The organism is Streptomyces sp. NPDC002742, assembly GCF_042888885.1.
Taxonomy (GTDB): domain Bacteria; phylum Actinomycetota; class Actinomycetes; order Streptomycetales; family Streptomycetaceae; genus Streptomyces.
Genome location: NZ_JBIAQF010000044.1, coordinates 1 through 56,611, shown reverse-complemented (window position 1 = coordinate 56,611; position 56,611 = coordinate 1). Strand labels below are relative to the sequence as shown.

53 protein-coding genes and 9 pseudogenes are annotated in these 56,611 nt (G+C 68.2%); 32 read left to right on the top strand and 30 right to left on the bottom strand.

Features of this window, described 5'->3' with window-relative positions; all coding sequences use genetic code 11:
- Positions 1–238 (top strand): annotated as a pseudogene (locus tag ACFYW8_RS42275) (hypothetical protein); the annotation flags it as partial.
- A gap of 19 nt (positions 239–257) precedes the next feature.
- On the opposite strand, the gene ACFYW8_RS42270 reads toward ACFYW8_RS42275, so the two are convergent.
- Positions 258–767, bottom strand: a complete 510-nt coding sequence (locus ACFYW8_RS42270; RefSeq protein WP_389092316.1) for an SMI1/KNR4 family protein — start codon at positions 765–767, stop codon at positions 258–260.
- Between the two features lie 325 nt (positions 768–1,092).
- Here ACFYW8_RS42270 and ACFYW8_RS42265 point away from each other — a divergent pair, with 325 nt between their 5' ends.
- On the top strand, positions 1,093–1,770 hold the full coding sequence (locus tag ACFYW8_RS42265) for a hypothetical protein (protein WP_389092313.1): 678 nt from the start codon (positions 1,093–1,095) through the stop codon (positions 1,768–1,770).
- Between the two features lie 161 nt (positions 1,771–1,931).
- Entirely contained in the window at positions 1,932–2,846 is a 915-nt protein-coding gene (locus ACFYW8_RS42260; RefSeq protein ID WP_389092329.1) for a phosphotransferase family protein, read from the top strand.
- A gap of 78 nt (positions 2,847–2,924) precedes the next feature.
- Here the strand turns inward: ACFYW8_RS42260 and ACFYW8_RS42255 are convergent, their stop codons facing one another.
- From ACFYW8_RS42255 to ACFYW8_RS42245, 3 genes and pseudogenes are all read right to left on the bottom strand, one after another.
- On the bottom strand, positions 2,925–3,530 hold the full coding sequence (locus ACFYW8_RS42255) for a class I SAM-dependent methyltransferase (protein WP_389092325.1): 606 nt from the start codon (positions 3,528–3,530) through the stop codon (positions 2,925–2,927).
- Positions 3,531–3,738: 208 nt separating this feature from the next.
- A pseudogene (locus tag ACFYW8_RS42250) lies at positions 3,739–4,104 on the bottom strand (nuclear transport factor 2 family protein); the annotation flags it as partial.
- The gene (locus tag ACFYW8_RS42245) at positions 4,101–5,099 is read right to left on the bottom strand and encodes an NADP-dependent oxidoreductase (protein WP_389092308.1); all 999 of its coding nucleotides are present in this window, start codon (positions 5,097–5,099) and stop codon (positions 4,101–4,103) included. The pseudogene ACFYW8_RS42250 and the gene ACFYW8_RS42245, both read right to left, overlap by 4 nt.
- A 122-nt stretch (positions 5,100–5,221) precedes the next feature.
- On the opposite strand from ACFYW8_RS42245, the gene ACFYW8_RS42240 reads away from it, so the two are divergent.
- A complete protein-coding gene (locus ACFYW8_RS42240; RefSeq protein WP_389092304.1) occupies positions 5,222–6,097 on the top strand; it encodes a LysR family transcriptional regulator in 876 nt (291 codons plus the stop codon).
- 375 nt (positions 6,098–6,472) lie between these two features.
- Here the strand turns inward: ACFYW8_RS42240 and ACFYW8_RS42235 are convergent, their stop codons facing one another.
- The 3 genes from ACFYW8_RS42235 to ACFYW8_RS42225 form a co-directional block, all read right to left on the bottom strand.
- On the bottom strand, positions 6,473–6,883 hold the full coding sequence (locus ACFYW8_RS42235) for a hypothetical protein (RefSeq protein ID WP_389092300.1): 411 nt from the start codon (positions 6,881–6,883) through the stop codon (positions 6,473–6,475).
- Positions 6,884–7,215: 332 nt separating this feature from the next.
- Positions 7,216–7,404 carry a hypothetical protein gene (locus tag ACFYW8_RS42230; protein ID WP_365879891.1) on the bottom strand — a complete coding sequence of 63 codons (189 nt, stop codon included), beginning with the start codon at positions 7,402–7,404 and terminating at the stop codon, positions 7,216–7,218.
- Between the two features lie 353 nt (positions 7,405–7,757).
- Complete coding sequence (locus ACFYW8_RS42225) at positions 7,758–8,186, bottom strand: transposase family protein (protein ID WP_389092295.1); 429 nt, start codon at positions 8,184–8,186, stop codon at positions 7,758–7,760.
- 79 nt (positions 8,187–8,265) lie between these two features.
- Between ACFYW8_RS42225 and ACFYW8_RS42220 the strand changes: the two genes are divergently transcribed.
- Genes ACFYW8_RS42220 through ACFYW8_RS42205 form a run of 4 tightly spaced genes read left to right on the top strand, consistent with a single transcriptional unit; the run spans position 8,266 to position 10,238 of the window.
- Positions 8,266–9,015: a hypothetical protein gene (locus ACFYW8_RS42220; protein WP_389092292.1), complete on the top strand. Its 750-nt coding sequence runs from the start codon at positions 8,266–8,268 to the stop codon at positions 9,013–9,015.
- Complete coding sequence (locus ACFYW8_RS42215) at positions 9,012–9,389, top strand: GntR family transcriptional regulator (protein ID WP_389092289.1); 378 nt, start codon at positions 9,012–9,014, stop codon at positions 9,387–9,389. The genes ACFYW8_RS42220 and ACFYW8_RS42215 overlap by 4 nt, the downstream gene beginning before the upstream one ends.
- 49 nt (positions 9,390–9,438) lie before the next feature.
- Positions 9,439–9,633 (top strand): transposase family protein, encoded by a 195-nt coding sequence (locus tag ACFYW8_RS42210; RefSeq protein WP_389092285.1) that lies wholly within the window; start codon positions 9,439–9,441, stop codon positions 9,631–9,633.
- Positions 9,618–10,238, top strand: coding sequence for a transposase family protein (locus ACFYW8_RS42205; protein WP_389092281.1), 621 nt, complete (start codon positions 9,618–9,620; stop codon positions 10,236–10,238). The genes ACFYW8_RS42210 and ACFYW8_RS42205 overlap by 16 nt, the downstream gene beginning before the upstream one ends.
- 139 nt (positions 10,239–10,377) lie before the next feature.
- On the opposite strand, the gene ACFYW8_RS42200 is transcribed toward ACFYW8_RS42205, so the two are convergent.
- Both ACFYW8_RS42200 and ACFYW8_RS42195 read right to left on the bottom strand, forming a co-directional pair.
- Positions 10,378–10,731: a hypothetical protein gene (locus ACFYW8_RS42200; protein ID WP_389092276.1), complete on the bottom strand. Its 354-nt coding sequence runs from the start codon at positions 10,729–10,731 to the stop codon at positions 10,378–10,380.
- Positions 10,732–10,813: 82 nt separating this feature from the next.
- The gene (locus ACFYW8_RS42195; RefSeq protein ID WP_389092272.1) at positions 10,814–10,984 is read right to left on the bottom strand and encodes a hypothetical protein; all 171 of its coding nucleotides are present in this window, start codon (positions 10,982–10,984) and stop codon (positions 10,814–10,816) included.
- Between the two features lie 702 nt (positions 10,985–11,686).
- On the opposite strand from ACFYW8_RS42195, the gene ACFYW8_RS42190 reads away from it, so the two are divergent.
- The gene (locus ACFYW8_RS42190; protein ID WP_389092269.1) at positions 11,687–14,065 is read left to right on the top strand and encodes an ADP-ribosyltransferase domain-containing protein; all 2,379 of its coding nucleotides are present in this window, start codon (positions 11,687–11,689) and stop codon (positions 14,063–14,065) included.
- A gap of 703 nt (positions 14,066–14,768) precedes the next feature.
- Positions 14,769–15,139, top strand: a pseudogene (locus ACFYW8_RS42185) (alpha/beta hydrolase); the annotation flags it as partial.
- A gap of 228 nt (positions 15,140–15,367) precedes the next feature.
- Here ACFYW8_RS42185 and ACFYW8_RS42180 read toward each other — a convergent pair.
- Positions 15,368–15,667 carry a hypothetical protein gene (locus ACFYW8_RS42180; protein ID WP_389092266.1) on the bottom strand — a complete coding sequence of 100 codons (300 nt, stop codon included), beginning with the start codon at positions 15,665–15,667 and terminating at the stop codon, positions 15,368–15,370.
- Positions 15,668–15,852: 185 nt separating this feature from the next.
- Positions 15,853–16,170, bottom strand: a complete 318-nt coding sequence (locus ACFYW8_RS42175) for a hypothetical protein (protein ID WP_389092261.1) — start codon at positions 16,168–16,170, stop codon at positions 15,853–15,855.
- Positions 16,171–16,877: 707 nt separating this feature from the next.
- Between ACFYW8_RS42175 and ACFYW8_RS42170 the strand changes: the two genes are divergently transcribed.
- The 4 genes from ACFYW8_RS42170 to ACFYW8_RS42155 all read left to right on the top strand — a co-directional run bounded on the left by ACFYW8_RS42170 (position 16,878) and on the right by ACFYW8_RS42155 (position 21,467).
- The gene (locus ACFYW8_RS42170; RefSeq protein WP_389092257.1) at positions 16,878–17,420 is read left to right on the top strand and encodes an SUKH-4 family immunity protein; all 543 of its coding nucleotides are present in this window, start codon (positions 16,878–16,880) and stop codon (positions 17,418–17,420) included.
- Positions 17,421–17,594: 174 nt separating this feature from the next.
- On the top strand, positions 17,595–18,128 hold the full coding sequence (locus ACFYW8_RS42165; protein ID WP_389092253.1) for a hypothetical protein: 534 nt from the start codon (positions 17,595–17,597) through the stop codon (positions 18,126–18,128).
- 230 nt (positions 18,129–18,358) lie between these two features.
- A complete protein-coding gene (locus tag ACFYW8_RS42160; RefSeq protein WP_389092249.1) occupies positions 18,359–18,703 on the top strand; it encodes a hypothetical protein in 345 nt (114 codons plus the stop codon).
- A 106-nt stretch (positions 18,704–18,809) separates the two neighbouring features.
- Positions 18,810–21,467 carry a glycosyl hydrolase gene (locus tag ACFYW8_RS42155; protein WP_389092244.1) on the top strand — a complete coding sequence of 886 codons (2,658 nt, stop codon included), beginning with the start codon at positions 18,810–18,812 and terminating at the stop codon, positions 21,465–21,467.
- Positions 21,468–21,505: 38 nt separating this feature from the next.
- Here the strand turns inward: ACFYW8_RS42155 and ACFYW8_RS42150 are convergent, their stop codons facing one another.
- On the bottom strand, positions 21,506–21,712 hold the full coding sequence (locus ACFYW8_RS42150) for an acetyl-CoA synthetase (protein WP_389092239.1): 207 nt from the start codon (positions 21,710–21,712) through the stop codon (positions 21,506–21,508).
- A gap of 636 nt (positions 21,713–22,348) precedes the next feature.
- On the opposite strand from ACFYW8_RS42150, the gene ACFYW8_RS42145 reads away from it, so the two are divergent.
- The 5 genes from ACFYW8_RS42145 to ACFYW8_RS42125 all read left to right on the top strand — a co-directional run bounded on the left by ACFYW8_RS42145 (position 22,349) and on the right by ACFYW8_RS42125 (position 28,574).
- Positions 22,349–22,555 carry a hypothetical protein gene (locus ACFYW8_RS42145; protein WP_389092233.1) on the top strand — a complete coding sequence of 69 codons (207 nt, stop codon included), beginning with the start codon at positions 22,349–22,351 and terminating at the stop codon, positions 22,553–22,555.
- A gap of 372 nt (positions 22,556–22,927) precedes the next feature.
- Positions 22,928–24,091 (top strand): sialidase family protein, encoded by a 1,164-nt coding sequence (locus tag ACFYW8_RS42140; protein ID WP_389092228.1) that lies wholly within the window; start codon positions 22,928–22,930, stop codon positions 24,089–24,091.
- Positions 24,092–24,918: 827 nt separating this feature from the next.
- Positions 24,919–25,056: a hypothetical protein gene (locus ACFYW8_RS42135; protein WP_389092223.1), complete on the top strand. Its 138-nt coding sequence runs from the start codon at positions 24,919–24,921 to the stop codon at positions 25,054–25,056.
- Between the two features lie 135 nt (positions 25,057–25,191).
- Positions 25,192–26,334, top strand: a complete 1,143-nt coding sequence (locus ACFYW8_RS42130) for a hypothetical protein (RefSeq protein WP_389092220.1) — start codon at positions 25,192–25,194, stop codon at positions 26,332–26,334.
- A gap of 74 nt (positions 26,335–26,408) precedes the next feature.
- Positions 26,409–28,574, top strand: coding sequence for a tetratricopeptide repeat protein (locus ACFYW8_RS42125; RefSeq protein WP_389092215.1), 2,166 nt, complete (start codon positions 26,409–26,411; stop codon positions 28,572–28,574).
- Between the two features lie 199 nt (positions 28,575–28,773).
- Here ACFYW8_RS42125 and ACFYW8_RS42120 read toward each other — a convergent pair whose 3' ends face one another.
- Positions 28,774–29,232: a pyridoxamine 5'-phosphate oxidase family protein gene (locus ACFYW8_RS42120; RefSeq protein ID WP_389092211.1), complete on the bottom strand. Its 459-nt coding sequence runs from the start codon at positions 29,230–29,232 to the stop codon at positions 28,774–28,776.
- A 44-nt stretch (positions 29,233–29,276) separates the two neighbouring features.
- Here ACFYW8_RS42120 and ACFYW8_RS42115 point away from each other — a divergent pair.
- Positions 29,277–29,640, top strand: a pseudogene (locus ACFYW8_RS42115) (IS701 family transposase); the annotation flags it as partial.
- 108 nt (positions 29,641–29,748) lie between these two features.
- Here ACFYW8_RS42115 and ACFYW8_RS42110 read toward each other — a convergent pair.
- From ACFYW8_RS42110 to ACFYW8_RS42080, 7 genes and pseudogenes are all read right to left on the bottom strand, one after another.
- Positions 29,749–30,624, bottom strand: coding sequence for a PhzF family phenazine biosynthesis isomerase (locus ACFYW8_RS42110; protein WP_389092206.1), 876 nt, complete (start codon positions 30,622–30,624; stop codon positions 29,749–29,751).
- Positions 30,621–30,917: a hypothetical protein gene (locus ACFYW8_RS42105; protein WP_389092202.1), complete on the bottom strand. Its 297-nt coding sequence runs from the start codon at positions 30,915–30,917 to the stop codon at positions 30,621–30,623. The genes ACFYW8_RS42110 and ACFYW8_RS42105 overlap by 4 nt, the downstream gene beginning before the upstream one ends.
- On the bottom strand, positions 30,914–31,132 hold the full coding sequence (locus tag ACFYW8_RS42100) for a hypothetical protein (RefSeq protein WP_389092197.1): 219 nt from the start codon (positions 31,130–31,132) through the stop codon (positions 30,914–30,916). Before ACFYW8_RS42100 ends, ACFYW8_RS42105 begins: the two co-directional genes overlap by 4 nt.
- 79 nt (positions 31,133–31,211) lie before the next feature.
- A pseudogene (locus tag ACFYW8_RS42095) lies at positions 31,212–31,423 on the bottom strand (IS1380 family transposase); the annotation flags it as partial.
- Between the two features lie 504 nt (positions 31,424–31,927).
- Complete coding sequence (locus ACFYW8_RS42090; protein ID WP_389092192.1) at positions 31,928–32,608, bottom strand: glycine-rich domain-containing protein; 681 nt, start codon at positions 32,606–32,608, stop codon at positions 31,928–31,930.
- Between the two features lie 3 nt (positions 32,609–32,611).
- Complete coding sequence (locus ACFYW8_RS42085) at positions 32,612–33,121, bottom strand: hypothetical protein (RefSeq protein WP_389092189.1); 510 nt, start codon at positions 33,119–33,121, stop codon at positions 32,612–32,614.
- Between the two features lie 127 nt (positions 33,122–33,248).
- Positions 33,249–33,971 (bottom strand): class I SAM-dependent methyltransferase, encoded by a 723-nt coding sequence (locus ACFYW8_RS42080; RefSeq protein WP_389092185.1) that lies wholly within the window; start codon positions 33,969–33,971, stop codon positions 33,249–33,251.
- A gap of 251 nt (positions 33,972–34,222) precedes the next feature.
- Between ACFYW8_RS42080 and ACFYW8_RS42075 the strand changes: the two genes are divergently transcribed.
- Positions 34,223–34,570 (top strand): hypothetical protein, encoded by a 348-nt coding sequence (locus ACFYW8_RS42075; protein ID WP_389092320.1) that lies wholly within the window; start codon positions 34,223–34,225, stop codon positions 34,568–34,570.
- Complete coding sequence (locus tag ACFYW8_RS42070) at positions 34,567–35,418, top strand: SDR family oxidoreductase (RefSeq protein ID WP_389092181.1); 852 nt, start codon at positions 34,567–34,569, stop codon at positions 35,416–35,418. The genes ACFYW8_RS42075 and ACFYW8_RS42070 overlap by 4 nt, the downstream gene beginning before the upstream one ends.
- 211 nt (positions 35,419–35,629) lie before the next feature.
- Here the strand turns inward: ACFYW8_RS42070 and ACFYW8_RS42065 are convergent, their stop codons facing one another.
- The gene (locus tag ACFYW8_RS42065) at positions 35,630–36,769 is read right to left on the bottom strand and encodes a helix-turn-helix domain-containing protein (RefSeq protein WP_365879837.1); all 1,140 of its coding nucleotides are present in this window, start codon (positions 36,767–36,769) and stop codon (positions 35,630–35,632) included.
- Between the two features lie 86 nt (positions 36,770–36,855).
- On the opposite strand from ACFYW8_RS42065, the gene ACFYW8_RS42060 reads away from it, so the two are divergent.
- The 3 genes and pseudogenes from ACFYW8_RS42060 to ACFYW8_RS42050 all read left to right on the top strand — a co-directional run.
- On the top strand, positions 36,856–37,911 hold the full coding sequence (locus tag ACFYW8_RS42060; RefSeq protein WP_389092175.1) for a ferredoxin reductase: 1,056 nt from the start codon (positions 36,856–36,858) through the stop codon (positions 37,909–37,911).
- Positions 37,912–37,918: 7 nt separating this feature from the next.
- Complete coding sequence (locus ACFYW8_RS42055; protein WP_389092171.1) at positions 37,919–39,037, top strand: fatty acid desaturase family protein; 1,119 nt, start codon at positions 37,919–37,921, stop codon at positions 39,035–39,037.
- A 147-nt stretch (positions 39,038–39,184) separates the two neighbouring features.
- A pseudogene (locus tag ACFYW8_RS42050) lies at positions 39,185–39,427 on the top strand (integrase core domain-containing protein); the annotation flags it as partial.
- 42 nt (positions 39,428–39,469) lie between these two features.
- Here the strand turns inward: ACFYW8_RS42050 and ACFYW8_RS42045 are convergent.
- On the bottom strand, positions 39,470–40,783 hold the full coding sequence (locus ACFYW8_RS42045) for an endonuclease domain-containing protein (RefSeq protein WP_389092166.1): 1,314 nt from the start codon (positions 40,781–40,783) through the stop codon (positions 39,470–39,472).
- A gap of 417 nt (positions 40,784–41,200) precedes the next feature.
- Between ACFYW8_RS42045 and ACFYW8_RS42040 the strand changes: the two genes are divergently transcribed.
- The gene (locus ACFYW8_RS42040) at positions 41,201–41,626 is read left to right on the top strand and encodes a hypothetical protein (protein WP_389092161.1); all 426 of its coding nucleotides are present in this window, start codon (positions 41,201–41,203) and stop codon (positions 41,624–41,626) included.
- A gap of 117 nt (positions 41,627–41,743) precedes the next feature.
- Entirely contained in the window at positions 41,744–42,436 is a 693-nt protein-coding gene (locus tag ACFYW8_RS42035; protein WP_389092156.1) for a hypothetical protein, read from the top strand.
- A 143-nt stretch (positions 42,437–42,579) separates the two neighbouring features.
- Here the strand turns inward: ACFYW8_RS42035 and ACFYW8_RS42030 are convergent, their stop codons facing one another.
- A complete protein-coding gene (locus ACFYW8_RS42030; RefSeq protein WP_389092152.1) occupies positions 42,580–43,041 on the bottom strand; it encodes a hypothetical protein in 462 nt (153 codons plus the stop codon).
- A gap of 45 nt (positions 43,042–43,086) precedes the next feature.
- The gene (locus ACFYW8_RS42025; protein ID WP_365879825.1) at positions 43,087–43,338 is read right to left on the bottom strand and encodes a hypothetical protein; all 252 of its coding nucleotides are present in this window, start codon (positions 43,336–43,338) and stop codon (positions 43,087–43,089) included.
- A 264-nt stretch (positions 43,339–43,602) separates the two neighbouring features.
- Here ACFYW8_RS42025 and ACFYW8_RS42020 point away from each other — a divergent pair, with 264 nt between their 5' ends.
- The gene (locus tag ACFYW8_RS42020) at positions 43,603–44,046 is read left to right on the top strand and encodes a hypothetical protein (RefSeq protein WP_389092145.1); all 444 of its coding nucleotides are present in this window, start codon (positions 43,603–43,605) and stop codon (positions 44,044–44,046) included.
- Between the two features lie 622 nt (positions 44,047–44,668).
- Here ACFYW8_RS42020 and ACFYW8_RS42015 read toward each other — a convergent pair.
- Positions 44,669–45,385 carry a hypothetical protein gene (locus ACFYW8_RS42015; protein WP_389092140.1) on the bottom strand — a complete coding sequence of 239 codons (717 nt, stop codon included), beginning with the start codon at positions 45,383–45,385 and terminating at the stop codon, positions 44,669–44,671.
- A gap of 569 nt (positions 45,386–45,954) precedes the next feature.
- On the opposite strand from ACFYW8_RS42015, the gene ACFYW8_RS42010 reads away from it, so the two are divergent.
- Together ACFYW8_RS42010 and ACFYW8_RS42005 are read left to right on the top strand one after the other, a co-directional pair.
- Positions 45,955–46,137 carry a winged helix-turn-helix domain-containing protein gene (locus ACFYW8_RS42010; protein WP_389092135.1) on the top strand — a complete coding sequence of 61 codons (183 nt, stop codon included), beginning with the start codon at positions 45,955–45,957 and terminating at the stop codon, positions 46,135–46,137.
- Entirely contained in the window at positions 46,119–46,388 is a 270-nt protein-coding gene (locus ACFYW8_RS42005) for a transposase (protein ID WP_389092131.1), read from the top strand. Before ACFYW8_RS42010 ends, ACFYW8_RS42005 begins: the two co-directional genes overlap by 19 nt.
- On the opposite strand, the pseudogene ACFYW8_RS42000 reads toward ACFYW8_RS42005, so the two are convergent.
- A pseudogene (locus ACFYW8_RS42000) lies at positions 46,340–46,480 on the bottom strand (IS5/IS1182 family transposase); the annotation flags it as partial. The gene ACFYW8_RS42005 and the pseudogene ACFYW8_RS42000 sit on opposite strands and share 49 nt — an antisense overlap.
- A gap of 39 nt (positions 46,481–46,519) precedes the next feature.
- Positions 46,520–46,723: pseudogene (locus tag ACFYW8_RS41995) on the bottom strand (transposase); the annotation flags it as partial.
- A gap of 110 nt (positions 46,724–46,833) precedes the next feature.
- Here ACFYW8_RS41995 and ACFYW8_RS41990 point away from each other — a divergent pair.
- A complete protein-coding gene (locus ACFYW8_RS41990) occupies positions 46,834–48,111 on the top strand; it encodes an IS701 family transposase (RefSeq protein WP_389092126.1) in 1,278 nt (425 codons plus the stop codon).
- 609 nt (positions 48,112–48,720) lie between these two features.
- Here the strand turns inward: ACFYW8_RS41990 and ACFYW8_RS41985 are convergent.
- Positions 48,721–49,885 (bottom strand): annotated as a pseudogene (locus ACFYW8_RS41985) (IS630 family transposase).
- A gap of 143 nt (positions 49,886–50,028) precedes the next feature.
- Between ACFYW8_RS41985 and ACFYW8_RS41980 the strand changes: the two are divergent.
- Complete coding sequence (locus ACFYW8_RS41980; protein WP_389092120.1) at positions 50,029–50,511, top strand: zeta toxin family protein; 483 nt, start codon at positions 50,029–50,031, stop codon at positions 50,509–50,511.
- A 142-nt stretch (positions 50,512–50,653) separates the two neighbouring features.
- Here the strand turns inward: ACFYW8_RS41980 and ACFYW8_RS41975 are convergent, their stop codons facing one another.
- Both ACFYW8_RS41975 and ACFYW8_RS41970 read right to left on the bottom strand, forming a co-directional pair.
- A complete protein-coding gene (locus tag ACFYW8_RS41975; protein ID WP_389092115.1) occupies positions 50,654–51,055 on the bottom strand; it encodes a hypothetical protein in 402 nt (133 codons plus the stop codon).
- Positions 51,056–51,080: 25 nt separating this feature from the next.
- Positions 51,081–56,588 carry an RHS repeat-associated core domain-containing protein gene (locus ACFYW8_RS41970; protein WP_389092110.1) on the bottom strand — a complete coding sequence of 1,836 codons (5,508 nt, stop codon included), beginning with the start codon at positions 56,586–56,588 and terminating at the stop codon, positions 51,081–51,083.
- Positions 56,589–56,611: the final 23 nt, after the last annotated feature.

The window sequence follows — 56,611 nt, the reverse complement described above, 5'->3', positions numbered from 1 at the left end:
CGAGAAGAAGGACCAGGCCGCCAACCGGAAGAAGAAGGGCGCCGGAGGCGGCCGGCCCGTCAGCCACGACACCGATCTCTATAAGGAGCGCAACAGCGTCGAGCGCCTGATCAACAAACTGAAAGCCTGGCGGGGGATCGCCACGCGATACGACAAGTCGCCCGAGAGCTACCTCGCCGGCCTCCACCTCCGCACCGCAATGATCTGGATCGACGATCTCCTGAAAGCCGCCAACTGATCACGACATCACACACGCCCTAGTTCTCGCAGTCAGGACAGCCCGCCGACGGGGGCGGCTGGGGAAAGGCTCGGTTCCCGTCCAGCCAGTCCGTCAGCCACTGCGCCAGAGTGAAGCGCTCCCGGAAGAGGCAATGCCGCTCACAGCGTGAATTGGGTTCCCAGCCCCACATGCGACCGTCTGGCGTGCTGAAATCGACGAACCACCAGACGGCGCAGCCAAGCGTCATCAGCGGCACCGTGTGGCGCGGCGGATCCGAAGGATCCGGGTGAGCTGCGGCTGCGCGCGTGAACTGGAGGAGTGACTCCTCTTCGCTGAACCACTGACCGGTATTGGTGAGGGACATGACTCGGCTACTGGGTCCGAACCCACCATTGGCGACCTCGAGGTACAAGCGTCGCAGCAAGGTAGGCATGGGCCATCCCACGATGGCTTCGAGCTCCACCACTGCTTCTTCAGGCGCCGGCGGAGGCAGCCGGTGTGCCTGCGCAAAAGCCTGTACCCGCCCGACGATCTCATCTTCTCCCACCTGGTGATCATCGAGGTCGAACCCCTCGCTCGTCCATATCCATCCCCCAAACCATCCCCACCTGCTCCCAAGGCGCGGTTGAGCCGAACATCGAGGTCACCCTCCGCGACCGCTACCCAAGATCTGTGCCAGAACCCGTTCTCGTGAACAAAGCCAGTCGCCCTCGCCGCAGCGCAGCACCAGGACGCGATCGTCGATGTCGCGGACGGTGGCGCAGCCGGCTCTCCTCCGAGGCGGCGTGGGGGCCGCCATACCTTTCGGTATGCGGCTCGGTGAGCCAAGGTCGGATTCCCACACACAACTAGCGACAAGAATACTTGTCGCTATGGAATCCACTCTGGACGACTTCTGGCGTGACGTCATGCCCCTGCAGGAGCCCCCGTACCGGGAACCCGGCGACGACGAGGTCCTGCAACTCCAAGACCAGGTGGCTGAAGCCGCCCGTGTTCTGACCCGTGCGATCTCCACGCGCGCGTCCGCCTACCGCGCCGAAGGTCAAGAAGCCCCCAACGGCATCATGATCTCGCCGGACTGGCAACTCACGTACCTGTACGCCCTTCACGAGATCGAGGGCATCGCCAGGCGCATTGCTGACAGCGCGGCGCGCACCGCCGGCGGCACCGGAGCCAGCTACGCGCAGCTCGGGGCGGCTTGGGGGATCACCAAGCAGGCGGCGAGGCTGCGCTGGCCCGGTGCCGTGCGCAAGCCCGACGGCTCCAGTGGCGAAGGCGAACCGTTCGAGCTCCGGCTCGGCGGGGGTGTCGCCGAGATCATTCAGCTCCCTGGCGAGGGAGGGTTCATCTGGGAGGCCGCTGGAGCCAACGGCACCAGCGGCCAGGCCGGGCAACCGTACAGAACCCGGACCGAGGCCGCAGCCCACGCCGGCGCCTTCCTTGCCCGGCACGCGACCCCGGGCGACGATCCCGACGGAGCGCACGACGGCTGCATCGAACCCCACCTCGGCCCCGACGGCTACGTCGACTGCGACGGCACACCCCTCTGAATCCACGCGGCACGAACGCCGTGGAACCGCCGCCGGACTGGCGTGAAGCAAACCTGTGAGACCGGCCCGGCCCCCGACAAGGCCGTATAAGGAGCGTCATGGACTTCCGCCCCATCCCCCGCGCCCCCGAAGCCTTCCAGCAGTCCGTCACGGCCTAGGACATCCAGGCGATTGCCCTGCGTGCCTTCGGCCGCGGCGTCCGCGTCACCTCGGCGGTCGAGCTGAGAGGCGGTATGTACAACAACACCTACCGGCTCCGCGCGGACGGCGGGCCGGTCATCCTGCGTATCGCCCCCGCTCGGCAACGGCAGTTCGCCAGCGAGCACGAGCTGATGCGCAACGAATACGCCGCTGTCCCCTTCCTCGCTCCCATCGCCGGCCTCGTTCCGCGCGTCCTGGCCGCCGACTGGTCGCAGGAGATCACCGGCCGGGACTGGATGGTGCAGAGCCACCTCGACGGCACGCCTGCCCCCGACCGTCTCGGCGACTACCCCCGCACCCTCTGGCCGGGCTTCTTCGCCCAGCTCGGCACGATCACGAAGGACATCCACGCCGTACGCGGCTCGCGCTTCGGGCCCGTCGCCGGACCCGGCTATGCCACATGGAGTGAGGCCGTGCTGGCCTCCCTGTCCGCCATTGCGGACGATGTCAGCCGCGCCGGGCTGGACGCCGCCGACGTACGCAAGGTCGCTGACCTTGCAGCCGAACACCACAAGGTCCTGGACGAGATCACCGAACCCCGGCTGCTCACCGGCGATCTGTGGACCGTGAACACGATGCTCGCGGCCGCCCCCACGCCGGTCATCAGCGGTGTTCTCGACCTGGACCGCACCCTGTGGGGCGATCGGGCTGCCGACTGGACCATCCGTATGGCCAGCGCCAAGACGGATGAACGCACGGCATTCTGGGACACCTACGGTCCCCGCGCCGCCACGTCCTCCGACGCCTGGCGAGCGCTCATCTACGAGGCGCGGCACCTGGGGGCGATCCGGCTGGAGCGGCACCGCCTCCACAACCCCTCCGGTGTCGATGACACGTACACCTCCATGGCTGCCGTTCTGACCAAGCTGATCTGAACGTCGACGCCTGCCGCCCAGTGCCGCCGTCCTCCTTCTTCACCGCGCTCGCCACGGCGTAGCCCACGCGGCCCTCGCTCAGTCTCGTACGGCGGTGACGGCGACGCGGCGCAGCAGGTGTGCGGTGGGCAGGCGCCGGCGGGCCTCGCCCTGAAGTCCGGCGAGTGCCGAGCCGGGCTCGGCGTGCAGGGTCAGCGCGGTGCGGTAGATCCCCTGGTAGGCGTCGTCCCAGGCCGGGGTGCTGGTGCAGTGCACACCGGTGAAGCCCGCCGTGTGCAGCACGCGAGTCCAGTCGGTGTGCCGGTGGCGTGGTGGCAGGTGCTCGTCGCCGCGGGTGTGCGGGTGCCAGCCGGTGAGGACCAGGCGGCCGCCGGGCTTGAGGATGCGCAGGGCCTGGCGGGCGGCAGCGACGCGGTCGGGGGCGTACTGCAGGGCGTCCAACGCCAGGACCCGGTCCACGCATTGGCCGGTGAGGGGGAGGCGGGCGAGGTCGGCCACGGCGAAAGCCGCGTCGGCTGCGAAGGGTGCGGCCCGGTGGCGGGCCTGGGCGATGGCGACCGGGGAGAAGTCGATGCCGACCAGGGCCGCGTGTGCACGGGCGGCGAGCCACAGGCCGGGACCGCCGCGGCCGCAGCCCAGATCGGCCAGGATCTGCCGGGGGCGTAGGTCGAGTTGGCGGGCGATGTGGTGGAGCAGGTCGGCGCAGAGGAAGGAGAACAGGTCGAGGTCTGGTGGCAGGTCCGGGTCGACCAGGCGCGCGATCGTGCTGAATCGTCGCTGGTGTTGTCGAGGCTGCCATCAAGGTTGCCGACGCGGCAGAAGTCTCCGTCGCCGCGTACGACGTAGCGCCAGGTGAACGCCATACACGACCCAGCGTCAGGGTGAGCTCGGCGATCCGCCACCCACCGTCGGACCGGCGCAGGCCGAATGTGTAGACCCCGGTCGAGATCATCTGGATGCTCTCGCCGGTGTTCCTCGTCTGCACCAGGTAGGCCCGCACCTCAGCGGCGGTGGCGTCCGTTGTCGTGACCACGACATTGGCCAGGTGGTGCCGCACCCTTCCGGTCTGGACCGTGTGCCCGTCACGGACGAAGTCGAGCACCGCCGCGCGTCCGGCAACTGGGCCGAGCACTCCCTGTCCGGGCATCGTGAAGGTCCAGGTGGTGTCTTCGGTCAGGACCGCTTCCAGCTCGGGCACATTCAGCTCGTCCAGGGCGTGGGCGTAGTTCGCCACCGCCTGCTGGAGTTCGGCGATCACGAGACCATCGTCAGCACGATCTTGCCTTGGAGGTGGCCCTGCGCGGCTCGCTTGTGTGCGTTGCCCGCTTCGGGCAGCGGGTAGGTGCTGTCCACCCCGACCTGGAGCTTGCCCTCGCCGAACAGGCGCCCGATCTCGGCGAGCTGGGGACCGTTGGAACGCACCTGAATGTTCGAGACTGTGATGCCCAGACTCGCCGTCTCTTCCGGGTCGTACTCGGCGAAGAACACCGGAAGCATGGTGCCGCCGCGCTTGAGCACGCTCAGAAGGCGTGAGCTGTCCGGGCCCCCGACGGTGTCAATCACCAGGTCCACACCGCTGACCACGTCCGCGGCCTGCGTCCTGGTGTAGTCGATGAACTCATCGGCGCCGAGCTTGCGCAGGAACTGCTCGTGCCGGCCCGAGGCCACCGCGATGACGTGTGCCCCCTTCCATTTCGCCAGTTGCACCGCGAAGTGGCCCACTCCACCGGCGGCCCCGTTGACCAGCACGGTCATCCCTGGCGTGATCGGCACCGGCCGGTGCACCTGACCGGTGAATGGAGACGGCACGTCGTGGCCGAGCTCAACCAGGTACTGCCAGGCCGTAAGCACGGCCATCGGCCCCCCAGCCGCCTGCACGTGGTCGATACCGGCCGGCTTGTGAGCCAGGTCCGAAGCCGGCGCGGCCACGTACTCGGCGTACGTCCGGCCGTCGAATCCGGGGAACCGCAGCATGCCGAAGACCTCGTCACCGACGGCGAACCCCAGCACGTCCGGAGCGACCGCCTGGACCACGCCCGACATGTCCGTTCCGGGGATCAGAGGGAACTCCAGCGCCGGCCTCATCTCGGCCGGCATGACCTTCATCCCCTCACGCAGGTACCAGTCCGGCGGGTTGATGCCCGCCGCGTGCACCCGGACGAGCACCTCGCCCGGGCCGATCTCGGGAACCGGCACCTCGTCATACTGCAAAACTTCCGGCCCGCCCACTTCGTGGAACTGGATCGCCTTCATCGCGCCTGTCGCTTTCCTGGGGAAACGTTGCTCCTTCAGTCAAGGCCCAGGACGGCATGGCCGTCCAAGACCGGTTCGGCAACCTGCTCATTCCGAAACGGCATGACGCGTACGCTGGAAGGGTGAACGATCTCGGACAGGACCTGGAACTGCGGCTGGTGCGCTACTTCACCGTGGTGGCGGCACACCAGCACTTCGGCCGGGCTGCCGCCGACTTGCACGTGGCCCAGCCCGCGCTGAGCCGCCAGATCCAACGGCTCGAGAAGTATCTCGGCGTACGGCTGCTGGACCGCACACCCCAGGGCACCCGGCTCACTCCGGCCGGCCAGAGCTTCCTCCCCCGGGCCCAAGCCCTGCTGCAGGCAGCCCGCCAGGCCGAGCTGGCCGTGCGTGAACAAGCCGAGACCCAACGAATCGTCATCGGCTACGTCGAAGACCTGGTGATCACTGCCGCCGTACGGGAACTGCGCCGTCGTTATCCGGACGCCGAGATCGCCACCCGGCATCTGAGCTGCCGCAACGTCGGGGCGCTGTCCGACAAGCGCGTCGACGCCCTGATCTCGCGGGCCCCGCTGCCGTTCGCCGCCAACGACGTATTCACCACCCCGCTGTACGAGGAGCCCCGGATGCTCGCGGTCCCGCGCGGCCATCCCCTGGCCGACCGCGCGTCGGTGACCGCGGAAGAACTGGCCGGCGAGGAGGCGGCGCCGTGCGCGTTCGAGACTGCGGACTGGACTTCCTACCGGATCCTCGGGGCCGGCCTGCCGCCGATCGAGAGCTACGAGGACAAGCTCGAACTCGTCGCGAGTGGCAGGGCGATCGCCGTGCTACCTGTCGGCGATCGGCGTAGCTCACTGCGTCCCGACCTCGTCACCATCCCGATCGAGGACGCTCCCCCCAGCCAGGTCGTCCTGGTCAGCCGCAAGGGCGACCCGAATCCGATGATCAGGAATCTCCGGCTGGCTGCCAAGACCGTCCTGACCGCCCCGGCAGCCTGACCTGGACCAGCCGACCCGCTTGGCGCTGAACTGCACCAAGCGGGGCTCGCGCGCGCCATGTTCGTCGCACATCTGCCGGTATCGCTCGGGGCTACGTTGTGCCGGCTCAGCGTCCGACCGTTTGGAACGGCGATCAAACACGCCGTCTCGACCAGGAACCGTTGCCGCATCGCATGAGGGTGCAGGCAAGCTTCAGATCCGACCAGGTCAACACGCACGTATTGTTCAGGGTCGTCGTTGAGATACGTTCCGGAGCCCTGCCTGTTGCGAGCGGCAGCCCGGCAGCGCCTAGATGTTGCAGGTCAGGACCTTGCGGTCCCGGAAGGCGATGGCGGGCCTCGCCCTGTCTGCGATGAACGTCTTGCTGAAAAGGACTCAAAGAGCCCCGGTCTTCCTCAGGTGGCCGAGGTGGCGGTCAACCTGTGCCACCTCCTCTCGAGAAAGGACCGCAGGGGCCCACTGCCGGGCATCGCCGTGGGCGATGAACCCTTCGGGCAACTCGATCCCGTAGTGCTGCACGTAGTCAGCTGCGTCGAGTCGCCAGAAGAATTGCCCGTCGCTCATGATGGCGGTACCGCCGGGCCGGGAGAACTTGTTGCCCAAGACGTCCTCCGAAAATCCCATCAGGGCGATGATGGGGGTACCGGAGCGAAGGTAATCGACGATCCTTCCCCGTTCCTCTCTGGATATAGCACCCACCCGCTGTCGGAGCTCGTTGGCATTTTCCGAAAAGGTGGACTGGCTCGCGATCCTGCCGAATATCCCCAAGGGAGCGACGTTTGTCATGCAAATCTTCCAGACCGTAGGTGCGACCTCTTCGGCGGGGAGAGGGAGGCCCGCCGCGACTTCGACAGGGGACAACGTCAATCTACTAAAGATATCGAAGGTCTGTTTGCGGGCCGCTGGCTGCCGTCTTCAGGCACCTCCGGCCACGGCAAACGTGACCTCAGCTTGGGAAGCTGCGGTCACTTGGGGGGGATGGTTCGGCCAGTGATCTGGGCGAACGGCGCGGGCGCGGCCTGCTCGGGCTTGGCTGCTTTCACCGTGATTCCCCGCTGTTCCCCGCCCGATCTGGTGCGACTGCATTGCGCACATGCGGCATCCCGCTTCGGCCGTACCTATCGTTTCTGCGCCCTGTAGTGCTTCATCAGCGCAGCGATCCGTGCAGGGTCCGCCTGGCCGTTCAGCTCGGCCACGAGATCGTCAGGACACAACTCGTAGAGATCCCCCCACCATCGACGCCCTCGGTTGTCCCAGATCCGGTATCCACCTGGCACACCCCGGGCTACGTAGCGTCTCCTGCTCACAGTCCCCCCGTTCCCGCCGTGCTTCCGCATGCGCTCGCCGGCACGATGGCCTCATGGCCGACCTGGAGCGCATCACGGCAGAGATCATGGCGTACTACCGAGCACTCGACGAGGGCGCCACCCTGCGGCACCACTTCCGCCATGCTGACGAGGACGGCGGTCTCTGGTACATCGAAGCCGTACCCGACCGCAACGAGTTGATCGCCATCAAGCAGGCAGAGCTGACCTCGGCCGGCCAACTCCACCGGTGCAACTGGAGGCACCTGGAGGACGAGCACGGCGGCCTGACAGACCAACGAGGTGGTGCGCGATTGAGGGTGGGGCGTGCCGGCCTGGCGGTTCGGCTTGGGTGGTCACCTCTCGGCGCTGCGGTCGGAGACCAGGCCGGCGATGGCGAGGTGGGTCTGGTCGTAGTACTCGCGGCGGTCGAGGTAGCGCTGGAGGGGGCGCCACTGCTTGTGCTCGGCGTTCGCGTGCTCCACGCAGATACGCTCGCAGGACTGCCGGTGGCGTTCCTTCTCGTACGCTGCCCACTCCTGGGCCGGGGCGTTCTTCTTCGGCTTCAGCGGTGGGGCGCTGACCTGGTCGGGGAACTGCTTGGCCAGGCCTCGGTAGCCGGAGTCGACCTTGGCCTTGACGTCGGGGAACTGTTCGGACAGGTCGGCGATCCCTTCCGTTCTCACGGCACTCTGGTCGTGCATCCGGCCGGGACACGGGTCGGGCTCGGAAAGGTGACCAGCCGGGTAGTGCCGGACACGCGAGTTGTACCAACCGTTTGACACAAATCCCCACTGGGCCACATCTTGTACTCACTGCTTGATACAAGCGGTGAGTACAAGTACGAGCACACGGGGGTTTCTCATGCGCGAACTCGGCACCGTCCCAAGCCCGACCGCCACCGACCGCTATGCGCGCTGGGCCGGGCTGCTCGTCGGACTCGTCGCCGCCCGCCAGGTCGGCTCGAACGACGGCCTCGGCGTCGGCATCCTGTACGCCATCCCGGTGTTCGGGCTCTGCGCGGTCGCTGGCGTCCTGGTGGGCGACGCGCTGACACCGCCGCCGCGGGGAACCGTCCGCACGGCCGGTCTCGCGCCGCGCCGCATTCGCGACTACGTGCCACCGCGCATGACCCTGCTGCTCCTCGCCGAGGCCGCCGTCCTCGTCGTCCTGCTGGCGGTGGCCGCCGTGGCCGCCTCGCCCGACGACATGGGCCGCGCCGGGCGCTCCCTGACCGTGACCTGCCCGGACGGAAGCACGGCGAGCACGAGCCCCTGGCCGGGCCTCTTTTACGGCCTGCCCATCCTCGCCGCCCTCGCCGTCTCCACCACCGCGTGCGTCTGGTCCCTGACCCGGATCGCCCGCCGCCCCGGCGACGAGCAGACCCGCCGCGACCGGTCGCTGGCGATCGTCGCCGCATGGGGGCTGCTGGTCTCCGCGCCCCTTCTCGGCGCCGCCTCGACGGCGTCGGGCGCGCTGATGAACATCGGCTGCGACGGCACGGTGGGGCGCCTCGCGAACTGGGCACTGTGGCCCACGGCCCTGGTCGCCCTCGTCACCGTGCCGTGGTGTCTGTTCACGGTGATCGCGCCCAAGGCCGGGGTGCGCCGGTGAACGGTCCCGTCGTCCACGTCGACACCGCGAGCCCCGTCCCGCCCTACGAACAGATCCGCGCCCAGCTGGCCGCACTCATCACCACGGGCCGCATGCCGGAGGGGGAACGCCTGCCGACGGTGCGCCAGCTGGCGGCCGACCTGGGCCTGGCGGCGGGCACGGTGGCGAGGGCCTACCGCGAACTGGAGGCGGCGTCCCTGATCCGCACCCGCCGTGGGGCGGGGACACGGGTGGCCCCGCTTCCGGCACCGACCCGGACACCAGACCCGGCCAAACTGGCGGAACTGGCCCTCCGCTTCGTGACCGAGGCCCGGGGCCTGGGCGCGGACAGGGAGACGGTGCAGCGAGCGGTACGGGACGCGCTGGACGAGTAGCGGCTGTACGGGGGCGGGCCCTGCAACCGCCGGCGCGGAGGAGGGCCGGTTGCACAACCGGCGAGGCCACAGCCGACTCCGCGCCGTGGGAGCGGGCCCGGACCACCAGCTGGTGTTCACCGATCGAGTGATCGCGACACTGGTCATCCTGCGTTTCCAACTGCCCCACGCGGCCCTGGCCGTCTTCTACGGTGTGGACCGCTCCACGATCACCCGCGCGGTCCACGAGTGCGCCCGCTGCTGACCGCCCGCGGCTTCGCCGTCCCCGGCGAGCCCCACGTGCGCCTGCACACCCTGGCCGACGTCTTCGCCTACGCCCGCGCCAAGGGCGTCGAACTGCGGCTGGACGGCACCGAGGTGAAGGTGCGACGCCCCAAGGCCAACAAGCCGGGACGGCGCGCCTTCGTCTCGGGGAAACTGCGGCAGAACACCAACAAGGCCACCGTGATCAGCGACGAGGCGGGCCGGACCCTGTGGACCGGCGCGATCCGTCCCGGCCGGATGCATGACCAGAGTGCCGTGAGAACGGAAGGGATCGCCGACCTGTTCGAACAGTTCCCCGACGTCAAGGCCAAGGTCGACTCCGGCTACCGAGGCCTGGCCAAGCAGTTCCCCGACCAGGTCAGCGCCCCACCGCTGAAGCCGAAGAAGAACGCCCCGGCCCAGGAGTGGGCAGCGTACGAGAAGGAACGCCACCGGCAGTCCTGCGAGCGTATCTGCGTGGAGCACGCGAACGCCGAGCACAAGCAGTGGCGCCCCCTCCAGCGCTACCTCGACCGCCGCGAGTACTACGACCAGACCCACCTCGCCATCGCCGGCCTGGTCTCCGACCGCAGCGCCGAGAGGTGACCACCCAAGCCGAACCGCCAGGCCGGCACGCCCCACCCTCAAGCGATCGAACCGATCCTTCCTTTGAGCACCGCAGTTCCCCCTGGGCCCCCGCCTGTTCTGGCACGAGAGTGGCACGGCACGGGGCCCGTGGACTAAATCAGGCCACACGCGCGACGAAGAATTCGAACCGGTACTCCTGTTCGCTGACCGCGGCCACCGTGCGGAGGTCATGCGCGAGGAACACCCATGGGGTGTTCCTCGCCTGCCGGATCGAAGAGAACCAGGCCTGCGGCAGGCTGAACTCGATCCAAGGGGCGAGTTCCAGTTCCGTGTACAGGAAGGCCGACGTGTGGAAGCCGTGCGAAAGAAGGAGCTCCTCCACCCAGGCGTCCAGAGTTTCCTGGGAAACCTCATCGCTCAGTGTCGCATCCGGTTCAGTGGACATGTCCCAGAAACCGCACACGGCTTCCATGACGCGCTCGGGCACACTCGCGGAGGACAGCGTGTGCATGGTGACGGCCTCTGAGGCATCACGCAGTATGCAATCCAGTTCCTGGCGCTCTCGCCGCTCCCTCAGCACACGCCGCAACTCGCTAACCACCGCATTTGCCCTGTTCGTAGTAGAGATGGTGCTTCGGTTTCATTTCCTTGTAGATCTTTCCGGTCATGTTCACATCTGCAGGCTCGCCCGCCTGCGGAGTTCCGGCATGGAAATGTGAAAGCGGCGCATTGGGATCCGCTGTGTTCTCGGCGATGACACGCATGCCGTGCGGTGTCTCGTACTCGGTCCGTCACTGGCGTACTCAAAGAGTCCCACGGACCACTGACAATCGGCAGAGCGAGAACACAGCCGAGCAGGCATCAAGGCGCAACCGCGGGCGACTCAGTTCTCCGCGACCGACAGGATCGGGCCCGCCGGGTCATTCCGGCCTGTACGAGAACCGAGTGCTCACCTCGGCCGCTCGGGTGCGCCTGGTCACGTCGTTGCTTCGAATGGGTCTTCGAGGCCGGTAACGGCTGGCACCGACGCCTCGTTCGCCATGCATCCGCTCGGAGACGGCGGATCGGCATCGGCCCAGATCTGCTGCGGCTGCCGTACCCGGTGGTGAGTGGAGGGCAGTGGCAGTGGGGGCAGTGCTGCGCGTGGTTCCTGTCGTGGGTGAGACGACGTGGTCGTTTCAGCACCGGGTCGCGGGCGCCTACCGGCTACAGGTCACCGATCTGACGGTGTGGTGGCGCTGGGCAAATCCGGACCGCGTACCCACGGTGGGCGCCCGGACGGTGAGGTGCTGCTCGATGCCCACGCGCAGGAGCAGCTGACCGGGTGGTACCGGATCCGGCCACCGGTCGGTGTGGGTTCAGCAGAGCATGACGGCAGGTCATAGACCTCTTGCCGGGGCCGCGTTGTCAGTGGTGGGCGATACGTTCGGCGTCTTGGAACCGCTGTGGCACGACAGGAGTGGACGATGACCGAGAGCAGTGTGCTGCCCGCGCTCAGGGTGGTGCTGACGGACGTCAACGAGCGTGTGGTGGAGGCGTGGCGCGCCGCGTTCGCCGACACGCCCGGCATCGAGATCCGCAAGGGCTCGATCCTCGACGAGGACGTCGACGCCTGGGTCACCCCCACCAACTCCCTGGGCCGGATGGACGGCGGGGTCGACGCCGTCATCAAGCGGTACCTGGGGTCCGGCATCCAGGTGCGCGTCCAGCGGGCGATCCGGGACCGGTTCGCCGGACCCATGCCTGTGGGCAGCGCGGTCTGCGTCCCGTCCGGCGCGACCGTTCCCCGGTACCTGATATCGACGCCGACGATGGTGCGGTCCTCGCAGAATGTGAGTGCCACGCTGAACGTGGCGCTGGCGTGCGCGGCTGCTTTCCAGGCCGTTCACCGGCAGAACCGGAAGAAGCCGGGCAGCATCCGGTCCGTGGCGCTGGTCGGGTTGGGGGCGCAGACCGGCCAGGTGCCGGCGCGGGTGTGCGCCAATCTGATGTGGACCGGCTACACGCTCTTTCACGACCACTGGTTCGAGGACGACGACGAGCTGCGCTCCACGATCGTCTCCCAGTTGCACGGAATCGAGAACGCGCCCGTCGACCAGCGGGTACGCATCGTGCCACCGGCGGCCGCCGTGCCGACGCCCGTAGCTCCCGCTCCCTCCTCTCCTTCCGCCACGACGAGTGAAGGCGCCTCCGCCATGACCGGATCGGGGCCCGGTGTCCCGGCTCCGGGCCAGCCGCCGCAGTCCCAGTCCGGTGCGATCGACCCCCTCGCCCTGAGCGAGCTCTTCGACGGCGGCGGGGAGTCCTGGCTCCCGCTGCTGAAGCCGGTCATCGAGGCGCAGCCGGACGCCGCGCGGTTCATCGGGAAGGGCCGCAGCCCTGAGGTGGTCCCGGTCCGCGAGCTGACGTTCCAGGCGCTCAAGCCGAACCCGCCGCACAAGTGGAAGGTTGTGGTCTTCGGTCAGAACCCGTATCCGCGGCCGGAGAGCGCCACCGGCATAGCCATGTTCGACAACACCTTCAGTGACTGGAAGGACAGCCGGTTCGGCCGGGTCGTCAGCATTCGGTGCCTCATCAAGGCGGCGGCGATGTGGAAGTACGGCATCGTCAAGAAGACCCCGATCGCCGATGTGCGGGCGCTGCTGAAGGAGCGGGACACGGTCCAGCCGCCGGAGTGGTTCCAGGCGATGCTGACGCAGGGCGTGCTCCTGCTGAACGCGTCGCTGACCGCGAGCGGGGACGGGGCGATGGGGGCCGACCAGCACACGGCGTTCTGGCGGCCGGTCGCCGAGCGGATCGTCGAGGAGATCCTCAAGGCCAAGCAGGACGCGGCCGAGGAGGACCGCGGGGTCGTGTTCGCGTGGTGGGGGGCGCACGCCCGCAGCCTGAAGCGGGTTGTCCTGCGGCTCCAGCAGAAGTACCCGGACGTCGAGGTGCGGCATCTGGACCACGCCAACCCGGCGGCGCAGGGCGACATCTTCTGCGAGGGCGACCATTTCGCCCAGGTCAACGACGCTCTGGCCTCGTTGGGCGCCGACGGCATCGACTGGCTGCCGAGCAAGGGGTGGAACGAAACGGCGGTCGGCGCGGGCGGTGCGGACGGGGGTGCCGCTGCGCGCATGGGCGCTTTCATCGAGTCGACCATGAACCTGCACCAGCTGTACCTGGAACGCCTCACCAGCGTCAAGGACGAGGGCCTGGTCCTGCCCGCGATCACCGGTGTCTTCGACACCCCGCTGATGGACTTCCACGACGCCGTCGCCCCGGTCTCCGCGGCGCTGGCCGGGCTCGCCGGGCACATCCAGCGCTCCCGCGACTTCGGCAAGCAGCGTGCGGACCAGGTGGCCGACGCCGGCCCGTCCGCCGACGCGATCGCCGCGCTCCACCTCTACACCTGTGAGTCGGCCTTCTACCGTGAGATCAACAGCGTTCTGCGCTCCCCCGACCGCACCAGGGTCACGCCCTACCTGCCGTACCTGCGGCTGCTGTTCTCGGCGGTCTCGAAGCTGCCGGCCTACACGCAACCGCTGTGGCGCGGGGTGTCGCTGGACCTTCGGGCGCAGTACCCGGTGGGCCGGACAGTGACCTGGTGGGGCGTCTCCTCCTGTACCTCCGAGCTGAAGGTGGCCAGGGCGTTCTTGGGCAGTCGCGGCAAGCGGACGCTCTTCGAGGTGACGCCGGCCCGGGCGGTCGGGATCAAGCGCTTCTCGGCCTTCACCGGCGAGGAGGAGTACATCCTCACGCCAGGTACCCAGCTCAAGGTGACGGAGGTGAAGAGCGAAGCCCGCGGGCTGTGCACGGTCCGGCTGAGCGAGGTCACGGACACCGCTCCCGTGGTGTCCTGACCCCCCGTTCACGAGGGCCGCGTCGTGGTTGCCGAACGCTCGCGCCTCCCGGCAACGACGCCTCGCCGGGAGGCGGCTGAGCGGCGTCGGCTGACTGACTGGGGGCTGCCGAACAAACCCTCCTTTCGACCTGGTGTGGGCGACAACGCGGGAGGAAGAAGCCAACGCCTGCCCTTCGTCCCCTGGCCCTCGCCGCGGCCCGAGCCCGGGGACGGTGTGATCTGGAAGGCGCCTGAGATTGCCGCGTGGGCGGTGTCAGCGATTTGCTAGCAGGTGGGGAAGCGGGGCTGTCGGGTGACGCGGCCGCGGGCGCAGAGCTGCTTCCGTGCCGCCTGGCCTTCTACCGGCCCCCAGGGGCCGTGGCGGATCCGTGGCAGGGTGTCTGAGTGTCGCCGACCTCATGATGTCTCTCCGTGCCCGGCGAAGCGGACGGTTTCGTGGAGGGTGAACATGGGGTCGGCGCCGGTCAGTTCTGCTGGATCAAAAGAGTTCGCCGGCTTCGGGAAGGGCTTGTTCGACAGAGGTGATCCGGTAGCCGCCACGCTGGTAGAGGCCGCCCTCTCGTCCGTGGACTGTCCAGGCTTTCTCGGCCGCGCCGTCAGGTGATGCCGCCATCAGATGGAGCGTGAGGACCGGTACGTGCGCTGACGAGCCGGCAGCACGTCCCGCTCTGGACCCCGAACTGCGCGAGCTGCTGACCAGCATGCCCCTCATGTCCCAGCTCCCCCGGAAGTTCTCGCGCAACTGCGGCAGTTGCCCTCGGCGCCCGTCGGCTCGCTCCTGGCGCACCGGCAGGTCGACAGGCGCGAGGTCAGCGTGCCGGCCAGGGACGGTGCCCGGATCCGCCTGTCGGTCTTCAGCCCCGCGCACCCCGATCGCGCACGGCCGCCCCCCCGGCGTCTACTGGATCCATGGTGGCGGGATGGTCATGGGCGACCGCTTCTCGCAGATCGACATCCCGCTGGAACGGCTCGACGAGTTCGGCGCGGTCGTGATCTCCGTGGGCTACCGCTCGCACCGGAAGCCACCGGCACCACCCTCGTCGACGCCCTCGTCGACGACTGTTGCCAAGGTCGCCGTGCGGCCGTAGCCGTACGGGCGCCCCGGCGTTCATGGACGGCCGGCTGACCGCCCATGAACGGTCAACGCCTTACCGAATCGGCGCGTGGTGCGCGTGGCGTGAATGTCGGCCCGGCTGACAGCAGTGCGACCTGACGAACCGGCCCCGGCGCGCCTTCGAAAGGGCGTGCCGGGGCCGGTTCCTGTGTGAATCGCAGCCGCCCTTACGGGCGGATGCCGGCGTCAGCGACGGGGCGAGTGGTGGCACTCCTGGTGGGCGGGGTGCCAGACACGGATCCACTGGCCGGGGTGCCGGCGGTGGTGCCGGTCCCGGAACGCCGGACGCCACTGCCGCGCCCAGTGGCCCGCCACCCTCTCGCAGTGGTGCGACCCCGCCGAGGGCCGGTGGTCCTGCGACCCCGCCGACGGCCGGTGGTCCTGCGGGGCGGCCGACGCGGTACCGACCGTACCGACGACCGCGCCCGCGGCCAGGGCCACCGTCGCCGCTACCAGGGCCGCGGCCCTCTTCAACCCGTTGATCATGTTCAGACCTTTCCGTACGAACCGGGGCTGACGCCCCGGCACTGCCCGGACCATTCGGCCGGACACGTACTGATCCTCACTCCCAGACATGACCAAATCGCCCTAGAAATCCGCTTCTTAAGAAATGCAAATCAATTTCTCATTCAGTGCAAATAGTCATATATGCATGCCAATGGTGTGGCCCGTCACGCGTCGGCGGTCAGCCATCCGGGGCGCAGCGGGCGGACACGGTCGCTGTACCGGTACGGGACGGTGACGGGACGCACTGGCTGGCGTGCACGGAGGTCCAGGCGCTGCTCTCGGCCCGGGTCCGCGCTTCCGGGGTGCCCACCGACCAGGCTCTTGCCGCACTCGCAGGCGAAGCGGTGTCCGAAGCCGGGCCGGGTGGCGGTGAACCGCGGGGCGGCCAGGGGCTCTGGAAACACGAGCGGGAGATGCGCGAGGCGCACAAGGACCTCGCCGGGGCCGGGCTGGGGCAGCCGGCCGGACCGGTCCGGGCTCATGGGCCCGCTGTCCTGCAGGACTTCCACCACGCGCGCGGCGACGAACCCGGCTGGGTGCTGTGTCTGACGGCCGGCCGGCCGCCGGGGTGGGAGTTGAGCCGCCATGGGGCCGCGGCGCCGCCGAGGCCACCCGGGCGGACGAGCAGGGCGAGGTCCCGTGGACTGTCCCGAAAGCCAACTCACCGTCGATGACGTCGACTTCGACGGCGACACTGTCTCCATCACTTTCGGGACCTCGCCGGTCGTCCTCCCCGCGCCACTGGCCACCCTGGTCCGCGAACTCGTCGCGACCCGCCGCGGTAAGGCCAAGATCGGCACCCCGGACGACGTTCCCTGGCTTGTCCCGGGAGGACACCCTGGGCGCCCTCTCGGCGACGACCGGATCGGCCAGCGCCTCCACAAGGTCGGGATCCGGCCCAAGCAGGACCGCTCCACCGCGCTGTTCACCCTTGCCACCGAGTGCCGCCGCGATCCTCGCCCGGATGCTCGGGGTCCACATCAAAGTGGCCGTCCAGTGGCAACAGGCATCAGGCGGGGACTGGGCCGCCTACGCTGCCGACGTCAGCCTCCGGTCGAGCACCGCACCAACACCCGGCGGAAGTCCCCTGTGAGTACCTCATCCTCGTGCGCCTCCTCCGCGACCTGCTGCCACCCTCAGCCAGTCGAAACGGACAGCCCACCGCATCCAACACTCGGAGAGACATCCAGTGCTGACCTACGAAGACATGACCGCATGGGCCGGAGCCGAGCACGTCACCCGGGCTGACCCTGCCGACCTGGCCGGCTGGCGCATCCCCGAGCATCAGAAGGCCCTGCTCGTGAACATCGGCGTTCCCATCGTCGATCAACTGATCGAGTACGTCACGTTCCAGACGGACCCGGACCCCGCCCTCCAGACCGCATCGGGAACCGTCCTCTATCAGCTCTCCCGGAACCATCACGGCGACCTCGTGCCAGGTCTGCAATGGGCTTTCGGCGTCGAGCCGGATACCGGAAAGGTCTACTACGTCTTGCCCGACGGGGAAGCCTGGTTCGCCAACTCCTCCATCGACCTCTGGCTACAGACACTGCACCACTACGGCCGACGAGTGAGCCAGTCTCCGATCCTCAACGACCCGGACGAGCATGAGGACGAAGCCCTGGCCGAACTCAGCAAGCTCGCGGACGAGCTCAAGGGGATCGACCCTCCCGCCTTCGAGGGCTACATCGGCTTCATCTGGGCCGAGTTCCTCGAACGCTGGCTCTGGTGAGGGGCAGCGTTGGGGATGGTCCAGAACCACAGTGGAAGTCGCGGCTCCGGCTGGCGTCGGCACCACGACGAACGCCTTTCAACACCCACTTCCGCGGAGGCATTCGGACGGTTCCAATACCCGACTCCACCGTTAAACCGTCCGGGCGGTGCCCAGGGCACCCTGCTGGCCGAGGTGGAGCGGGAACAGGAAGAGATCCACCTGAAGCTCACCGCCGAAGCATTCGAGGACTTCCGCGCGGGCCACATGCCGGCCGGTCCCGGGGCCCGCGAGCTGATCAAAGCGTTCGAGCACATCGACGCCGAGCTCAAGGGCCATGAGGCGGGCACGGCGGTCGTACTGGAGGCCGAACGGCGGCTGGAGAACCTGCTGCGGCAGCAGTCCCGGCATCTGCATCTGCATCTGCAAGCCGCGAACTACTGCTGGTTCCGTGACCCGCACAAGGCCCAGTGCCTGAAGCTGGCCGGCACCCCGGACGCGACGAAGCCGCTGGGCGTCCTGTGCGACTCCGCACGATGCCCGCAGGCCACCCATCACGGCTGTCACCTGCCCGTCTGGCAGCCCCAGGTCGACACCGGCAACGTCTTCCTGGACAACCCGCGCTTCCCCAAGGGGGAGAAGGCACGGCTCAAGCCCGAACTGGAGCGGGCCCAGCGGGTGGTGGACGAGATCAGCACAGCGGCCGGTACGGCCGGCGGAGAGGAGTGACATGCCGCGGATCACTGACGCGGACCGGGCCCGCAACGAGGACGCGATCCGCGCCGCGATGGACCGGTTGCTGCGGGGCGAACTCCCGCCCGGCGGCAAATGCGACCTCACGACACTGGCCGCCGAGGCGGGGGTGACCCGGACCGGCTTCTACCCGAAGAAGAACCGCGACGGCACCACCCGGCCGGGCCCCTACCAGCACCTGGCCGAGGAGTTTCGAGCGGCGGCTGATGGTCCTGCAGGACGCGGGCACCGTCATCGATCCTCGCACCGCGCAGATCGAGCGGCTCAAGACCGAGGTCGCCGAGCTGAAGGACCGCATCAGTGAACGCGATGCGTCCCTCGCTGAGCTGAAGGCATTCCGCACCCGCGCGGTCTCCCAACTGGCCGCCCAGCACGTGGAGATCGCGCGGCTGCGCGAGCAGGCAGCCCAGGACGGCAACGTGCGCCGTCTGCCGACCTCATCGCGCTCGCCTTCGCTGTTGTGCTGCCGACCGCCGTCCGCTCGCGGACCGCAGCTCCCTGATCACCCCTCAGCGACCGAAGCACGGCGAAGGCGGGCGCATACCAGGTGAAGTGACAGGTTCTGGTCAAAGACTTGTCCAAGTGCCGGACGCCCCCTCCCTCCGGTGATCGGGTCTCCCACGACGGCTGTACGATCACTCGTTTTCGGAGGACCTGGTGTCAACACCAACCCGTAAGAGACGATGGTTCACGATCTGTGCCATCACCGCATCCGCCTCGCTCGTCGCGATACCCGCAGGCGCCGGGTCCGGCGGGGGCAGCAGCCCCTTCGGGGCTCGCAGGCTCGCCCAACTCGCCGCCGAACGCGAGCAGTCGACAGGTGGCATCACCCCCAAGGTGAAAGCCGAGGACGACGGCGGCGGCGGTGACGACGGCAACGAGGCCGACGAGATAGCCGAGGGGGCGGACCAGTACTCCGAGGCCCGCACCTCACCCGGCATCGTCGCGCCGGGCGCGTACGGCGCCGCCTGGCAGAGTCTGACCAACCTGCGCAGCACCGGTGGCAGTTGGCGGAACGTCAGCGATCTGCCGTACAACTCCGACGACCCGCGCTACCGCGACTACGACTCCAACTCCAGCGGCGGTTCGGGCAATGTCACCGGCCGGGTGGCGGCGATGGCCGCCGATGACGACGGGTACGTGTACGCGGGCAGCGCGGGCGGCGGCGTGTGGCGCTCGCGCACCGGAGGCGGTCACTGGCAGCCGATCAGCGACCGGCTGTCCTCGCAGTCCACCGGCGCGCTCGCGCTGGACGGGGCCGGGCGGCTGTGGCTGGGCACCGGCGAGGCGAACACCAACGCGGACGCCTACCTCGGCAGCGGCGTCTACGTCCTGTCCCACCCGCACCACGGCACGTTCTCCACGCGCAGCCGGGTCGGCGGTGACGAGCTGGAGTCCACCACCGTCCGCCAGCTGCGCTTCGGCGGCGGCAAGGTGTGGGCGGCGACCAGCGAGGGCGTGTGGAGCCACTCCACGAAGACGCTGAAGGGTGCCTGGAAGCTGGAGTTCGCCCCCAATCCCGACTACCTGCCCGGGGGTTCCAAGGCGAGCGACGCCAGCACCGCGTACAAGAACATCACCAACGACATCGCGATCGATCCCAAGGACCCCTCGAAGGTGGTCCTGGCGGTCGGCTGGCGCAGCGGTGACGACTACAACGGCTTCTACACCAAGGCGAACGGCACCTGGACGCGGATCACCAGCGGCTTCGGCGACCTGCCGACCGACGCGGACAACGTCGGAACGGTCACCTTCGCCCATTCCGCCGACGGCTCGCGCTACTACGCCATCGACGAGTCGCCCGCGCAGATGGCCGACAACCCCGACAGCGGCCTGGAGGGCATCTACAGCGCCGGCTCGCCGTTCGGCCCCTGGACGAAGATCGCCGACTACAAGCAGCTCGCAGCCGACGGCTCGGCGCTGACCTCCAGCGGCTACATGCCAGGCGTCCAGTCCTGGTACAACCAGTTCCTGACCGTCGACCCATCCGACCCGAAGCACGTGTACGCGGGCCTGGAGGAGGTCTACGAGACCAAGGACGGCGGCAGCACCTGGTCGACCGTCGGCCCGTACTGGAACTTCGGCTTCTCCTGCTGGAGCATCGACCCGGCCAAGCAGACCGGCGACTGCAACCAGACCACCCACTCCGACCAGCACGGCGTCGCCATCGGCAGCTACCACGGCAAGAGCTTCGTCTACGCGGGCAACGACGGCGGTGTCTACAAGCGCCCGGTGGGCGGTTCCCAGGACTCCTCCGGCCACGCCACCGACTGGACCTCCCTCAACGACGGCACCATCGACACCCTCCAGTACTACTCGGTGGGCGTTGGCAAGGACCTGACCTACGGCGGCGTCTCCGTCACCGGCGGCCTGCAGGACAACGGGCAGTCGATTCTGCGCAGCAACGACAAGGTGATGGGCTCCAACTTCGGCGGCGACGGCGGCGACACCCTCACCGATGCGGCCAACGGCTGCAACATGGCCGAGGAGTACGTCTACCTCTCCGTCCAGGTCACCCAGAACTGCGCTGTCAACGACGGCAGTTGGGTCTCCGACTCCAGCAAGGCCACGTCATACAACGTCGCCCCGGCCGACAACGCCACCAGCGAGGCCCGGTTCATCGCGCCGCTCGCGGCCGACATGAAGAACAGTTCGACCTGGATCGCGGGCGGCCGCCACGTCTGGGTGCAGACCAACGGCTACGCCATCCGCAGCGGTTCGGAGTGGAAGAGCGTCTACGACCTGGGCGCCGGCCGCACCGCGACCGCCGTCGCGGCCTCGGGCGGCAAGGTCTACGCGGCCTGGTGCGGCCCCTGCAACAACCAGGGCTTCGCGCGCGGCATCTCCGTCGGCAACGCGGACGGCACCGGCTGGCACGACATCACCCTCCCCGCCACCGGCGCGGCCGGTGCGGTGCCCAACCGCTACCTCAGCGGCTTCGCCGTCGACCCGAAGAACGCCGACCACGTCTACCTCGCCGTCAACGGCTTCTCCCGGCACTGGACCGAGGGCCCCGGCGCCGGCGTCGGCCACCTCTTCGAGTCCACGGACAGCGGCACCACCTGGAAGGACGTCTCCGCCAACCTCCCCGATGTGCCGACCAACTCCGCGGTCGTCACGCCGAACGGTGGCCTCGCCGTCGCCACCGACCTCGGCGTCGTCTACCGCGCGCCGGGCCGTACGACCTGGCAGCGCATCGGGAACCTCCCAGCCGTCGCCGTGCTCCAGCTGAAGCTGAGCCCGGACGGCAAGACGCTGTACGCGGCCACCCACGGCCGCGGCATCTACACGATCAACGTGCGCGACTGCGACTGACGCAGCGACGTCGCAGGGGTGATCCCGGGTTGCCGGGATCACCCCTGCGACGTGTAGGGCACCACCCTCACGCGCAGGGTGAAGGCGACGCGCGCCGCACCGGCCACATCCGGCGCCTTCGCCGATACGGTGACGTCCGCCGTGCCACCCCTCGTCCCGGCGCAGCGCACCGAGGCCCGGGTGGTGCCGTCCGCCGCCACCTTCCATCCCGACACCAGGACGAAGACCGGCGCGGAACTCAGCACACGCGTCCACCGCTTGTCATCGGTTCGAGGCCGCAGGACCAGGGACACCACGGTCCCGGGCCGCACGCACAGGTCGTGGACAGAGGCGTCTGCCGGATGGTGGGTGACGGTGGTCGAGCCCGCGACGCACCCTGGGGGCGTGGAGGTCCCATGAGAGGCCGGGACGCGTGTCGACGGCGTCGACGGTGACGTTGCCGACCTTGTCACTGAGGACGAGCCGGGGATTCCCGGCGTGCCGGGGCCCCGCTGCGAGGGGGTGGCGGTGGGTGGACCGGCAGAAGGACGCGTCGGCGTCGAGTCCGCCTCCGAATCGTCGCCGCCTCCGCAGGCGGTCAGAAGAGAGGTGAGGGCGACCAAGGCAGCCACGAGCAAGGTCCAGGATCCTCGACCCCGTCCGCAGTCCTCCATCATCATGACCACTCCCTTGCGCAACCGAACGGCACTGCGACGTCCCCAGCCGCACTTCGGTTCCCGTGGCCCGAGGAGCGGCGGAGGGTCTCACCGTATGCCCGAGCCGAAGGGGATGGAGACCACCGCCGATCGGCCCCGGCCGACTACCGGCTCTACGCCACTCTCGACGTCGAACTGCTGACCTTCATCCGCCGACCCCGCACCCTCGGCCTGTACCTGGACGACATGCGCGAGGTGCTCGCCATCCGCAACGGCGGCATCCCACCCCCCGCCACCGTTCGCGACCTGCTCGACGCACGGATTGCCGAGCTCGACGACACCGTGGCCGAGCTCCCGGGCCGGAAGCAGGGCGCCGGTGCTCGTGACGGATGTCGGCGATGGCGGCGGACAGGAGCCGTCCCGCGCCGGACAGCCCCTGGCGCCGATGGGTGAGACATACGTCGTCTCGGGGCGGGCGTGCAGCCGGGGCGGTGCGGCCAAGGCCGGGACGACGGTCCTACAGCGATGCCGTCCCCGTCGCAGAGGCTGCCCGTACGTCGTGGTGCGGCAAGGCAGACCATCGAGGTGTTCAAGAGTCAAGAGGACGCCAAATCCCCCTGGTTCAGGTGATATCGCGAAGAAACGCGTTGACATGGCCATGATTGCACAGCAGGGTGTCGATGTCCTTCAGCACGTCCTGCACGATGTTCGGTTCGGCCGGGCTCCGCCCGCCCCCATGGTGCGGACGTGTACGAGGCATGCTCCCGACCCCACTTCGCGACGCACCGATGCCGGACGTGCCCCTTCTGTGAAAGGGAACGGATCATGTCCCTGGCATCCCTGCTCCACCGCCTGGCGAGACCCGGCCTGGTGACGGTGGCCCTCGCGGCCGGCGCGCTGGCCCTGTCGACGACCACCGCCGGCGCCGCGCCCGCTCTCACGCAGATCAGCACCGATCCCTACACCAACTCCACCAGCCAGCACGCCACCGAGGTCGAGCCGGACACCTTCTCCTACGGCTCCACGATCGTCTCCGCCTTCCAGGTCGGCCGGTTCACCGACGGCGGCGCCTCCAACGTCGGCTTCGCCACCTCCACCAACGGCGGCACCACCTGGACCAAGGGCTTCCTGCCGGGGATCACCACACAGGCGGGCGGCACCTTCCAGAGGGTCAGCGACGCGTCGGTGACCTACGACGCCAAGCACAGCACCTGGCTGATCTCCACCATCCCCATCACCTCGTCCGTCACCGTGCCCGACGTCTACACCAGCCGCTCGACCGACGGCGGACTGACCTGGAGCAACCCCGTGGTCACCGCGACCGGTTCGAGCCTCGACAAGAACTGGATCGTCTGCGACAACACCGCCACGAGCGCCTTCTACGGCAACTGCTACACCGAGTACGACAACAACGGCGACGGCGACCGCATCAAGATGACCACCTCCTCCGACGGAGGACTCACCTGGGGTGCTTCGAAGAACACCGGCAACAACGCCACCGGCCTGGGCGGGCAGCCCGTCGTCCAGCCGAACGGCACCGTGGTGGTCCCGATCGCCAACGCCTCGGAGACCGCGATCCGCGCCTTCACCTCCACCAACGGAGGCAGCTCCTGGACCAACGCCACCACCGTCAGCACGTTCACCGTGGGCGGGAGCCTGCGCAGCGGCCCGCTGCCCTCCGCCGAGATCGACGCCGCCGGCAAGGTGTACGTGGTCTGGCAGGACTGCCGCTTCCGCGCGAGCGGGGGCTCCTGCACCTCCAACGACATCGTGATGGCGACGACCGTCAACGGCACCACCTGGTCATCGGTGACCCGCATCCCTATCGACGCGACGGCCGGCACCGTCGACCACTTCATCCCCGGCCTCGCAGTAGACCCGGCCACCACACTCACCGCAGGCTTCGCCGCCCTCACCGCTCTGACCGCTGTTGCGGTCCCAGCCACCCGGGCCGGCGACGAGCGCGGCACTCGCCGGCCTCGGCCGTAGGACTCCTCGTCAGCGCCGCCGGTTGAAGTCGCCGACTTAAGTGACCAGCTCATTCCAATCACGCCAGCCTCTGGTTCCAAGGCTCCGCTTGAGAACTGTCGGGTCCGGCTATTTGCCGCGAGCGATGTCGTCTTCGAGCGAGAGATGCCGGTCGAGGTCCGTTACCGCCTTCTCCGGTCAGGCTGCCGTCGGCGGCTGCGGGCCTTCCGGCCAACAGGCGGTCCATGGCCTCGCGGATGCGGGTCCGTTCGTCGTTGTGCCGGGGCCGAGTTGTCATGCCAGGGCCTCAGCGGGGCGAGCGGTGGTGTCGTGGGTGGCGGCCATGTCGCGGAGCCGGTCGGCGTTGGCTCTGAGCCGTCGGCCGCGTGGCCCGGGCGCCGCCGCGGCGAGCTGGTCGATCTCGTCCGCTCACATCCGCAGGAGCCTGGCGTGGGTGTCGGTGCGGACAGCGTTTCCGCAGCCGGGCCGACAGTCGTACTGCTTCGGCGCAGTCGCCCTGGGGCCGGGCTCGCAGAGCGCGATGTCGTGCTTGAACACGCAGATCAACAGCCCATCCGGGTTGTCGAACGGGACGACAGCATCCCGTGCGAGGAACGCGGCGGCCTTCCTCGCGAATGTTTTGGGAAACGATCCGGCGGCCCTCGAAATGGGCCGGGCCCGGTGCCTGTTTCATCTCGTGGTGGTCGTGCTCGATCCGCCGGCCGAGGTGCGCCGGCCACACCAGCCTCATACATCAACCACTCTGATAACTTGGGTAGTTGTCGCCACCTGGAGGCGGTGGCGCGTGTCGAGGCAGCGGTTGAGGCTGTCGGGGGAGGAGTGGTCGTATGAAGAAGACGGAGCAGGGACACACGACGACAAAGGCGGAGCAGAGCCGCCCGATGAAGAAGATCGTGGTGCGGCGGACCGAGTCGATCAAGGTGACGTCGGCGCCACTCAATCACCAGCCGGCTCACGCCTCGTGATACGGGGCAGCCGGGAGGCGCAGCGCGGTCGCTCCCGCGCGCGTTACTCGGCCGGTTCGGTGAACATGGTCGGCATGCGCGCTTCTGGAGTCCGGGATTTCCAGTGACATCCTGACGTTCCATCCGCTGACCCTGGTGTCGGACGGCCCCGACGTCATCGTGGGGCGCAGGGACATCGACACGTACGCCGCTTTCCCGGCGGACGGTGCGGAGCTGCTGCGGCGGTTACAGGCCGGCGCCAGCGCGGACGAGGCAGGTCGGTGGTACCGGGAGCGGTACGGCGAGGCCGTGGACATGGCGGACTTCCTGCAGACGTTGCGGGAACTGAAGTTCGTCCGCTCGCCCGGTGAGCAGGGTGCTCCTGTCGCGACAGAGCAGCCGGGTTGGCAACGGCTGGGCAGGATCGCCTTCTCCTGGCCTGCCTGGCTGGTCTACCTCGGCATCTGCGGGTTCGCGCTGTGCCTCATGCTCCGGATCCCGTATTTGCGACCGCATTACGAGAACTTCTTCTTCGTACCCTCGCTGCTGCTGATGGAGCTGGGGCTGTTCTTCGGACAGGTGCCGGGAATCCTCTTCCACGAGGCCATGCACGCACTGGCCGGCCGGAGGCTCGGTGTTCCTACCCGGCTGAGGCTCGGAAACCGCCTCCACATACTGGTCTTCGAGACCCACCTGAACGGGTTGTGGAGCGTGCCGCGCCGCTCCCGGTACCTCCCGCTGCTGGCCGGAATGGTGGCCGACCTGGTCTGGTGTTCGCTGTTGACGGTCCTGGCCTGGCTCACCGGCGCGGGCGCCGGCCCGTACGCTTTCCCAGGTGCCTTCTTCCTGGCACTGGCCTTGTCCACGCTGCTCCGGCTGGCCTGGCAGTTCTACTTCTATCTGCGGACCGACGTGTACCAGGTGTTCGTCACCGCGCTGCACTGCGTCGACCTGCACCAGACCACCAAGGAGCACCTCGCCAACGGGATCCACCGGCTGCTGCGCCGCGCCGCACCGTACGACGAGGAACGCTGGCATCCGCGCGACCGGCAGGTGGCTCGCTGGTACGTCTACCTGTTCGGGTTCGGATATTTGTTCACACTGGGAACGCTGGGCTGGATCGGCATCCCGGTCACAGTGAAGGTGCTGTCGGGCATCGTCACGCGGCTGCTCACCGGTGTCGCGTTCAGCGCCCAGTTCCTGGACGGCTGCCTGACTCTCGCTCTCGACTTCGTACCACTGGTGATCGTCGCCGCCGTGGTACTGCGCCGCTGGCGCGCACGCCGGAAGGCGGGCTGACCACAGTGCCACCCCTGCCACCCTTCGCCGACCACAGTGCTACCACCGCCCCCATCGACCGATCGGAACGAGGCATGTCGAGTCATCTCCGGATCACCGGCCCACACCAACAGAATCGTCGGGCCGCCTGGGAGGACACCGCTCCGGCCGGGGTCACGCTGGTGAGCGACTGTCACAGTCGGCTGCGCGGCGTCTACTCGGGCACCAACACCCTGCTGCTCCAACTGGTCCCGATCGTGTACGAGAAGGATCCTGAGCTCGTGCACACGCACGCCACGGAGATCCTCTACGTGGCGCCGGAACTGAACGGGCTCATCGCCACCGACGTGTTCCGGCCGATCCCCGTAGAGGTGTACCAGGAGCATCAGCGCTTCCTCGTCCGGGCCTACTCCACGGTGCGGCCGCTGCTGCTCGCACACGGCCTCACGAACTTCCTCAAGAAGTGCGCCGCTCTGCCCTCCCTCGGCCACCTCAACTGCTACTTCGAGAACGTGCACGCGGCCGACGAACTCGACCGTCAGTTCCTGGCCATCCTGGTCCGCCGGGTGGACCCCGCGGGGCTGACGGTGGGCGTGGGCGCCACGGACGAACCGCTGCCCGAAGTCCTAGAGACCGCGCTGGACAGATACGCCCGACCGATGTCGGCGGCGCCGCTGAAGGGGCAGGACACCGGCCATGAGCTGGAGCGGGCGCCGGCCGCCCGCCGCGCGGCCTGGGCGAGGGCGTTCGTCGACTCGGACGGCACCAGCGACGTGCCCTTGGAACTGGCCGCGTACGAGGCCGCGGAGGCAGTCGAGCGGCAGCAGTGGCACGACCAGCGCGCTGAACTGCTGGAGCGTCAGAACGACTTCGGGCTTCGGCTGGGCGCCATCCCCTACCACCGCGCGCACGGCCGGTTCCCCGCAACGCTGGGGGCCGCCGCGTACATGGCCGCCACCGAGTACGTCACCGACGTCGGCTACTACGAGGCCGCGGTGCGGATCGGCGACCTCGGCCGCGCCCTGGTCGACCGTGCCACCCAGATGCGCGACTACCGGAGCCTGTTCCTCGACCAGGACATCCCGCTGCTCGCGCTGCGCCGCACGGACGAAGCCCGACGGGTCTATCGGGAGCTGCGTTCCTTCTCCTCCGAGCCAGGCGTGCAGGCGCACGCCGCGTACGGCATGGCCATGCTGTACGTCCGCTACTATCCGGCGGAACAACGCGACTACACCGAGGCCAGGGCCTGGATCAACAACGCACTGGCCTTGGCGCGCACCCTGCCCGAGGTCAGCCTGCGCGCCCATCTGACCGCATTCGAGCAGAACGGCCTGGCCCTGGTCGAGTACCGCCTCGGCCACTTCGACGAGGCCATCCGGCTCGAGACCGAAGCGATGGAGTTGCTGGACAGCCAGCCCGGTCCGCATTGGTACGAGCTGTTCCTCCGCCGCGCGCTGCTCTCCTTCAACCGCGCGCAGGTCTACACCACCGTCGGCCGGCACGACGACGCCGTCGCGGACCTGACCTCGGTGATCGACCTGTTCCCCGAAGAAAGCGACGGATACCTGGAGCGGGGCAACGCGCACCGGTGCGCGGGTCGCGCCGCCGAGGCCCTGGCCGACTACGACCGCGCGATCGCCCGCAACCCTCCGCCCGAGGCGTACTACAACCGGGCCGGCCTGCTGTCCGAGCTCGGCCGGGAGCAGGAGGCCCTGGCCGACTACGACACCGTCCTGGACCTCGACCCCGACCACGTGGACACGCTGGTCAACCGCGCCGGCATCCACTACGACCGCGGCGACCACGGCACGGCACGCCGGGACGTCGAGCACGGTCTGGCCTTGGCCCCCGGCAATGCCCAACTCCTGTGCACCCTGGGTCTGCTCGACATGGCGGACGACCGTACAGAGGCGGCTGCGCACGCGCTCACCAGAGCGATCGAGCACGATCCCACGCTTGCCGCGGCGTGGGTCAACCGCGCCGTCCTCGCTTTCGGCAACGGCGACGCCGAAGCCGCCATCGACGACCTGACCGAGGCGCTGGCCCTGGGTGAGGACCCCACGATCCGCTACAACCGGGCCGTGGCCCACGAGCACCGGCAGCACTGGCAACAGGCCATCGACGATTTCACCGGGGCGTTGCTCCTGGACCGGAGCAACGCCGAGGAAATCCTGGTCAGCCGCGCCGCCTGTCACCGCGCACTGGGTCGGCTCGACGACGCCCAGCGCGACCTGGACGATGCGCATAGCCCCGCCCACTGAAATCTTCCCTACGTCCGACAACCCAAGGCCCGGCCGTCCCTCTGTCCCGCCAACAGGCGCTGGGGGGACGGCCGAAGCACCCGCGGCAACCGCCGGGGGCGCACTCATCTCCAGTCGGTCCTCACCTGCTCGGCGACCGGCGTCCGTCCTGGTCTCAGTCATCAACGAGTGGTTGTGACCAGCACCTTCCCGACAGGCCCTAATCCTTGCTGTCGAGCGCCGTTCCGTACAACCGGTCCACCTTCAACCGGATGACCACGCGGCGCTCAGCGACCAGCTGCCTCAGGAACGCATCTTCGTCTTCTGGCTTCGCGCCCTCCGGGATCATCCCGAACAGTTCCCGCCCGACTGCGTCACCGGGAACCGTGGTGACCCCGGAGACCTCTGCCTTGCCCTCGGCGACGGCGAACGACCACACGTCGTCGCCCTGCACATGCAGCGCGGCATGCGGGTCGCGCCGTAGGTGCTTGACCTTGACTCGGTCGGCTGTCGTCGAGAACCGCACGATGCAGCCGTCGGCATCCCAGTTGTAGAGCATGGTCGTCAGGTGGGGATGTCCGGTGCGCTTGACGGTGGCGAGGGTGCCGAACTGCTGTTGGCCGAGCAGGTTGGAGAGGGCTTCGTCGGACAGTGGGCGAGGTGCGGGACCTTGACTCATGACGTGGTCAACGTCCGTAGCCACACCAGTATTTCTGGCGTTCCTCCCGTTTCGTGGCCCTGCGCATCGGGCCCGCCGGACGCGAGGTCCGCCAGCACGTCGACGACCCGGAACTGCCCGTGTGCCGGCTGCTGGCCGAATGGCCCGCCGGCGAGAGCGAGCCGGTGCAGTACTGGCTGTCCGCTGTCCGACCAGCCCTCCGGCATGCCCCTGACCACCCTGGTCCGCCTCGCCAAACTCCGCCGGGGCATCGAGCACGACTACCGGGAGATGAAACAGGCTCCGGGACTTGCCCACTTCGAGGGCCGGACCTGGAGCGGCCGGCACCACCACGTCACCCTCGTCTCCGTCGCACACGCCTTCTGCACCCTGCAACGACTGGCCCGGGCCCCAAAAGACACAGCGCCGGTGCGCGATGGAGCACCCCGGAGCAGCAGGGGCACAGATCTAGCGATCATGGAATTGCGACGCTCTGTGATCGCCGGACCTGTGCCTGCACTGCCGCATGGCTGCGCTTCAGCCGATGCGCGCTCCTGCGCCGCTGACACGGACGCGCGGGTCACCGGCGCGCAGCGTCACCGTGAGCTCGCCAGGGCGGCCCAGGTCCTCACCCTGGTGCAGGGTGAGGACGGCGTCCTCGGGGACCAGGCCGAGATCACGGGCGTAAGCACCGAACGCCGCGGCTGCAGCGCCGGTCGCCGGATCCTCTACGACGCCGCCGACGGGGAACGGGTCACGGACATGGAAGACGGCTGCCGACTCCCGCCACACCAACTGGACGGTGGTCAGGTCCAAGCGGTGCATCAGGGCTTCGAGGCGCGCGAAGTCGTAGGCGAGATCTGCGAGGCGGGCGCGCGTCGCAGCCGCGAGAACGAGATGGCGGGCGCCCGCGAAGGCGATACGGGGCGGAAAGACCGGGTCGAGATCGGCGGCCGGCCAGTCGAGCGCAGCGAGTGCCTCAGTGAGGTCGGCGTCGGCGATTTCCTCGACGTGCGGCTCGACACTGATGAGCGTGGCCCGGAGGGTCCCGCCCTCCTCAGCCACCACCACGGGCACGGTACCGACGCCCGTCACGAACACCAGTTCTCCGGGGCCGATCCGCTCGGCGAGCGCCACGGCCGTCGCGACGGTGGCGTGCCCGCAGAACGGCACCTCGGCCTTGGGGCTGAAGTAACGGACGCTGTACGCCCGCCCCTCCTGACTTCCGAGGCCCTCCGGGGGCGCGGTCAGGAACGCGGACTCCGAGTATCCGAGGTCGGCGGCGATGGCCAGCATGTCGCTGTCGTCCAATGCGGTGGCATCCAGAACGATACCGGCGGGGTTTCCGCCGTCGGGGTCGCTGGAGAAGGCGGTGTATCGCAGCACCTTGGGTGTCGGCCTATTAGTCGTCATGCCCGTGCCAACGCGGGGCAGGGCCGTGGCGTTCCCGGACCGACGACAACACCGGTGCAGGTAGTCGGCATCCAGGTGACCCCGAGCGGCTCGGCGATGGCGGCCCGGGCGACGGGCCGGGCGAGTTCACGCACCGCGTCCCACTCCTGGCGTGGGGCGAGGAGGCCCAGCCGAGCCGTGATGTCCTGGCGCGCACGCTCTTGCAGCGTCGGCAGGTTCTGCGCGTGCAGCGCGGTCACGAACAGCGAGCGCACCGCGCCCTGGTGGGGCGGGTCGAGGACCTGCACGTTCAAGGAGACCTCCGGCACCGCGCGGCCCAGGCGCCTCGGGTCGCGACGAAGTGCTGGTGGTCGCGCAGGACACGCCGGACACGCAGGCAGTCGGCGTAGCAGGTGACCAGCCGGCACTCCATTCCTTCGTGCCACGTCGCCGGTGCCTGGTCGCGCAGCGCGGCAAGGACGGGATACGGGTCGGTGAGCGTCGCCTCGTCCAACGGGTCGTACCGCACCGGGCGTCCCGCTTCTCGGAGTGCGTCAGGACGAGGACGCCGTCGATGTCCACGATCACCTGCCTGCGCGCGTCCGGCGCAGCGCCACCGCGAGCGCGACATCCAGCAGGATCATGCCCGGATCGTGCACAGCCTGCGGCTTGCGCCACGGTGCCGGCGCCGCCGATATCGCCACATCCGGACCGGACTTGCGGATCGTCTCGACCAGAGCACCGCACCGGCATGCGAAATCACTCCGTGACCACCGCCCTTGACGCGGGCACGCGGATAGGACCCGATACGCTTCTTCACCTGGAAGGTGCCTCCGACGGCGGCAGGACGAGGGCCTCAGCAATCCTCATTCTCGCTGGTCAGAGGCACTTTCTGCTTTCTTGATCACCAGCCGGACAGCCCGCCTCGTGAAGCGCGAGGCCAGGGCGCGTATCGAGTCGTGATCAATGGGTGGTTCGGGTGAGGCCCTTGAGCCAGATCATCGAGGCGCGTAGGTGGAGGCCGGCGAGGTAGCTTCTGCCCACCGGTTTTGAACCGCCAGATCACGCCCTCGAACTGCTGCCGCAGCCGCTCGGGGTACGGGCCGTACTCGCCCACCGGCGGGTACGGCCCGATGAACTCCCAGTCAGCATCCGTCAGGCACTCGCGTCACGCACGGACTTCTACCGGTCCACGCCCCGCCACGAGGCCGGATCGCGCGGATTGACCGCCACCACATGCGCCCCGTAGGAGAGTGCGGTCGACCGATGAGGAACATCTGGAGGTGTACCGCGGCTTTGCCGGGCCGCTGGTTTGTGACTACGGTCAACCGCTGGCCCGCAGGATCCCTTCCGCTACCAGGGCCGCGGCGAGCTCCACCTTCTCGTCGTTGCTCAGGTTGCCCGCTAGCTCGCGCACGTAGAAGGCGCCGGTGTGGGCGACGAACTTCAGTGCGTCGGCGGCGACGTCGTTCACGCCGATCAGGATCTCACCGTCCGGCGCGAGCAGAAGGACCTCGCTTCCCTCCACCCGGACGCTTTGTCGCCCCGCCTGCTCGTTCACGAGCCGGCGCCGCAGCGTCAAGGTTCGGCCGTCGTACCAAACATCGGGCAGTTCCTCGCCGAACACGTCCTCGTACTGGTTCTTGAACTCCCGGAAGGAAGCCGTGGGGCGCTCCGGCAGGAAACCCTCCGCTGGCGCCGGCACGGGTGCGTTGCTGGGCGCGTGATGGACGTAGCGGCCGAAGAACCGCTCGCAAAAGTCCTGGTACTGCACTGTGAACAGAATGAACTGGTGCCATGCTTCGTCGACCCGGAGCGAGTGCATCTGCCATGACCGCTCGGGATGCTCGTGCACCAGCACGCAGTACCGTTTGACCTCCCTGAAGAGCAGCTCCGCCTCTGCCGGCGAGTCGACGATCTTCTCTTTGAGCAGCTTCTCGATCAGGTACGGCGCTGGATGGTCCACGGCTGTGGACCGGTCGACGGTCCGCAGGCTCAGAACCACGGCTTACTCCGGGCTGGACGCGGTCAGGGTCTGCGGCGGGTGAGACGTGCAAATGCCGCACGGGCTGTGGCAGGGCTGGCAAGGTGAATGGCAGTCATCTGCGGACTCCGCGCGCTGGCGCCGGGTGATGCGCAGCCGACCGTCCGACAACGAGGGAGCGGCCGCGTCGTAGATGTCCGCCGTGCTCTCTTGACGGCGCCGGGCAGACGCGTCGTAGATGTCGGCAACGCTCTCCTTGCGGCGTCGGACGACGGTGGCATCGGACTTGAGCCAGAGCACGGACCCGCCGAAAGGCATCAGCTGCGCCGGAGCCTCCTCGACGTGTAGCACGTCTGATCGGCGGATCTCGACGCACTGCGAGAGGTTGTAGAGGCTCGCGTACAGCCAGATGTGGTCGCCGCTGCTCGCCGAACCGGTGTAGCCGCAGAACACCTTTACGTTCGTCCCGTGCGGCTGTAGGACACGCAGTAGCGGATGCTCCGGAATGGACGTACCGGCTTCTTTGGTAGCCAACGTTCTTCCTTCTCTCGTTTCTATGGGCCCCCTGGAGTTCCGACCGTAGGACCCGCAACCGTGAATCCGCCGCCGACGCCATCAGTGCGTCAGCCGATTCCAGTAAGCGGCACTGCCATACGGCTTATCACAGCTGCCGGACGGCGGGCCGTGTGGCGCGGATGATGCGGGTAGCCATCGGGGGCCCACCACCGCGCCCGGCGTCGTGAACAGTCTCCACGCCGACGACATCCAGGCCGGCCTGCGCGAGCAACCGTTCCCACAGCGGGAGTTCCAGGACCCACCGCTCCATCGTCGCCGGGGTCCCGTCGGCCAGGGCAGTGGGGAGTTGGGCGGAACGAACCCAGCTCTCGGCGGCCTCACCATTGCGATAGTGGCCCAGAGTGGAAAACACCAGCGTCCCACCCGGGCGTAGGCTCGCGACGACGGCCGGCAGAAGGCGGCGAGGATCGGTGAAGTCCAGGGCGCCGAAGACGCTGTAGACGACGTCGAAGGCGGAGGGACGCTCGACGAGGTAGGAGGTGGCCTCAGCGAGGACTACGCGGAGCCGCGGCACGTTACGGTACGACCGGCGGCAGCGCTCGTGTATGGAGGCGGACGAGTCGAGCGCGGTCACTTCGGAGGCTGCGCTGGTCCCGGCAAGATGGGCGGCTTGGCGTCCGGTGCCGGCACCCACCTCGATGACGGCCATGCCGTCAAGGGAGCCAAGGATCTCGGCACCCGGCTCGTTGCGCTGGTACCAGTCCCAGTGGAAGGTACCGTCCACCCCCGCAACCCTGTCGGCCCGGGTCCGGCGGGCTCCGTAGCACTGCCAGAGGTCGGGGCCGGTGTCCTGCGAGGGTCGGGTCACGGGGCTCATCCTCGACCCCTGGCAGCGGTCGGCAGGGGCATCGGCACGTTGTATCCACCCGAAGGGGTGGAGCGGCACAACGTCCCGGACACCCTCCGCCCGGACCGCCTCATCGCCGGCGTCACTACCGCCGAGGGCGAAAAGGCGATCCGCGCCGTCTACGCCCCCGTCCTGGACGCCGGTGTCCCCTCTTCGTCACCGACCCGCAGACCGCCGAACTCGCGAAGGGTGCGGCGAACACCTTCCTCGGCCTGAAAATCAGCTACATCAACGCCGTCGCCGACATGTGCGAGGCCGCGGGCGGCGACGTCTCCAAGATCGTGGAGATCCTCGGCATCGACCCCCGAATCGGCAGCGGCGGCATGATGCCCGGCATCGGCTACGGCGGCGGATGCCTCTCCAAGGACGTCCGCGCCTTCACCGCCTCCGCCCGGCAGCTCGGCGCCGACCACGCCGCGAGCCTCCTGCGCGCCGCCGAGAAGATCAACGAGAGCCGTACCGACGTCGCCCTGACCCTCATCACCCGCGCCTTGGGGGATCACCCCATCGAGGGCGCCCGGGTCACCGTGTGGGGTGCGGCGTTCAAGCCCGGCACATGACAGGTCTGATCATCGGCGGCAGCGGCTTCCTGGGAACCGAGCTGATCCGGCAGGCGAGCGCGACCGGGCACAGAACGGCAGCGACGTACACGACCAAGCCCGGCGACACCCACCAGGCCGCGTGGTATCACCTGGATCTGCGGGATGCAGAACTCCTGGACGCCGTCATGGCCGAGGTCAGCCCGCGTCTCGTCATCAACGCGTCGAGCGGCAAGGCCGACTGGGCGGTGACGGCGGAGGGCCCCGTCCGGCTGGCGATGGCTGCGGCGAAATACGGCAGCCGCCTGGTCCACGTGTCCAGTGATGCCGTCTTCTCGGGTGCCCGCGTCCACTACGACGAGTCCTGTCCCCCTGACCCCGTCACCCCGTACGGAGCAGCGAAGGCGGCGGCGGAGACCGGGATTCTCGCCGTGTCTCCGGAGGCCGTTGTCGCCCGCACGTCACTGATCATCGGCGGCGGGCGTTCCGCACATGAACACGCTGTGCACGAACTCGCCGCCGGCGTCCGCGAGGGTGTCCTGTTCACCGACGACATCCGCTGCCCAGTGCACGTCGCCGACCTGGCCGCCGCCCTTTTGGAGCTGGCGTCATCCGACGCGTCCGGTATTCACCATCTCGCAGGGCCCGATGCTCTGAGCCGTCACGAGCTCGGCATCCTCATCGCCAGGCGTGACGGTCTCGACGCCTCACGGCTGCCCGAGGGCCTGCGGGCCACCAGCGGACTGCCCGGCGCCCTCGACGTACGCCTCGACAGCCAAGCGACCCAGCGGGAACTGAGCACCACACTGCGTGGCGCTCGGCAGTTCTGCATGGCCACTCGCGTGACCGCCCGGCCCGCCGATTTATGAGCGGGCCAATGAGACGGGCGGCCCCGGGCTGCGTCCTCGTCGGCTTCGACCGCCTTGCGCAGCCGCCGTTCCAGGTGCTCCGCGTCCTCGGCCGGCTGCCGGAGTTCGGCGGACGTCTTCCTGCGGGGCCTGGTCGACATCCCGGACCGGCTCGACGCTGCTCTCGCGCGTCATCCGCAGACCGGGCTGAAGCGGACGGTCGAAGTACGCGTCAGCTGACGCGAAGACCGACCGCCAGCGTCAGTTCAAGGACCCGGTGTGGCGATGCGAGATCCGGAAACAGCTCCCGCAGCTGCGTCATCCGGTACCGGACCGTCTGGGGATGGACGAACAACGCCGCCGCCACCTCGTCCCGCCTTCCCTGGTGCAGCAGCCACTCCCGCAATGTCTCCTCCAGTCGCCGTGCGGTCGCGACAGGCAAGGTCCGCAACGGTGCGAGGGCTCGGGCACGCAGGTCCGCGAACGCGTCCACGTCGGCGCTCAGCACCAGCTCGGGCAGGTGGTCCTCGGTGTCGCGAATATCGGAGGAGAGGGAGCGTGCGCGTACGGCTCGTGCGTACGAGGCGGACGCACGAGTCCATGGCCGGGCCGGGCCGACCACGGCGGTGCGGTCGGTCAGCTGCCGCAAGAGATGTGGTCGGTCGGCATCGGGGACGAGCAGCACACCGGTGGCGTCCGGCAGATCGTCGAGGACGAGGGTGCTCGGGTCGAGCGCGCGGTAGGCAGGCCGGGCCTGGGCGGCGGGCAGCAGGACCGCGGTCAGTGAAACCGGAGGCTGCCACCCGGCCCGTTGAACAGAGGCCAGCAGCACGTCCGGGCTCGCGCCGGCGACGAGGTCGCGGGCCAGGTGTTCCAGGTGCCGCTCGTGGTCCCTGCCCCGGGCGGCCAGTTCGTCGGCGTGGCCCGCGGCGCTCGCGGCGGAGAGCTCGTCGATGTAGGCGAAGGTCAGCTCGGCGAACTTGGCGACCTCGGCGGCGGGCAGACCTGCGGGTACGGCACCCGCCGCCAGGCATCGCCAGGCCACGCGAGCGCCGACACGGTAGGCGCTGAGCAGGGCGTCCATCGAACGGCCGTCACGCACCTCGCCGCGGCCCAGCTCGTAGGCCGCGTCGCCGCCGTCGCCGCCTGCGGCGTTCCCGCTCGCGAGGTCCAGGTAGTGCCCCAGGGCGGTGCGGACGGCTCGGCGGATGGTGCCGCCCATGCTGCCCGAAAGGGCGTTGGCGTAGGAAGGGACCTCGTCGATGATCGCCTGGACGACCTCGTCGGCGGTGGTCTTCAGCGCGGCCCGAAGCACGGTGACCGTCGTCTCATCCAGGGCCAGTTCGCTGGCCCTCCGAGTTACATGGCTCACGTTCTATTCCCTGCGAACAATTCCGTCGATCAGATTCACGTCCTGCGGTCAGGACTTTACGCCCTGAGACGCAGCAAGCTGGGGCCATGACGAGTACAGCCCTCCGCAGCAGGGCGTGGAAACTGCTGGAGATGGTCACGACGCCGCTGCTGCCGTCGGACTACCTCGACCTGGTCAGCCCGCTGCGTGCGGGCGCCGACCTGCGGGGGCGCATCGAGGCCGTGCACCCCGAGACGGGGGACGCCGCGACCATCGTGATCAGGCCGGGACGGGGCTGGCGCGGCCACACAGCAGGTCAGTACGTGCGGATCGGGGTCGACGTCGACGGGGTGCGCCTGTGGCGTGCCTACTCCATCACCTCACCGACGAACCGCGAGGACGGCCGCGTCACGATCACCGTGAAGGCGATCCCGGACGGCAAGGTCAGCAACCACCTGGTCCGCAGGGCGAGGCCGGGCACGCTGATCCAGCTCGACCAGCCGACCGGTGACTTCGTGCTGCCGCAGGCCGAGCCCGCCAAGGTGCTCTACCTGACGGCCGGCAGCGGCATCACGCCCGTGATGGGCATGCTGCGCGACACCGAGTTCGACGACGTCGTCATGGTCCACTGCGCGCCCCGGCCGCAAGACGTGATCTTCCGCGACGAACTGCACGGCCTGGTCGCGGACAAGAAACTGCGGCTCACAGAGGTGCACACCGACACGGACGGCATGCTCGACATCGCCCGTCTCGACGAACTCGTGCCCGACTGGGCCGAGCGCGAGACCTGGGCGTGCGGGCCCGCGGGCCTGCTCGACGCCGCCGAGGGACATTGGACCGAGCACGGCGTACAAGAGCGCCTGCACACCGAACGCTTCCGCCCCAGCATCGTCGTCGCCGGCGAAGGCGGCGAGGTCACGTTCAGTACCACCGGCAAGACCGTCGACGCGGACGGCGCCACGCCGTTGCTGGACATCGGCGAGGAGGCCGGCGTGCTCATGCCCTCCGGGTGCCGCATGGGCATCTGCTTCGGCTGCGTCACGCCGCTCAAGGCGGGCGCAGTCCGCGACCTGCGCACCGGCGAGATCACCGAGGCCGAGCCGGGCGTCCTCATCCAGACCTGCGTGTCCGCCGCGGCGGGCCCCTGCGACATCGAACGGTAGGAGCACCTTGACCGCCATCGACCCCACCGCCCACCTGACCGCGGAGCAGATCGAGGAGCTCGGCCGCGAGCTGGACGCGATCCGCGACGAGGTGATCGCCGGCCGCGGCGAGAAGGACGCCGCCTACATCCGTAAGGTCATCTCGGCGCAGCGCAAGCTCGAGCTGGTCAGCAGGGGCGTGCTGCTGTTCTCGATCTTCCCGCCCGCGTGGGTGCTCGGCACCGCCGGTCTGTCCGTGGCGAAGATCATGGACAACATGGAGATCGGCCACAACATCCTGCACGGCCAGTGGGACTGGATGCGGGACCCGAAGATCCACTCCACCACCTGGGACTGGGATCACGTCTCGCCGGCCGAGCAGTGGAAGCACTCGCACAACGAGCTGCACCACACGTACACCAACGTGATCGGCAAGGACAACGACCTCGGCTACGGCATCATGCGCGTCGACGAGGACCAGAAGTGGCACCCGTTCCACCTCGGCCAGCCGCTGTGGAACTTCATCAACGCCTGCTTCTTCGAGTACGGCATCGCGGCGTACGACCTGGAGCTCGGCAAGAACCTGAACAAGCGCCGCCGCAAGAACCCGGAGTTCCGCGCGCGGGCCAGGGCCGTGGGCCGCAAGATCCGCAAGCAGGTGCTCAAGGACTACGTGATCCACCCGCTGCTGTCGGGCCCGTCGTTCCCCACCACGCTCGCCGCCACGTTCACCGCGAACCTGGTACGCAACATCTGGACCCACTCGGTGATCATGTGCGGGCACTTCCCCGAGGGCGTGCAGGTCTTCGAGCGCCGGTCGATCAGGGGCGAGACGCGCGGCCAGTGGTACCTGCGCCAGATGATGGGCTCGGCGAACATCAGCGGCAGCAAGGCCATGCACTTCATGACCGGCAACCTGTCGCACCAGATCGAGCACCACCTGTTCCCGGACCTGCCGAGCAACCGGTACGCCGAGGTCGCGGTGAAGGTGCGCGCGCTGTTCGAGAAGTACGAGCTGGAGTACGTCACCGGGCCGCTGCCCAAGCAGGTGTTCTCCGCGTGGCACAAGGTCTTCCGGCTCTCGCTGCCGAACAAGAAGCCCAAGGTCAAGACGCCGGACCGCGAGCAGGAGCTCGTCGCCGCCTGATTCCCGGTATTGGTTCAGATCTCTCGGCCGTACCGGCGGCACCGCCGGTTTCGGTGAGATCCGTTGCGGACGGACGGTGGGCGACCGCGACGTCAGACCTTACGACACGGGATCCGGGTCAGGCCGGGGACTCCGCCAAACGGGGGGAGCATGGGCGCGGTCGGGTCCAGCGCGGACAATGCCGCTGCGGAAAGCTTCAACGCCGCCTTCAAGCGAGAGACACTCAAGGGCCGCAAAGGCTGGTCGAACGAACGTGAAGCGCGACTCGACGCCTTCCGCCGGCTGACCCGATACACCCGACGCCGGCACTCCCACCTCGGTCAGCGATCTCCGATCGCCTACGAGAACGACCTCCCGCGAACAACAACTACCCTGACCCAAGCCGCATAGACGTTTTCAAACTCCGGGGTCAAGGCCCTTCTCGGTGTTCGCTCAGAACAAGGACAGGCCCTCGCTGTCGGTGTCCGCGATGACCGGCCGGGATCGGCTGGGGAGATCGTCCAGGCGGTCGGGACCGGCCGCAGCGCCGACATCAGGCGCGGTCTCGGTCAGCCAGGTGCCAAAACGCTCGACGGCTTCGCGATAGGTGACGCGCGCCAGGACACGGTGCTCTCCGGAAGGGCAGAAGTCAACACCGACAGTCAGCAGGCAAGAACGGGGCGCGTTCTGATTGCCCGTCCAGGACACCCGCAACACACCGCAGGGTTTTCGCCCGCGAGAACCACGGGGAGCAGGATGGGTCGGGCGCAGCGGCCTGCAGGCTGTGTGGGCGGTCCATGCGGCGAGGTGCGGCAGCGGCAGGGTGGTGCGGGCGCGGCAGCCAGGACAGCGATGCCAGTGGCGGAGCCAGTCGACGGCGTGCGTGTCAAACAGGCGCACGTAATGGTCGGCCACGCGGATGTCGTTGCTGTACAGGTGGTCGGGGCGTTCTTGTGTATTGCAGGACTGACAGACCGGAGCGCGGACGTAACCGTGTTCGTGACAGTGATCGAGCACGGTGGCGGGGGCAGTACGGCAGACGGCACACGTCCATCCGGCCACCTTGCGGGAAATACCGGGTTTCCTGCTGAGTACCGAGTACAGGCGGCCTTGCAGTTCCCCGTTGTACGGGCGCAGCGGGGCAGTTGGACAGTCCGGGCTCGTCTCGCGGCCGTCGGTGCCTCGGGTGTGCGGGTGCTGGGAGGGCGGCTCGGTGACGGCTGCGCTTTTCTGACGGGTCCGCGCTGTTTGCAGCCACTGTCTTTCCGCGTGCTCGGCCTCGTCCAGCAGCCTGACCACGGCGCGCGGCAGCCACCATGTCCGCACCGTACGGTCGCGGGTGCGCTCCACGAGTATCCGACGCCAGTCGATCCCCGCCAGATGAAACGACTGATCACCTCCGCGTCGTACCGGCTCCTCGGGGTCGCCCTGCTCCAGTAGTTCACATGTGATGCGCTGCCGCCATCGCAGCAGAATGCCCTCGCCGTGCTCCTGCTTCGGCGCGCCACCGAACGGGCCGATGCGGACCAGGTCCTGAGGGTCCATCGCTACCGCGCCCAGTTCCGCTGCCGACCGGCGCACCTCAACCTCCGGAACACCCCACTGGCCGTCGCGGGTCTTTCCAGTCCTTACCACACGAGCACCGAGCAGGACATACCCTTCCCCGGCATCGGCGGGAAAACCAGTGAACGCGGCAGAAACCGTCGGCACAGCGCTGTCGATCGTCAACTCGGCCCACAGAGCGTCTGCGGCACTCACAGTGATCACGTCACCCCTACGACCCGGAACAACACGCTCTGACATACCGACAGGCTAACGGGCCTGCACCAGCATGCTGACAGCTGGCAATCAACGGAGTGCCTGCTGGACGCGAACATCGCCGGCTGTGTCTCCTCGTCCCTGTCAGGCCCCTTGACGAGGAACGTCGCAGAATCCTGCTCAGGTGCCTCAGGGCCCTTGAGAAGGTCGTGCCATCGATCGGTGAAGAGGGCGGCGCGGTGGAGTACTACGAGCGCCTGCGCGAGATGGCCGAGCTTGCCACCGAACTCGGGAACTCCGGGCCCCGGTAGCGTCGAGTGACGCGAGGTGCTGGATCAGCCGACGGCTCGCTGCCCGGCACGGACATGACCATCTGGGCCGTACTCAAGCTGCCGAAGTCGACAGCCGAGGCTGCAGGATTCGGGGGTGACGAATCTGATCGAGATGGGTGAGCGCGAGTACTTCGCCCAGCTCGCCAAGCGGACCGGAATGTTCATCGGCCGCACGACGCGCGGCGGAGCGACCGCCTTCATGGCGGGCGATGACCAGGCCGCGCGCCGGCATGGCGGGCCGAGCCTGGACGGTTGGCGCGACTGGCTGATGACGAACCACGAGGTCAGCGGCAACCTTGTCCGGGAAGCCCAGATTCGGGACCTCGATCCCCGGGTGCTCGGCCAGCGAGTCCGCGACACTGCGCGCCTCACGATCCGACACGAGGTCAACCGGCCTGCGGGTCTCGACGTCGACCAGATCGGTCCCGTAGACACGGCCTTTGCGCATCGCGTACTCGTCGATGCCAACCACTCGCGGGACCTGCCGCTGGGGTTCCGGAAGGGCGTCGACCAGCCGTAGGACCGTGTTCGGGCTGTCCCTCGCCCCGAACACGTCGGCCAGCCGGGCACCGGCGCGACCGGCCAGGGCGAGGCCGACCTCCGCCGGCGCCGACCGCATTCGTTCGGTCCGCTGGCTGTGTCGGCGGGTCAGGCCCGCGACCTGCTCGACGAACGTCCGCCGCCCGCAGGAGACGTCCACCGCTCCCCACTGCCGCCTCTGACCGCCGCGGCGATGCGGACCGGGGCCGACTGGCCGCACCGATACGCGCTGTGGCTGGAGGAGACGGGGCTCGGCCCACTGCACTACGGGCGTTGGCTGCTGACTCCGCGCTCCACTTTCGCTCCGGGTATCTGGGATTGTGACCTCGTTCAGGACTGGCCGGACGCCACCCTCGAACTGCTCTGCGGGGGTGGCTGGCACGGTGTCTTGCCGCTGCGTCCGCTGCCGGCACCGGACGCCTCACGCGTGAAGGCGTACCGCAAGCACGCCCGGGAGGGCACTCTCGCCCCGGTCTTTCTGTGGTGGGTGTCCTTTCTGGACGGGTGGTTGCTCCTCGACGGTCATGACCGGGCTGCTGCCGCTCTGGCTGAGGGCATGCAACCGGCCTGCGTGGAACTGGTCCGCGTACCGGACGACGCCGACTGGCGGGCGACCGCCGAGAAGATCACCGAGGCGCACGAGGAACGAGTGGCGCGACTGGCCGAGCGCCCCGCGGGCCCGCACACTGCACGTGAACGGCAGGTGCTGGACCGGGGCTACGCCGACGTGATCTCCACCCTGGCGTACGACGCGAACGCCACTCCCGTGTTTGAACGCCCCCGCGACTGACCACGTCGTGCTGTGACTCTTACCGCGCGCCAAAGGGCGGGTGCGGCACCGAACTCGGCGTCGTCCGGGACGGCTCCGTACTACCGGACCCGGAGGAGCGCCAGGTGTTCGCCTCCGGCTCGGCTTCCGCGAGACACCTTGCCTCAGCCGATGTCGGCGCAGATCGGATCGCTGGAAGGCCGTGCGGCGGCGACGTTCATCAGGGAGATGCGGACCATCTGGCCCAAGCGGGCCAGATGCAGGGCGGATGCGTCGTCGTAGACGAGCACCCTGAGAGCATCAACGTGAAGCTGGTCCTCCTCACTCAGGCGTGGCAGGCCGACGAGCAGCTCGTGCGAGGGCCGTGTGGTCGCGGCGGCTTCGATGTCCGTGAGACGAAGCCGCCGCACCAGGGCCTCGGTGCCGGTTTCTCCCTGCGCGACCGCGTCCAGGACAAGGGCATGGACGCTCAAAGTGAGCAGCGTCTTCAGCAGTGCCTCGGCTGTGGCGGGGGCCATCGACCAGGTCCGGTATCGCTCGAAGCGGTCGTTGCGCTCCCCCGGGATGCGGTCGACCGCCCGGAGGATCCGCTCGCTCCACGTCACACACGCCACCCAGACGTCCACGGGGTCGGTCTCTCCTTTGGTGGTCGGATTGAGGCTGCGAGGAGGCTAGAGGCAGCGGGCCTTCAGGACGGCTCCGCTCACATCCGCGTTCGCGGTCTCGCCGTAGTGGACGGACCCGATAACGCGGGTGCGGTAGCTGTAGAGCGGAGCCGTACTCCGGTACTCACAGGTGAAGGACGCCGTGGTCGTCCGATAGGGAGGCGGGCAGGCGTACTGGTGGCTGGACTGCGCCACGGTGAGCCACCGGCCCGGACCGGGGTCGTACCACTCGAATTCCGACTCGCTGTTGCACGACAACGGCTCATGAGGTGTGCAGCTCTTGACCCGCCCACGCCTGTCATCTTGTTGGCGCTGCAATTCGGCTTCTCCGCACGGTAGGTACAGGCAACGGTGTCGCTCGCCGCGCCCGCGCCGTCCAGTGGAGGTGTGGAGCTCCCCGGTGAATCTTCGGTTGGCCGCGGTGAGGCGTCATTGTTGGTCAGGGGCCCGTCGACCGAGGGTCCAGTCAGGGTGGGATCATTCAGCACGTCAGGTCACATCCGTGCGACGGGGAGTACACACATGCGCAGGGCAGGGACGATAGCGGCTCTCATCGCGGCTGCCGCACTGATGACAGCGTGCGGCAGCAGCGGCGACGACGGCAAGGCAGAGCGCGCCGATAAGGGCGCGCCCACGTCGTCGCCGAAGCCGGCCTCTGACGGCCAGGACAGGACGTACGCCGTCTCCTTCGAAGTCGGTGGCAAGGGCAAGTCCAGCGTCTACTACAACCTCGACACGAACCACTCCGAGCAAGTCGCGCTTCCGTGGAAGAAGTCGGACAAGCTCACCTTGAACAGCACCGAACGCAAAGTCGGGATCACCGTATCCGTCGTGCCGGGGCCAGTGATGCTCTCCAACGGCCAGTTTGCCGCTGCTCCTTGCTCCATCACTGTCGATGGGAAGAAGGTCGCCGAGGACCCGGGTGGTGCCGACGGCAAGCACATGTGCGAGTACACCCTGCGGTAACAGCACACCTGTCGGCGGCGCATGCAGTCGGTGTCAGCCAGCGCGACTCAACGTGGCTCTCTCGAAGAGTCACAACTGCGTCCGCGGATTTCCGTCACCCCACGAACCGCATTTCGTCGGCTCCCCGTCAGGGTGGGCAGGGTCGAGGACGAGGTCGGCCTGCCCAAGACGATCGTCCCCGGTACGGCGTGGTCGGCATGCAGAGGCCCGATCCGGGTCACCAGCATGGTGTCGCTGTAGGCGCTCTCCAGCCATGTACGGGTGTCGGCGGCGCCGTCGCACCGTCCTGCCGTCGGCCGTCCGCTCCCACCAGCGCGGCACGAGAAGATGCCGCGGGACGTCGGCGAGGGGTTTCCACCACCGGGACTCCGGCCGGCACACGGCGTCGGCCATGCCACGCGCACGAGCCTGCCAGTCCACGCCCACGTCCGCAGTCCCGGTCATCTGCTCCTCCTGCTCGTCGTTCGGCGAGCAGTCCGGATCAGCGGTCCTCGAAGTCGTCATCACGCAAGTCGCCGGCCAGCCACAGCGTCTCGAGCGCGGATGCATTTACCGGGATTCCCCGCTGTTCCCCGCCCGTTCTGGTGCCGTTGTGGTGCGGCCGATGAGACAAGACGCCGAGTCAGTGCTCGCGGCGGCCGCACTCGGCCGGGTACAGGGCGGAGCCTGGAGCGGCCTCGGACGGTTGCCCGAGTTCGATGCACGCGCCGCCCGAGGCATCGGCGGTCAGCGCGTCGATCTGAACCGTCCGCACGGGCTGTTCGAATGGTGGGGTGTGCAGTTCAGCTTCGACCGGCGTCTGGAACGGCGCGCCTTCAAGGACGGCGATGGCGGTCAGGCTGCAGTCGGCCTGGGGCTCCACCTCCTCGATGGTCAGCCGCCAGTGAAGTTCTGCCTCTGCCAGGAGTTGCTTGCCGTAGATCCCATGAGCGAGAAGAGCACTGCGACGGTGGCGGATGTGCCGCGCTATGGCGCAGCAAAGCGGGACGCCGGCGCCGTAGGGAGTGTCCACGCGGTTGTGGCCGGCGGTCGGGAAGTAGTCCAGCGCGTTGGACAGGAGCCCGAGGGCTACGTCCTTGATGCGAGGCCGCTGCCCGTGCTCGACGAGGTCCAGCAAGATCGGGGTGGCAGCGTAGGCCGCTGGGAACACCATGGCGGCGTGGCCGCAGACGAAGCCGCTACCAGCGAGGAGAGATGCCGCGTCGCCTGTCTCGTTGGCGGTGGTGGACACGGTCAGCAGTCGTAGTGCGTGCGCGACGCGCTCTGGATCGTCGCACCGATGCCACGTCGGGTTGGGTATCGCCGACCAGTTCACGACGTCTATGGCATCAAGAGACACGCCTGCATTCTGCCGCGCTAGCAAGGCGCCCTCACGCGACTCTGGCATTTATGGGCTGAGACGTCATCCGCTCTTCGATCACGGTGCCCGCCTGGTCGAACAGGGTTCTTGATCGGGTGATCGCGTGAGAGCCGGTGTATGGCAGCAGGGCTCTTGGTAGTTCGGGGGTGCGATCCCAACCGAGTACCAGGAGGCCCTGTTGCCGCAGGCTTTCGCGCTCGCATGCCTGGCGGTGCGTGCGGCTGGACCCAGTGGTGCCTGACCATGCCGGGGCCAGGCAATCTCCGTCCGGCTCCGCTGCCGTCTGTGCCCGGCTCAAGATGCGCCGGACAGTGCCTACTGACTTCTTCGGATTGTTGTCGGGGTTGGTGACGTGGGGTGACCCCTGCGGTAGGCCGGAGGTATGTGGTACGCGCAGGGTGGAGGGCTGACCGCGGAGCGGCGGCTGTTACGCGGGCGGATCCGGTACGAGGCGGGTGAGCGTTTCGGGCGCCGTGAGAGAACCGCGGTGATCGCGAAGTGCCTGCGCACGGGGCCCGGCCGTTCATGGCTGGGAGGATCAGCGCTGGATGCTGGCCCGGATCAGAGTGCTGATCGCCCGGAAGTTTCGGCTGGACTGCTCGTCGGCGGCGGTGTGGCGGCTGCTGCGCCGGCACCGCTGGTCCTGGCAGTCGCCGGCCCGCCGGGCGCTGGAGCGCGACGAGCAGACGGTGGGTCTATGGAAGAAGGGTGTGTGGCCGCAGGCGGAATGACTGCGGCGGTGCTGGGGGCGTACGTCGTCTGCGAGGACGAGGCCGGGTTCTCGATGACCCCGCCACGCGCCCGCACCTGGGGTCGGCGTGGACACACGCCGGTGGTGAGAGTGCGGGACCGCGCCTGGCGCCGCTGGTCGATCGCGGCGATGTGCTGCTTCAAACCGGGCGAGGCGTCCCGGCTGATCTACCGGCCGCGCCGCCACCCCTTGTCCGTGAGTGTCGGCACTCCTCGGGCGGCGGCTTGGTAGAGCGCGGGCAGGGCATGGATGCGGGCGGCGGTGATGTCGGGGGTCGAGCCCGGTTCGACGTCGGAGACCCAAAGCGGCGTGCCATCGGGATCTCACAGCCGGGGCGTGCCCTGCCGGCCGTGCACAAGGGAGAAGTTGGCCAGTGCCTGCCGGTTCCCGTCCTCACCCAGCCGGGCGACCATCGGCTCCACCGACTTGCGCCTGCCGTCTGTCAGCAGCCCCCTCAGATAGACCTGCCCCCACCGGCGCTGGTCCTTGCGCGCGAACGGTTCGAACACCTCCGCCGCGAACGCCTCCAACTCACCACGCACCACAGCAATCTCATCCGGAGTCACACCCACTCAACGCCCCACCAGGCCCCAAGGACACGCACCACTCCAACCGACCTGACCAGGCACTACTAGTAGGACTCCGTTAGGTCTTCCGCTTGTCCCTGTTTGGGGGCATGGACGCACATGAAGTGGGCCGTGCCCGGGTGAAGTTGGGGTTATTCGTGGCCGATGTGTTCGCGTCGGTGCCGCGCAAGGGCCAGCGGGCGAAGGGTGACTGCTATCTGCGGGGGCTGATGCTCGACGGGCGGCGCAAGTCCATCCAGGCCATGGCGGAGCGGCTGCCGGACGGCAACGAGCAGAACCTGCAGCAGTTCGTGAACCAGTCGACCTGGGATCCGGTGCCGGTGCGCCGGCGGATCGCCGAGCGGATGATTCCGCAGATCACCCCGGCCGCGTGGGCGATCGACGACGTGTCGTTCCCCAAGGACGGGAAGATGTCGGTGGCAGTGGCTCCTCAGTACTGCGGGGCCTTGGGCAAGCAAGCCAACTGTCAGGTCGCGGTGAGTGTCCACGCGGTCTCCGACACGGCGTCCTGTCCGCTGCAGTGGCGGTTGTTCGTGCCCGAGGAATGGGCCCACGATGGCGAAAGGCGCAAGAAGACCGGCATGCCTCCCGAGGTCGGGCACCGGGAGAAGTGGCGACTGGCCCTGGACACCCTCGACGAACTGGCCGGGTGGGGCATGGTGCCGCCTGTGGTCGTGGCCGACGCCGGCTACGACCAGAACGCCGACTTCCGGGCCGGCCTGAGCGAGCGTGCCCTCGACTACGTGGTGGCGGTCCGCTCCGACACGAGCGTCCACCAGCACGAGGCACAGCCTGCCGTTGCGTCATGGTCGGGAACCGGCCGCAGGCCACAGCCCCGCTACCGGGACAAGCCCTCCTCATTGGCCGTGCTGGCGGCCGTCCACGGGCGGCAGGCATTCACCGAGATCACGTGGCGCCAGGGCTCCCGCGGACCGTTGCGCTCACACTTCCTGGTTGTGCGGGTTCGGCCCGCCGGCGTCAAGGCCCGCCGTCTGGCCCGAGCCGCCGCCATCACGAAGGAGGGCTGCTGGGACGGTGTCCTGCCCGAGGTGACGCTGCTGGTCGAATGGCCTGCCGGAGCCGAGGCGCCCACCGACTACTGGCTGTCCAGCCTGCCCGCCGCCACCCCGGTCGCCGAACTGGTCCGCCTGGCCAAGATCCGCTGGCGCATCGAGCACGACTACCGCGAACTCAAGCACGGCCTGGGCCTGGACCACTTCGAAGGACGCTCCTGGACCGGCTGGCACCACCACGTCACCCTGGTCACCGCCGCCCACGCCTTCCTCACCGAACAGCGCCTGGCCCCAAAAGCCGATACAGCGGACTCACCCTCTACCAGACCCTCGACGCCCTCCAGGACCTACTGAACTGCTGGACCGGCACCTGCACCACCTGCCACCAGCCCCTCCCCGCCAGGACACACACCACGCCAAGATCCAGACAGACCTAACGGAGTCCTACTAGTGCTGTGACCGCATAGGTTCGCCGGGTTGGCCGTCGTGGCGGTTGGAGGGGCGGCAGACATCCGTGCCGAATGCTGGAGGTCTTGGTGGCCGAGCTTTATGCACGGTACGCAGCCTGACCGATGCGGCTACGATCCACGGCGTGGGGCATAACGGGTGGCGAGCACTGATTGGCGCGGCGGGGGCGAGTGCCTTGTGCTGGGGAGTTGCTGGGACGGTGCATCTGGGGTTGGTGCATCACAGCAATGGGCGGCGCCGTGACGGTTGGAGCCTTCCCGAAGGTGGGGGGCTCTACGAGTTCGCGTTCATGGCAGGAGCCATCGTGACGTTGTACTCCGTTCCCGGGCTGCTTCGTCGCAAGGAGTGGTGGCTGGCGCTGAGCCTGAGCCTCGGAACTGTGGTGGGCGCGGTTTCGGTACTCGTTCTGGGACAGGAACCGCGGTATTGGGTCACTGCGGCGGTCATGGTTGCTCTCGGGGTTGCGGCACTCTTGGTGAGCCTGTGGTGGGGGCGTCAACGATCTGGTGCTGTGACCGCGTAGGTTCGCCAGGTTGGTAAGGCCGCGGCTTTGAGGGGGCGTCCGCCCCAGCGGATGCCCTTCTCACTGCGGATGCGGGCGCGTTCCTTGCGTTCGGCGGCCAGGACGTCGCGGTGGCGGGCGTTCGCGTTGCGCCAGCGCAGGTAGGCGTGCAGGGCCCGGGTCTGCACGGTGTGGTTGGGATAGTTCGAGTTGGCGATAGTGAACTGCCGCAGCGGTCCGAAGTGCGCCTCGATCGGATTCGCCCACGAGGCGTAGGTCGGCGTGAAGCACAGCTCGACCTTGTTCTTCTTCGCCCAGCGGCGGATGTCGGTGCCCTTGTGAGCGGACAGGTTGTCGAGGATCACGTAGATCGGGGCGCCGTCGGGCCGGGCGGCGCGGATCGACTTCAGCGCGGCCAGCGTGTTCGCGGCACCCTTTCTGCGGCAGTTGACGCCCCACAAGCGGTCGTCGCCGACCGAGTAGCAGCCGTGGAAGTAGCGCACCCCGTGGGTGCGGTGGTAGGTGGCTGGATGCCGCTCGGGCCGGCCCTGCTCGGCCCAGCCCGAGCCCGCGCTGGGTCGGATCCCGAGCGGGCCGAACTCGTCGAAGGCGAAGACCCGGTCCGGGAAGCGGTCGAGCACTTCCTCGATGCGGTCCAGCTTGGCCTCGCGCTCGGGGTCGGGGGGATTCCTTCCATGTCTTGGTGCGCTGGAAGGTGACGCCGCGGCGGGCGAGCAGGCCGCGTAATGCCTCGCGGCCGATGCGGATGACCCGGCCGTGGACTTTCCGCAGGTAGGCGACGAGTTTGCGCAGTGACCAGCGAGTGAACGGCTGGCCGAGCTTGGTCGGGCGGGTGGTGGCCGTCGCGACGACGAAGTCCTCGTCGTCAGGCGTGAGCAGGCGGGGACGGCCTCCCGCCCACCGAGGGTCCAGACAAGCCAGGCCGATCTCGTTGAACCGGTGGAGCACATCCCGGACGGTGTCCTCGTCGGCCTGCACCAGCTGGGCAATCACCGGCACCCGGTTCCCGCCGGCCGAGGCCAGCAGCATCATCGCGCGCCGATAGCGCACCGAGCTGGTGCTGCCCCGGCGCACAATCTGCTGCAGCTTCTGCCCCTCCTGGTCAGTCAGTCTGCGCACACGGACAGGCTCAGCCACCGCGCCTCCAGCAGTCGGATCGGACGTCACCCCACATCCAACCGCCACGACCACCGCCCCGGCGAACCTATGCGGTCACAACACTAGCCCGCACCGACCGGCGCGTACACACCGAACTGACCGATGAGGACTGGCGCCTGGTAGTGCAGCGGGACAGCGAACGCGCGGCCGCCTGGTCCGAACCGGTCCGCCGCACCGCCCAGCCCACCGCGACACCGCCCGGGGTCGCCTACCACCGGCTGTCGCCTGACGAGCACCGGTGGATCTTCGACGAGCTGATCGTGCCGACGGTGCTGGAAGGCATCGTGCCGCAGGCCGATCCCCGCGTCGTGTACCTGATTGGGCAGCCCGGTGCGGGCAAGACCGAGACGGCAGACCTGCTGCGCCGCGCTATGCGTCCCGGCACCATCCGGCTGAGCAGCAACGACTTCAAAGCCGCACACCCGGACTACCTCCAGCTGATGAAAACTGATCCACGGCGTCGGCGCAGCCATCCGCTCCGACTGCCGCGACGAGCGGGCGCCGCAGGGGCAGCGGGCCAGGACCTGCCTCGGCGGGCACCTCGTCGCACGGTCGACCCAACCGCCCGGCGGCTCGGGACCGGCTCCACGGAAAGCGGTTTCTGATGTCCGGAGTTAATACGGGCACCAGAAACCGCTTCGGGAGTGAAATGCGCGCCTTCCGGTCCGGCAGCGCGAGCATAGTCTCCAGCTCCGCTACCGCGCTTCTATCGAAGGAGGGTTTACTTTTGTCAGACTTTCGCCATCACTACAACTCGCACCACTCCCCGAGCCCTTCAACCGTCCCTGTCTGGACGAAGTTCTGCACAACATCCCACGCGTGATGGACACTCAGGATGAAGTCACCCGTGAATTCTGTCAGGTCATCCATGATTGGGACATCGATTGTCACCTCCGGTGAAACAGTGCCATCCCCGACGAGAAGGGAAACGCTCGCTTCATCATTGAAAAGATGAATGACAGCATGATCGCCTCGGAAACTCAGGGTCAATTGAGGGAATGCGTTGTCCGGGAATCGAACTTCCAGGTATCCCTGACCGCGCGAGCGCAGTTCATTGAACCCACTTGCGAGATCGGGCAGTTCCGAACGTCTCTCATTTGGGCTAAACCGCCCAGACTTTAGTGACGTCATCGACCACACCACGCTCATCCGTTCACCTCCAAAATGTCCACTGTCACCTGGGCCACGGCTTAGGATCCCGGTCGTTCCCAGTAATCGTCTTGCTGGCACTCCACCGCCCCGAGGGGGTCACGGTCCCCAGGGGAGTCCGGACATCCAGAACCGCTCCCTCGGGCAACAGGGTAGGCACCTGCGACGTACAGTAACCACAGATCCCGTTCGGGTTGTCGATCAGGAGCCTGCCGCTCTTTGCGCCCATCGCTCGCATAATCAGAGCCGCTTGCCCTTCGACGTGCCCGCTCGCCGCATAGTTGGGCAACGACGACTTCCCCGACACCAGCGGAAACAACGCGCCGTCGATCTCAAGAACCCCGGCGGTCTTACCTTCCTCGCCGATGCCAGCGAGCAACCGCTGCGCGGCACTGAGGGTACCCTTGCTCGTTGCAAGGGCCTTGGCGCCAGCCGCAGCGACTCCGCCTCCCACTACCGCGCTACCGCCCGACGCCCCGCCGGTAGCCATCTCCATGATCTCCGCAGCACACACCGGGGCCGTGGCCAGGCATCCATCGCCCACGGCGACGGCCACGGGAGCGGCGACCACGACCGCGGCCACTCCCACGATTGCGCCCAGGACGATCTTCTGCCAGGTTGCGAGTTTCGGCGTATCCGGAAGGTCGTCAGCCTTGGGGTCGTAGTAGGGATTTGTTCCCATCGCCCAGCAGGATCTGCACTGCGATCCGTCTCTTCGCTCGGGCTTCGGGTCAGGCCCCTTCTTGAACACGACCTGCGCCGACTTGTGGCCGGCGTCCGTGCGGATGGTGACGGTCATAATTCCTGTTCCGGTGCCGCCTCCCACCTTCTGGTACTGGAACGTCTGGGTGGAGGTCTGGCTGGAGTGGTACACCCAGGTCCCGTTGGGGCCCATCGCCATGTAGTCGTGGTAGCTGCCGCCGTTGCCGTCGCTGCACCCGCGCTCGCAGTCCGTGATCGGCCGCAGGCCGGTGGGGTCGGACATGGTGACCGGAGTGTTGTTCGCGTAGGCGTAACCGTTGAGGGACTCGTGGTCGTCGGGGGCGAGAACGGGGTCGACGGAGAGGAAGCGCCCGCTGGCCGGGTCGTACTCGCGGGCGCCGACGTGGGTGAGGCCGGTGCCGACGTCTGTGGGTTTACCGAGGAAGCCCTTGTCGTCGGGCCAGGTCGACGGTGTCGCGCCGCGCGCCTCACCGAAGGGCTTGGTGTAGCGGCGGGTGACGGCCTGGGTGGTGGCGTCCACGGTCATCGAGGCGGTGCCGTGGTGGTCGTCGACCATCCAGGACAGACCCGTTTCGGTGCGGACGGCGGTGGCATCGCCGGCCGGATAGTAGCGCTGGGCGGTGAACTTCTTGGCGGCCGTGTCGTAGTGGAGCTCCTGACCGGCCAGGTAGAGGACGGTGTTGACGGGGCCACGCCGGATCAGGAGTTCGCCGTTGGCGTCGTAGAGGTAGTCGGTGCTCTTGGTGTCTTCGGTGAGGTGGGTGAGTTCTCCCTCGATGTCCCAGGTGAGGCTCTGCGCGGTGCCGGTGGGGCCATAGCGCTTGGTGGTGTTGCCCTGCTCGTCGTAGGTGTAGCTCTTGGCGGTACCGCCGTCGACGGTGACGGAGGTCAGGGTGTGGGGCTGTCCGGCGCCGGTGGCATTGACCGCGGGATAGCCGTAGTCGGTTTTGGTGTCACCGGCGGCCTTGTGTTCGGTCTGGGTGTCGCGCAGACCCCCGGGCTTGTAGGTCCAGCTTGTCCAGTACGGGGCCGGCCCGCCGAGGGTGGACGCCGACCGGGCGGTGGCGCAGTCGTTGGAGGTCGGGGTCCAGGCTTCGGCCAAACGGTGGTAGCCGTCGTAGGCGAAGCACTGGGTGTCCTTGCCGTTGGCGTTGTCGGTGAGCGACTTGACGTTGCCGGTGGTGTCGTAGACGTAGTCGACGTCGCTGGTGTAACCGGTGTTGGTCTGGTCGACGGTGTGGGTGTTGGCCAGCCGACGGGTGCCGTCCTCGTAGCGGTTGAGGATCTGGAGCTGCTTGGCACCGGTGGAGGTGCCCAGGCGGGTTTCCTCGATCTCGCCGTACGGGGAGTAGCCGATGTTCTGGATGTAGTCGGTCATGCCGTCGGTGCCGGTGAGCATGCCCAGGTCGTTGTAGCTGTTGGTGACGGTCTCGGCGGGCAGACCGGCGGCTGCGGGCATCGAGGTGGACTGAACGGTGCCATCGATGTTGTAGACGGTGGAGGTGGTGAAAGTCTGCGGCGCGCCAGCGATGACCAGGGGGTCGGTGGCGGCGATGACGGTCTTGATGCCCTTGGCGCGGCCGAGGGCGTCGTAGCCGGTGACGGCCTGGGAGTAAATCTTGCCGGTGGTGCCGCCGACGTACCGGATCGAGGCGGTCAGCTGGCCTTTGGCCTGGGAGTCGTAGGTGAACTTGGTCAGTTGGTGGGCGTTGTCCTTCGTCCCGTCCCAGGTACCGATCTTGCGGTTGAGCTCGTCGTAGTCGGTGATCAGGGTGCGGGAGACGCCGTCGAGGGTCGTGGTGGCCGTCAGCGGCTGGTCGACGTCGTTGTACGTGGTGTCGGTCTCGCCCTTGTCAGGGTCGATGGAGGTGGTCTTGCGACCGCGAAGGTCGTAGCCGTACTTCCATACCGCCCCGTCCGGTCCGGTCATCTTCTTGAGCTGACCGCCGGGGGTGTACTCGTACTGAGTGCTCGTGTAGTCGCTGCCGGTCGGGGTGGGGCCGCCGTACTCGCGGCGTTCGGTGGTCCGACCGCGGGCGTCCACCATGGTGAGGGTGCCGGTGCCGCCCGCTGCGGCGGTCACGGCGGTGCGATCGCCCTCCGCTTCGGTCTTGGTGCGCCACTTCTCTTGGTCGTAGACCCGGAAAATCGATTCGGTGGTGCGGCCAGCGGCGTCGAAGACCGTCTCGGTGGAGGCGGGGACGGAGCCCGGGTAGGTATTGGCCAGGGCGCCTGAGGGCGCGTTGCTGTCGTGGACCTGACTGTTGGAGATGTAGGCCAGGCCGCGGTCGTCGTAGAGGGTTTCGGAGATCACCCGGCCGCCGTTCGGCGCGGGGACCTGCTTCTGGCGGGAGCGCAGCAGGCCGTCGAAGATCTCGTAGGAGCTGTTGTAGGTCTTGCCGTCGGCCTTGAGGGCGTCGGTGCGGACCCAGGTCTCTTTGTCGTTGTTGATGCTGTAGGCGTAGGCGATGCTGGCGGCGTCACCGAGCGTGTGGGAACGGTCCGGCTTCCAGACCGACCGCAGGCGGCCGAGCGCGTCGAAGGACCACTCGGTGACGTTGCTGTTGACGTCGGTGGTCTTGGTGGCCGTGCCCCAGGCCGGGTCCACCTCAGTGGTGGAGGTGTAGAGCTTGGGGTCGATTGAGGTCTTGGACGTCAGCGGGCCGTAGCCGGTGTCGTCGGGAACGTAGGTGGTCTTGACCGTTTGGTTGAGGGCGTTGGTCGCGGTGGACGGGCGGCCCAGCTTGTCGTAGGTGGAGCCGGAGACCTGCTGGTAGACCGGCTTCTTGTCGAGGGCGCCGTAGCTTGCGACCCGGTAGGAGGCAGTGATCTCGCCCTTGGTGGGCGCCGCGCCGACCGCCTGGCCGTCGTAGGCCGTGGTGACGTCGGAGACGACGTCGTCGGGGACCGTCGGCGTGGTCGTGCAGGAAACCGCGTAGGTCTCGGTGCGCGAGACCGCGTTCACAATCCAGGCCGAGGTGTTGCGGGCGTAGCTGGTCCGCACACACGACTCGTCGCCAAGTTTGGCAGCATCGCCGCTGTCTTCCACGGTGATCGGCATGCCGTATGTGGTGTCGTACGTGGTCTGCTGGGTGACGGTGCGGGTGCCGGTGGAGGTCTTGGTGCGGGTGACGGTCTCACCGGCCTGGACGATCCAGGAGTCGGTGGTGCCCCAGCTGTAGGCGTGGCTGCCGGTCTTGTGGGACCAGGGGGTGTTGATGGTGCCGCTGACTTCGTCGGCGTCGTTGTAGACGATGGTCTCGCGGACGAAGCCGGTGTACTGGCGAGAGTCGTCAAGGGAGGTGTCGGTGGAGTCGGTGACCTTCTCGACGCGGGCGGTGCCGTCGAGTTCCTTCTCGCCGTTCAGGCCGCGCATGTACAGCGTCATCTTCTTGCTGCGTGGGCCCTCGGAGTCGCCGGAGGTCTCCACGACCTTGCCGTAGCCGCGCCATTGCGACCAGGTGCGGTTGGACGTCTTGGTCAGGCCCTCGTCGTCGGAGTAGGCCCAGCCGCCACCGCCCTGGTAGTTGTAGTGCTTTTCGCCGGTGCCACCGTGTCCGTAGGGGTCGTCCTGGAAGACGGAGGTGACCACGTACTTGTGGAACCAGTCGGTGACCGGGGTCGCGCCGGACTGGGACCATTTGACCGGGTAGCAGCGGCGGGCGTTCTTGTCGATGTCCGCGGGCATGCTGCTGCCCCAGATGCAGTCCGGGTCGGAGTAATTGACGGTGAGGGTCGAACCCGTCTCGGACTTGATGGTGCGCACGCGCCACTTGATGTAGCGCAGGGTGTCCGGGCCGCTGCCTTCCACGTGGTTGGACAGCTGGAAGCCGCCGAAGACCACCGGTGGCATGGCGGCTGTGGTGGTGTTGGCCTTGCCGGTGTTCTGGATGGAGTTCAGCCACAGGCTCGCCGAGGAGGCGTCACCGGTGTCGGGGAAGCTCTGGTCCAGGTGCCAGGTGTCCACGTCCCGGCGGGTGATGCCGGTGCCGGTCCACACCGAGGTGGTGATGTCGGTGAGGCGCTTGCGGGTGAAGAAGGCAGGGCCGATCTGGGTGGTGCACTTGGTGCTGGCCGCGCAGATCAGGTCGTAGGGCACGTCGGGCCAGTTGGCTTTGGTGTCCTTGGTCAGACTGGTGCAGCCGCCCGAGGCGACGCAGCGCTCGGCGTAGGTGAAGTTGACCTGCTGGGCGGCGGGCTTGGTGTAGATCAGGTCGCTGCGCAGGCCGTAGTCAATGCGGTTGAGATAGCCGCCACGGGTGTAACCGGTGCCGTTGACGGTGGTGTCGGCGTTCTTGGAGTAGTAGTTCGTCTCCTGGCTGTACCAGTACGTGGAGGCGTTGTTGTGGGTGTCCACGACGTAGTCCAGGTTCCAGCGCCAGGCCTGGTTGCAGAAAGAGTCGGCGAAGCCGCTGGATTTGTAGCAGGGCTCACTGGCATCGTCACCGAAGACCGGGACGGTCCACACCGAGTTGGTGACCGGGTCGTCGTCGGCGGTGTCGCTGGTGCCCTTGTCACTCCAGCCTGGCAGCCGGTGCTTGCCGAAGAAGTACTGAATGCCAGACGCGTCCGTGACCTTCCAGTACTCGCTGTTGTTGTCACCATTGCCCGTCGCACCGGTGAGGTGCTCGACGCGGGTGCCGTCCTCGTTCTTCACCTTCCACGAGCCACCGGACGCCTCGGAGAGGGCCGTGGTGTCGCAGGCCGCCTTGTCGGCGCAGGTGTTGACCAGCTCTACTAGGGCTTGGTCATCTTCACCCGTGAGTGGAGTGTCTGTTGGTGTGTGAGCGTCGTTGACGTGGCGTGACACCTGGGGAGATGGCTGAGGTCCGG

What these genes read in the sequence shown, in the direction of transcription:
- ACFYW8_RS42140 (WP_389092228.1), top strand. Translation starts at nt 22,928, where the DNA reads ATGTCCCTGGCATCCCTGCTCCACCGCCTGGCGAGACCCGGCCTGGTG.
- ACFYW8_RS42070 (WP_389092181.1), top strand. Translation starts at nt 34,567, where the DNA reads ATGACAGGTCTGATCATCGGCGGCAGCGGCTTCCTGGGAACCGAGCTG.
- ACFYW8_RS42195 (WP_389092272.1), bottom strand. Translation starts at nt 10,984, where the DNA reads ATGCGTGTCATCGCCGAGAACACAGCGGATCCCAATGCGCCGCTTTCA.
- ACFYW8_RS42190 (WP_389092269.1), top strand. Translation starts at nt 11,687, where the DNA reads ATGACCGAGAGCAGTGTGCTGCCCGCGCTCAGGGTGGTGCTGACGGAC.
- ACFYW8_RS42235 (WP_389092300.1), bottom strand. Translation starts at nt 6,883, where the DNA reads ATGACAAACGTCGCTCCCTTGGGGATATTCGGCAGGATCGCGAGCCAG.
- ACFYW8_RS42265 (WP_389092313.1), top strand. Translation starts at nt 1,093, where the DNA reads ATGGAATCCACTCTGGACGACTTCTGGCGTGACGTCATGCCCCTGCAG.
- ACFYW8_RS41975 (WP_389092115.1), bottom strand. Translation starts at nt 51,055, where the DNA reads ATGAGCGTGGTGTGGTCGATGACGTCACTAAAGTCTGGGCGGTTTAGC.
- ACFYW8_RS42220 (WP_389092292.1), top strand. Translation starts at nt 8,266, where the DNA reads ATGCGCGAACTCGGCACCGTCCCAAGCCCGACCGCCACCGACCGCTAT.
- ACFYW8_RS42125 (WP_389092215.1), top strand. Translation starts at nt 26,409, where the DNA reads ATGTCGAGTCATCTCCGGATCACCGGCCCACACCAACAGAATCGTCGG.
- ACFYW8_RS42245 (WP_389092308.1), bottom strand. Translation starts at nt 5,099, where the DNA reads ATGAAGGCGATCCAGTTCCACGAAGTGGGCGGGCCGGAAGTTTTGCAG.
- ACFYW8_RS42110 (WP_389092206.1), bottom strand. Translation starts at nt 30,624, where the DNA reads ATGACGACTAATAGGCCGACACCCAAGGTGCTGCGATACACCGCCTTC.
- ACFYW8_RS42160 (WP_389092249.1), top strand. Translation starts at nt 18,359, where the DNA reads ATGGTCCTGCAGGACGCGGGCACCGTCATCGATCCTCGCACCGCGCAG.
- ACFYW8_RS42200 (WP_389092276.1), bottom strand. Translation starts at nt 10,731, where the DNA reads ATGCACACGCTGTCCTCCGCGAGTGTGCCCGAGCGCGTCATGGAAGCC.
- ACFYW8_RS42060 (WP_389092175.1), top strand. Translation starts at nt 36,856, where the DNA reads ATGACGAGTACAGCCCTCCGCAGCAGGGCGTGGAAACTGCTGGAGATG.
- ACFYW8_RS42010 (WP_389092135.1), top strand. Translation starts at nt 45,955, where the DNA reads ATGCTGGCCCGGATCAGAGTGCTGATCGCCCGGAAGTTTCGGCTGGAC.
- ACFYW8_RS42145 (WP_389092233.1), top strand. Translation starts at nt 22,349, where the DNA reads ATGCGCGAGGTGCTCGCCATCCGCAACGGCGGCATCCCACCCCCCGCC.
- ACFYW8_RS41990 (WP_389092126.1), top strand. Translation starts at nt 46,834, where the DNA reads ATGGACGCACATGAAGTGGGCCGTGCCCGGGTGAAGTTGGGGTTATTC.
- ACFYW8_RS42135 (WP_389092223.1), top strand. Translation starts at nt 24,919, where the DNA reads ATGAAGAAGACGGAGCAGGGACACACGACGACAAAGGCGGAGCAGAGC.
- ACFYW8_RS42175 (WP_389092261.1), bottom strand. Translation starts at nt 16,170, where the DNA reads ATGAGCCCGGACCGGTCCGGCCGGCTGCCCCAGCCCGGCCCCGGCGAG.
- ACFYW8_RS42180 (WP_389092266.1), bottom strand. Translation starts at nt 15,667, where the DNA reads ATGATCAACGGGTTGAAGAGGGCCGCGGCCCTGGTAGCGGCGACGGTG.
- ACFYW8_RS42120 (WP_389092211.1), bottom strand. Translation starts at nt 29,232, where the DNA reads ATGAGTCAAGGTCCCGCACCTCGCCCACTGTCCGACGAAGCCCTCTCC.
- ACFYW8_RS42020 (WP_389092145.1), top strand. Translation starts at nt 43,603, where the DNA reads ATGCGCAGGGCAGGGACGATAGCGGCTCTCATCGCGGCTGCCGCACTG.